Source organism: Povalibacter sp., assembly GCF_036735925.1.
GTDB lineage: Bacteria > Pseudomonadota > Gammaproteobacteria > Steroidobacterales > Steroidobacteraceae > Steroidobacter.
Genome location: NZ_DAINNK010000003.1, coordinates 31,219 through 88,889, shown reverse-complemented (window position 1 = coordinate 88,889; position 57,671 = coordinate 31,219). Strand labels below are relative to the sequence as shown.

The window sequence follows — 57,671 nt, the reverse complement described above, 5'->3', positions numbered from 1 at the left end:
GCTCGCCTTCGTGACCGGCTTCTATGGCACGGCGATCGCCCCACCCGGTACGACCGCGGTGCTCTGGCAGCAATCGGGGAACGAACAGGGCGACGGCAAGGACGATGGCAAGAAGGACGACGACAAGAAAGATCAGGACCCGCCGCCGCCCGCTCAGCCAGATCCGGGCGAACCGGTCGACACGCCCGTCATTCCGGAACCGGAGCCGACCGAGTGAAGCCCATCGCGCACACGGGTGGATCGAAGGCGCGCGGCTTCACGCTGCTCGAAGTGCTGATCGCGGTCGCGATCTTCGTCATCGTCGGCATGCTGGCGATGACGGGCTACAACGAACTGATGAAGCAGACCGATCGCGTCGATGAAGGCACCGCACGTACCCGCGCCATCCAGGCGACGATGATGCGCATGAGCCAGGATTTCGCCCTGCTCGAACCGCGCGCGGTGCGCCCTGCGCTCGGCGAGGATCCTGTTCCCGCCTTGCGCGCGGGCGGCGAAACCGGCGGCATCGAGCTCACGCATTCCGGATGGAGCAATCCCGCGGGCGTGCCGCGCCCGACGCTGCAGCGCGTTTCCTATCGACTGGAAGACACGGAGCTCTATCGCGACTACTGGCCGGTGCTCGACCGGACCCAGAGCGTCGAGCCGGTGAGCGTCGTGCTGCTCGACAGGGTGAAGAGCGTGTCGGTGCGCTACATGGGCGCCGATCGCGACTGGAAGGAACAGTGGCCGCCGCTCGGTTTCTCCGGTCCGACGCTGCGCTATGCCCTGCCCATCGCCGTAGAGATCACGCTGGAGCTCGAAGACTGGGGCAAGATCGTGCGGGTCGTGGAGGTCGCGGGATGAGATCCGGGCGACAGGCGACAGGCGACAGGCGACAGGCCGCAAAACATCAGCGCGGCGTCGCGTTGATCACGGCGGTGCTGATCGTGGCGCTGGCCACCATTCTCGCGGTGAACGTCGGCTTCAAGGCCTATCTCGACCAGCGTCGCGCCGCGACCATGTTCGCGCTCGACCAGGGATTCGAAGTGGCGATGGGCGCCGAAGCCTGGGCGGCCGACATCCTGAAACGCGATGCGTCGAACGGCGGTTCGAAGGTCGACGACTTCACGGAGGAATGGGCGACGCCGATTCCGCCGATTCCCGTCGATGGCGGCGAAGTCGCCGGCCAGCTCGAAGACATGCAGGGCCGGTTCAATCTCAACAGCCTCGTCAAGGTCGACAACGGCGAACTCGTGGCCGATCCGGCCGCCGTGCAGCGCTTCAAGAATCTGCTGGCGCTGCTGGAACTCGAAGACAAGTGGGCCGACATGATCGTCGACTGGCTCGACTCCGACATCAACCCGAACTTCCCCGACGGCGCCGAGGACAACGTCTACACCTCGCTGACGCCGGCCTACCGGCCGCCGAACATGCGCATCACCCGCGCCAGCGAACTGCTGGCATTGAACGAGTTCGGCCTCGAGCGCTACCGGCGCCTCGAACCGTTCGTCACCGCATTGCCGCCGGGAACGGCAATCAATCTGTGTACCGCAGCGCCCGAAGTGCTCGACGCGCTGCTCGGCAATGGCGTGAGCCAGTTCACGCGCGATCGCAAGAACGTCATCGAGATGCGCAAGCTGCGCTGCTTTCCCAGTCTCCAGGATTTCAATGCGCAGCTCGATGCCAAGGTCAGACAGGAGTATCAGGACGGCCGCGTCATCGACGAGAGCAGCAGTTACTTCCGCGCCAACGTCTGGGTCACTATTGGCACTACCCAGTTCACCCTGTACAGTCTTCTGAATCGTACCAATGGAATGGTGCGTCCCATCCTGAGAAGCTTCGGAACCGACTGATGACAGAAGCGCTGGTCATCCGCCTCAAACCCACTTCGTCCGCCGTCGCAAGCGACGTTCCGCAATCCATCGATGCTGAATGGATCGCCGTCGATGGCAGCGGTGCGCGTCACGGCAATGTGCAATCCGGTCCGCTGGCCAATGCCGCCGGGTTTGCCGGCGGTCGCAAAGTGATCGTCATCGTTCCGGGCACCGACGTCTATCTCGCCGAACCCGTCCTGCCGGTGAAGAGCGGCGCCAAGCTGCTGCAGGTGGTGCCGTTCGCGCTGGAAGAACAGATGGCGACCGACATCGACGATCTGCACTTCGCCGTCGGACGTCGCGACGATCGTCCCGGCACGCCCGTCGCCGCCGTTGCGCGCGAACAGATGCAGTCCTGGGTGGAGGCATTGCGCAGTGCCAGTCTCCACGTCGATGCGATCTATCCGGAGACGGCCGCCCTGCCCGTCACGCCCAACGGCGTCACGCTCCTGGTCGACGACGCGCGCGTGTTCGTGCAGCGCGAAGCGACACCCGGTGCGGTCCTCGACGTGCAGCCGCTGATCGAAGCGGTGCAGCTCGGGCTGGCATCGGGCGACGACTCGCGCGAACACGTGACGATCTACCTGACCGAAAGCGTGTACGAGCACGAGCGCGACCTGTTCGAAGGTCTGCGCGAGTTCACGGCCAGCCTGCAACTGAAGCTGCTGCCCGACGGCCCGCTGCCGCTGCTGGCGGCCAACGTGATGACGAAGCCGTCGATCAATCTGCTGCAGGGCGCCTTCGCGCCGAAGACCCGCCTGCGCATGTCGTTCGCGCCGTGGCGTTATGCGGCCGCATTGCTGGTCGCCTTCCTCGCGCTGCATGTCGGGCTCAATGCCTGGCAGTTCTTCGATCTGCAGCGCAAGGAGCAACGCCTCGACGCCGAGATCGCACAGGTGTTCCAGCAGGCGATGCCGGGAGCACCGGTGCCGGATGCAATTGGTGCGCGCAAGCAGGTCGAGATGCGGCTCAATGCCTTGCGCGGCAGCGGCCCGACCAGCGGCGTGCTCACGACGCTGGGCATGCTCGTCGACGCGATGGCCCAGGCGCCGGGCGCCAGCCTCGAAGCCCTGTCGTACCGCGACAGGGCCACCGATCTCCGAATCCTTGCCCCTTCCGTCGATCAGCTCGACAAGATCCAGCACGTTGCCGTCGAACGCGGTTTCTCCGCCGAGATCCAGTCGGCCAGTCCCCGCGATTCGAAGATCGAAGGGCGTCTGAAACTCAAGCAGTCGGGCGCCTGAGACAGGAAGCACGTTCATGCAGAAGATCCAGGACTGGTACCGAACCCTCAAACCGCGCGAACGCGTCATCGTGCTCGCGGGCGGCCTCATCGTCGTCGCTGTCGCCCTCTATACGCTGGCCCTCGCACCGTTCTACAAGGCGCTGCATGAGCGCAGCGAACGCGTGCAGCGCAAGGAAGCGGATCTGGCCTGGATGCGCAGCGTCGCGGGCGAGGTCCTGACGCTCGGCGCCAATCAGCCGATCGGCAGCGGACCCACGGGCGAATCGCTGGTCGTTCTCGTCGATCGCACGGCGCGCGAGTGCGGTGTCGGCTCGGCGCTCACCGGCCAGACGCCGAACGGTGACAACGGCATCCGCGTGCGCCTCGAGGCGGCGGCCTTCAACGTCCTCGTGAAATGCCTGGGCAACCTGCAACAGGCCCACGCCATCAGCATCGAACAGGCCACGTTCGACAAGGCATCGCGTCCCGGTCTCGTCAACGCCAGCCTCGTGCTGAATCGCGCTCCCACCTGAATGAAAAAAGTCTGGCTCATGGTCGCGCTCGGCGTCGCGGCCTATCTCGTGTTTGCGCTGGTCACGGTGCCGGCCAGCGTCGTCGCTTCGTTCCTGCCGCCGGGCGTGGTGGCTGCCGGAACGGAAGGAACGGCCTGGAATGGACGGGCGGCGACCGTCGTCGTGGGTGGGGCGCCGATCGGTAGCATCACGTGGAAACTTCATGCATTGCCGCTGCTGGCCCTGAAGCTGAAGGCCGATGTGAAGGTGACGCGCAGCGACGGTTTTCTGCAGGCAACCGTTGCGACTTCCGGCGGCGAAGATCTCTCGCTGACCCAGTTCACCGGCTCGCTGCCGCTGGCCTCATTGCCGCCCGGGGCGATGCCCGGCGGCTGGACAGGTACGTTGAACATGCGACTGGCGCGACTGGACCTCACGAACGGATGGCCGGTCGGTGCCGACGGCACCCTCGAAGTCATCGATCTCGTCGGGCCGGCACGCAAGCCGGTCGGGATGGGCAGCTACAAGATCATCTTCCCGCCCGAACTCACCGGCAATGAACTGGTCGGCGCGCTGTCCGACATGGGCGGCCCGCTGGAGATCGCGGGCAACGTCCGGCTGAGCGCCAATCGCAGTTATCTCATCGAAGGCTCCGTGGCCACCCGACCCGAGGCAAGCCAGTCCATGACGGATTCGCTGCAGATCCTCGGCACGCCCGATGCCCAGGGGCGACGTCCCTTCTCGCTCTCGGGAACGATGTAAATCCGCCCTGCCCGCAGTTCCTGCGCGGCGCTACACTCCCGCCCGATTCCTGGCCAACGCCGGCCGCCCGAATCGCATCCTCGGATCGTTCTTCAAGAGCAATTCCAACCGGGAGAATTTATGCGATCACTCACCGATTCCCGTACCGCGCGCGTCGTTCTCATGACGTCGATCGCGATCCTCGTGACCGCGTGCGGCAAGAAGCAGGAAGAAGCCGCTGCGCCCGCCGCTGCAACGTCAGCCGCCGCCACGACCGCGCTCGAGGGCCAGGTCGATATCGTGGCCTGGCCGGGCTATATCGAGCGCGGTGAAACCGACAGGAGCTACGACTGGGTCAGCAAGTTCGAAACCGATACCGGTTGCAAGGTCAATGTGAAGACCGCCGGCACGTCCGACGAGATGGTCTCGCTGATGACCCAGGGCGGCTACGATCTCGTCACCGCCTCCGGCGACGCCTCGTTGCGGCTCATTCGCGGCGGTACGGTGCAGCCCGTCGACATCGCGCGCGTTCCTTCGTACGACACGCTCGACCCGCGCATCAAGGAAGCCCCGTGGCACTTCGTCGATGGCAAGCACTACGGCGTGCCCTACCAGTGGGGACCCAACGTGCTCATGTACAACACGACCGTCTTCAAGGACGCGCCCACCTCATGGAAGATCCTGTTCGAAGAACAGAAACTTCCGGACGGCAAGAGCAACAAGGGCCGCATCCAGGCCTACGACGGTCCGATCTACATCGCCGACGCCGCGCTCTACCTGATGAGCACCAAGCCTGAGCTCGGCATCAAGGATCCCTACGAACTGACCGAGGCCCAGTACACGGCGGCGCTCGACCTGCTGCGCAAGCAGCATCCGCTGGTGCAGCGCTACTGGCACGACGCCAACGTGCAGGTGCAGGACTTCACGAATGAAGGCGTCGTCGCCTCCAGCACCTGGCCCTTCCAGGTCAATACGCTGATTGCCAACAAGCAGCCTGTTGCCAGCACGGTTCCAGCCGAAGGCGCCACCGGCTGGGCCGATACCACGATGATGCATTCCAGCGCGAAGCATCCGAACTGCGCATACCAATGGCTGGAGTGGTCGATCTCGCCCAAGGTGCAGGGCGATGTGGCCTCGTGGTTCGGATCGCTGCCCGTCGTTCCCGCCGCCTGCAACGGCAACGATCTGCTCGGTGCCGAAGGCTGCAAGAACAACGGCTTCGACAACTTCGAAAAGATCCATTTCTGGCGCACGCCGGAATCGAAGTGCGCCACCCAGGGCGACGCCTGCGTACCGTACAGCCGCTGGGCGACCGATTACGTCGCCATCATGGGCGGTCGCTGAGCAGGAGATTTCACACGGAGATCACGGAGCACACAGAGTTCGGAAAAGGGAGATTTCACACAGAGATCACAGAGAACACAGAGATAGAAATCTGTTCCGAACTCTGTGCTCTCCGTGCTCTCTGTGTGAAATCTTGTTTCTGTTCTCCGCGGTCTCCGTGAACTCCGTGTGAAACACTGACTTTCCCATTCCATGACTGCCGCCATCGAGTTTCGGGATGTCTCGCGCGTCTATGGGGACGTGCGAGCGGTCGACCATGTCTCGCTGCAGATCGGCAGCGGCGAATTCTTCGCCATGCTCGGTCCGTCGGGATCGGGCAAGACCACCTGCCTGCGGCTGGTGGCGGGTTTCGACATCCCCGACAACGGATACATTCTGCTCGACGGCAAGGACGTCACCGGGCTGCCGCCGTACGAGCGCGACGTCAACACCGTCTTCCAGGACTACGCGCTGTTTCCGCACATGAGCGTGCTGGAGAACGTTGCGTATGGCCTGCGGGTGCGCAAGGTCGCGCGCGTGGAACAGCAACGCCGCGCCATGGAAATGCTGGAGCTCGTCAAGCTCGGCGCACTCGCGCAACGCCGCCCGTCTCAGCTCTCGGGCGGACAACGCCAGCGCGTGTCGCTCGCGCGTGCGCTCATCAACCGGCCGCGCGTGCTGCTGCTCGATGAACCGCTCGGTGCGCTCGATCTCAAGCTGCGCGAGGAAATGCAGATCGAACTGAAGAATCTGCAGCGCCAGCTCGCGATCACCTTCGTATTCGTCACGCACGACCAGGGCGAAGCGCTGTCGATGGCGGATCGCGTCGCCGTGTTCAATCACGGCAGGCTGGAACAGCTCGACTCGCCGCGCACGCTCTATACGCGTCCGGCCACGGAATTCGTCGCGCGCTTCGTCGGCAGCGCCAATGTCGCCGGTCGCGAGCTTGCCCGGCAACTCACTGGCATCGCACAGCCCTTCGCGGTACGTGCGGAGAAGATCCGCATCCAGCCCGCGAGTCGGCCGCCGGCGCCCGGCGCGATTCATTGCGACGGCAAGCTGGTCGATATCCAGTATCACGGCGCGACCAGCCGCTGCCATGTGCAGCTCGCCGGCGGCGAGATGTTTGCCGCATCCGTCAGTCACCAGGCCGACCTCGAACACACCGCCATCGGCGCGCCCGTCACGCTGCACTGGTCTGCCGACGACGCCGTGCCGCTCGTCGGAGACAGCGGATGAGCATGGCGGTGACAACATCGGTCGGCGCACCGGGCGGCTGGTTCCGCGGCGCCTCGACGTTCCTGTATCGCCGCCCTGCTTTCTATCTCTCGCTGCTGCTGGTTCCGCCGCTGCTGTGGTTCGGCACGGTGTACCTGGGCTCGCTGTTCCTGCTGCTGGCGAACAGCTTCTATGCCATCGACGAGTTCACCGCGAAGATCGTTTACGAACCGACGCTCGCGACATTCAGGCAGGTGTTCACGCAGCCGGCGCACATCGACATCATCGTGCGCACCGTGGTGATGGCGCTCGCAGTGACCGTAGCGTCTGCCTTCATCGCCTTTCCCGTCGCCAACTACATGGCACGTCATGCGACGCCGCGCCTCAAGGCACTGTGCTACGTCGGCGTGATGCTGCCGATGTGGACCAGCTATCTGGTGAAGGTCTACGCCTGGCGACTCATTCTCGCCAAGCAGGGCATCCTGAGCTGGCTGGTGGATTCGCTGGGACTCACACCCGTGCTGGAAACGATGCTCGAACTGCCGGCGGTCGGCGGTCCGTCGCTCGCCTCCTCCTATCTCGGCATGTTCATCGTGTTCGTGTACATGTGGCTGCCGTACATGATCCTGCCGCTCGCTGCCGCACTCGAGCGTGTCCCGAATGCATTGCTGCAGGCATCCGCCGATCTGGGTGCGCGACCGTTGCAGACCTTCCGCAACGTCACGTTGCCGCTGGCATTGCCAGGGCTGGCGGCAGGCTCGGTTTTCACCTTCTCGCTCACGCTGGGCGACTACATCATTCCGAGCGTCGTCGGCGCGCCCGGCTATTTCATCGGCATGATGGTCTACCAGCAACAGGGAACGGCGGGCAATCTGCCGCTCGCGGCCGCCTTCTCGGTCGTGCCGATCGTCCTGATCATGATCTACCTGACGCTGGTGAAACGCGCCGGAGCCCTCGATGCGCTCTGATGCACGATCGAACCGGGCTTCCTGGCCGACGCGACTCGGCGCGCTGTTCGGACTCGCGTTCCTGAATCTGCCGGTGCTCGTGATCATTCTCTACGCATTCACGACCGACGATCGTACCTACGCGTTTCCGCTGCCTGGCGTGACCCTGCACTGGTTCGAAGCGGCCCTTGCTCGCTCGGACATCTGGGCGGCGATGCGCCTGTCGCTGGGCGTCGCCGCGCTTGCGACGTTGTTCGCCATCATCCTCGGCACGCTCACGGCGCTGGCCCTGGCGCGTTCGCGCTTCTGGGGCCGCGAAGCGATCACGTTCGTACTCATCCTGCCCATCGCCCTGCCCGGCATTGTCACCGGCATCGCGCTGCTCGCTGCGATCAAGGCCGCGCACGTCGATCCCGGCTTCTGGACCATCGTCGCCGGCCACACGACGTTCTGCACTGTCATCGTCTACAACAACGTGGTCGCGCGATTGCGGCGGATGCCGCACAACTGGATCGAAGCCTCGATGGATCTAGGCGCCGACGGCGCGCAGACTTTCCGCTACATCGTGCTGCCGCAGATGGCCACCGCGCTGCTTGCCGGCGGCATGCTGGCCTTCGCACTGTCGTTCGATGAAATCATCGTCACGCTGTTCACGGCGGGACACGACGAAACGCTGCCGATCTGGTTCTTCAACGAACTCTTCCGGCCGCGCGAGCGGCCCATCACCAACGTCGTCGCCGTCATCGTGATGGCGGTGACGCTGCTTCCCATCCTGCTGGCCTACTACCTGACGCGACCGGCGGAAGAGCAGACATGAGGCGTAAGAGTTTCACACGGAGATCACGGAGCACACGGAGCCGGAGATCAAGAGAGAAGAATTTCCACGGGGAAGAAGGGGGACACGGGGAACACGGGGTCTCGGAACAGAAATTTTCTTTCCCCGTGTTCCCCGTGTCCCCCCTTCTTCCCCCGTGGAAACTCTTCCTTCTTGATCTCCGTGGTCTCCGTGATCTCCGTGTGAAATCTCCTTCTCCTTCGAAACGAGGTCGACATGAACACAAAGCTGCTGATCAATGGCAAGTTCGTCGCCGGCAGGGGTTCGAAGGAAGACGTCCTCGATCCCGCCACCGGCAAGGTCATTACGACGGTGGCGGAGGCCTCCGACGAACAGGTTGCCGCCGCGGTGGAAGCCGCGTCGAAAGCCTTCGCGAACTGGTCGGCAACCGTGCCGAAGGACCGTGCGGCACTGCTGCTCAAGGTGGCCGATCACATCGAAAGCGAAGGTGAGGAATACGCGCGGCTGGAATCGATGAACTGCGGCAAGCCGTATGCGGCAGTGCTGGGCGATGAGATCCCGGCGATCGCCGATGTCTTCCGCTTTTTCGCGGGTGCTGCCCGCGCGCAGCACGGCGCGGTTGCCGGCGAGTATCTGCCCGGCTTCACCAGCATGATCCGGCGCGATCCTGTGGGGGTCGTCGCCTCCATCGCGCCCTGGAACTATCCACTGATGATGGCGGCGTGGAAGCTGTCGCCGGCGCTGGCCGCGGGCAATACCGTCGTCATCAAGCCTTCCGAGCAAACGCCGCTGACGGCGTTGAAGCTGGCAACGAAACTCGCCGAACTGTTTCCGCCGGGCGTCGTGAATGTGATCTTCGGCCGCGGTTCGTCCGTCGGTGCTTCGCTGATCTCGCAACCGGGAGTGGCGATGATTTCGCTGACCGGCGATGTCGGCACCGGCGAGAAGGTGCTGCAGGCAGCTTCGAAGAGCATCAAGCGCACGCACCTCGAACTCGGCGGCAAGGCGCCGGTGATCGTCTTCGACGACGCCGATCTCGAATCCGTCGTCGGCGGCGTACGCACATTCGGCTTCTACAACGCAGGCCAGGACTGCACGGCTGCGTGCCGCATCTACGCCGGGCCGAAGATCTACGACAGGCTCGTCGCCGATCTCACGTCCGCCGCCGCATCGATCAAGGTCGGCAAACAGAAGGATGATGGCGTCGAGATGGGGCCGCTGATCAGCGCCAGGCAACGCACGCGAGTCGCCGGGTTCGTCGAACGCGCGGCCGACAGGAAGCACATCGAGATCACGACCGGCGGCAAGGTCCGCAGTGGCGGCGGATTCTTCTATGAACCGACCGTCGTTGCCGGCGCCCGGCAGAGCGACGAAATCGTGCAGCGCGAAGTGTTCGGACCGGTCGTCTCGGTGACCCGATTCAAGGACGCCGACCAGGCCATCGAATGGGCGAACGACTCCGACTACGGCCTCGCCTCTTCCGTGTGGACGAACGATGTCGCCAAGGCGATGCGCGTCGCCTCGCGACTGCAGTACGGCTGCACGTGGATCAACACCCACTTCATGCTGGTCAGCGAAATGCCGCACGGCGGCATGAAACGGTCGGGCTACGGCAAGGACCTGTCCGCATACGCGCTGGAGGACTACAGCGTCGTGCGGCACGTCATGGTGAAGCTCTGAAACGGAAAGCCCGCCATGAAGGCGGGCTTTCCGGTGCGACGATGCGCGACTCGCGATTACTGACGGCGACGGCGGCGTGCCAGGCCGGCACCCAGCAGGCCCATGCCGAGCAGGCCCAGGGTGGCCGGTTCGGGAACGCTGGTGGTGGCGAACGCATGATTGTCGGACTCGAACGCGAACTGCGTGGTCGAGAAATCGATGCGATCGAACGTCGTGTCGAAGAGGAAGTTCACATAGCGGTTGGAACCGGCGGCCGTCTGGTCGCCCAGCGCGGTGCCGGAAGCAATCACGTCCTTGCCGGTGATGGTCGCAAGCAGCGAACCGTTGCTGTAGAAGCTCAGCGTGTTGTAGTCGTCGATCGATCCCCAGTAGAGACCGAAGTAGTTGTACGACGTGCCGGCGTCCGCCTGGAACGTGCCCGTGCCCGAGGCCTGCGGCCAGGCAACCGAGTAGTAATTCGTAGTGTCGCCGGCCGGTGCGGCGGACTCACCGCTGATCGAGGTGTCCAGCACGTTGCCGGCACCGGTGTAGTTGCCGGGTTTTACGAGGCTGCCCTCGAAATCGAATACCGTTGCACCCGCAACCGTCGTGGTCTGGCCTTCGGTGAACGTTGTGATGTATGCGGCGTTCGCGGCCATCGGGGCAGACAGCAGCGCCATCGACACAGCCTTGCAAAGCAGGTTCATGAGAGCGGTTTCTCCGTGTTTCCGGGGCGGCATCAGTGCCGCGTGCCCGTATGAGTGCAGCATTCGGGCCAGCCGCGGAAATACCGGCATTCCTGCCGTTCCCTCGGCGCCAGTGTCAGTCCTGCCGACAGCCAGGCGCTCTCGTACCCGACATAACGACGTCGACCGTTCGCCCTGCAGGACACTTCGCAACACGCCTTCCGGACACTGGCCGCAAGGCGCTCATCGACCGATTCTGCAACCACCGAATTTTCCCGAGCCGACATGGAGTGAACGATGGCCACCCAGCGCCGCAAGACGACCCGCAAAAGCACCGCCCCTTCGCGCAAGACCGGCGAGACCAACGTGCGAATCCTCAGTGCCGCCGACGGCGAATCCGGCCGGGCACGAACGATCCTGTACGTGCACGGCATCGGCAACAAACCGCCGGCCGAGATCCTGAAGTGCCAGTGGGACGAGGCCCTGTTCGGCTTCAATCTCGGCGAACGCAGCCGGCTCGCCTACTGGGTGAACCGCGTCCTCTATCCGCTGCCGACCAAGGCGAGCTGCAAGATGGCGGATGCCACGCAGGATCTCACCTCGGCGACGGCCGACGCTGTGGCCATCCGGGCGCTGGCTGACGCCGATGAAGGCATCGAGCCGCTGCTGCCTGTCGATGCAGAAAAGAAAAGCGAACGCGACGTGCTGCGACGGATCGCCGAACGCGCCCTCCATTCACCACCGTCCTCGACGCAGATCGGCGCGGCCGATTTCCATGCCCGCGTCCTGCCGCTGCCGAAGCCGTTGCGCGAGTTCATCACCCGGCGCATCACCAAGGCCTTCCTCAAGGACGTCAACGAATTCCTGTTCGTGAAGGAACGCCGCGATGCCATGCGCGAAAGCGTGCTGTCGCGGCTGCGCACGGGCGGCGGCCCGTTCATCGTCATCGCTCACAGCCAGGGTTCGATGGTCGCCTACGATGCGTTGAGCACGCTCACGCAGGCGGACGGCGTCGAGATCGATCTGCTGATCACGATCGGCTCGCCGCTGGGACTCAAGGAAGTGCAGGACCAGCTCAAGACCATCACCAACCAGAAGAAGGGACTGCGCGTGCCGCCCATCGTCAAACGCTGGGTGAACGTGGCCGATCCGCTCGATCCGGTGTGTGCCGACAAACGGCTTGCCGGCGACTACTCGCCGACCGATGGCGTTCGCGTCGAAGACATCGTGCAGTGGAATGCCGACTCGCCGCGCGACCCGCATTCGGGTTCGGGCTATCTGCGGCTTCCCGAAGTGCGCGGCCCGGTGCGCGCCGCGATCGATCGCGAACTGTTCCAGCGCATCGCGCCCTTCACCATCGCGCGCGACCTGGTCGCGCAGATGGAGGCCGGCGTCGCCGAGGAACGGCACGCGGTGCTGATCGAACTGCGCGATCAATGGGAACCGGGTGCGTCCTCGCGCCCGGCCGACACGGTGCGCGACGACGTCGTGCAGTGGATCAGGAGCGCGATCGGCAAGACGAAGCCGAAGCTGTCCGAGGACGACGTCGATCTCGAACCGCTCGCCAGCTATGTCGCGGCCAAGCTGACGCGCACGGAAATCGAGCGCATGTCCGAGGAGTTGCATCTGCAATCGGTGTACCGGGTGTTTCGCAATGCCCGCAAGCGCGCCCTGCTCGATCAGTCCATCAACGTCCTGCAGTGCGCCACCGCACACCGCGGCTACGATTCGCGCGGCCAGGGCATCGCCTGGGCCGTGCTCGATACGGGCATCGATCCACTGCATCCGCACTTCGGCTACGGCACCGGCAGTTCGAACATCGGCAATGTCTTCGATTGCCTGAGTCCCGGCGACATTCGCAGCTGGGATTCGAAGAAGGCGCCGCGGGTCGGCGTCGACGGCAACGGCCATGGCACGCACGTCGCAGGCATCATCGCGGGCAGCATTCACGATCTCGGCATCAGCGGCATTGCGCCTGCGGTGAAACTGCACTCCTACAAGGTCCTGAACGACGATGGCCGTGGCAGCGACGCCAAGATCATCAAGGCGCTCGACCATATCTATGAACTCAATCGCAATGCGTCGTCGCTCGTCATCCACGGCGTCAACCTGAGCCTCGGCGGCGCCTTCGATCCCGAAGCCTTCGGCTGCGGCGACACGCCGATCTGCAAGCAGCTGCGCAAGCTGTGGCGTCAGGGCGTCGTCGTCGTGCTCGCGGCGGGCAACGAGGGCTATCTGGAACTGCAGCAGGGTGATGAAGTCATCGGCCTGAACACCGATCTGTCGATCGGCGATCCGGCGAATCTCGACGAGGCGATCGCCGTCGGTTCCATCCACAAATCGAAGCCGCATCTCTACGGCATTTCCTATTTCAGTTCGCGCGGGCCGACGGCGGACGGCCGCTGCAAGCCGGATCTGGTGGCGCCGGGCGAGCGCATCGTGTCGTGTCGGGCCGGCGCCAATCCGAAGACCAAGACCCGCAGCAACCTGTACGTCGCCATGAGCGGTACCAGCATGGCGGCGCCGCATGTGTCCGGCGTCGTGGCCTGCTTCCTGTCCGCGCGTCGCGAGTTCATCGGATACCCGGAACGCGTCAAGCAGATCCTGCTCGATGCCTGCACGGACCTGAAGCGCGATCGCATGCACCAGGGCGCCGGCATGCCGAATCTGGTAAAGATGCTGCTGGGCAGTTGACGACGACATACGGCAACTACTGCTTTCGCGGCCCGCGGCAGGACGATGGGATAACGGCCACGCGCATGAAAACTACAACGACCTGGTCCTGCTCCCCCCTCCTGCGTGGCATTGCGCGAGGCGCGTCCGCGTTGCTGCTGTGTGCGCTCGCCGCCTGCGCCTCGCTGAAGGAACGCCCGGAACTGCCGCCGGAATCCGCGCAGCCCATCGGGCAGACCACGGAGCTGGACCGGCTCATCGACAGCCACGAGTCGCGGCATCCCGGGCAGTCCGCGTTCCGCCTGCTCAAGGAGGGACCGGAAGCCTTTGCCTCGCGCGTGCAGAGCGCGCGCCTCGCCGGCCGCAGCCTCGACGTGCAGACCTACATCTGGCACGCCGATCTCACCGGACTGTACCTCGTCGGCGAGCTGCTCAAGGCGGCGGATCGCGGCATTCATGTCCGGGTGCTGATGGACGACATGGACGCCCGTGCCCGGAACGCCGGTTTCGCCGCCCTCGCCGCCCATCCCGGCATCGATGTGCGCATGTTCAATCCCTTCGCTTCGCGCAATGGATTCTTTGCCTACATCGGCGAAGGACTGACCAGCTTCACGCGCGTCAACCGTCGCATGCACAACAAGACCTGGATCGCCGACAACCGCATCGCCATCGCCGGCGGCCGCAATCTGGGCGACGAGTACTTCGGCGCCAGCGACGAGGTCAACTTCGTCGATCTCGACTTCGCCATGGTCGGCCCGGTGGTGCGCGACGCATCGGCGTCGTTCGATCGTTACTGGAACTCCGCTTCTGCGTATCCCATGGAATTTCTGGACAGGAAGAGCGTCAACGAGCAGGCGCTGCAGGAACTGCGCGACTACCTGGCGCGTCACGGCCAGGAAGCGGAAGGCAGCCGCTTCGCAACGGACCTGCAGGGCGACAACACTGTCCGGCGCATGTTCGAGGGCAAGTGGTCCATGGAATGGGCCTCGACCTATCAGTTCGTCGCCGACGATCCGGCCAAGGTGACGATGAAGAAGCGGGATGCGAAACGCACGCACGTCGGTTCGCTGCTGCAGCCGACGCTCGCAGCCACGCAATCGCAGGCGAGCATCATCTCGCCCTACTTCGTTCCCGGCGAGAACGGTACGGCAGGCCTCGTGAACGCGGCCCGGAACGGCAAAGAGGTACGCATCCTGACGAACTCTCTCATCGCCAACGACGTCGCTGCGGTCCACGGCGGTTATTCCGCCTATCGCAAGCAGCTGCTGGAAGGTGGCGTGCAGCTGTGGGAACTCAAGCCGGAAGACGGACAGAAAGTGGATTCGAGTCTCTTCGGTTCGTCCGGCGCCAGCCTGCATACCAAGGCACTGACGGTGGATCACCGCAGCGTCTTTGTCGGCAGCTACAATCTCGATCCGCGCTCGACCTGGCTCAACTGCGAACAGGGCGTGCTGGTCGAGAACGAAGTCCTGGCCCGCGAACTCGAAGAAATTTTCGCCACCCAGACCGCCGGCGACCGCGCCTGGCGCGTGACACTGCAGGACGACAAGCTGCACTGGAGCGACGGCACCGCCAGCTTCGATTCCGATCCGCACGCGGGTTTCTGGCGCAAGTTCCAGGCCTGGATCGTGCGGGTAACGGGCCTGGAGAGCCAGCTCTGACCGTGCCGTTTCTCTTCCTGTAGGTCAGGCTTCAGCCTGACTTCCGAAGAGTCAGGCTGAAGCCTGACCTACAGGGGAAAGGGCGACCTCCCGCCACTGCCGCAGCAACGGGAAATACAGCGCCGCCCGCACCCGCCGTTCGCTGTCGTACAGGCCCATCAGCTGCGCATAGCGCGTGAGCTGCGGGCGATAACGCAGGACCTCCTCATCGAGGAAGGCTTCGAGACCACCGCCGGCATGCGTGCTGGTCTTGAAATCGACGACCCAGCGGGTGCCCTCTTCGTCGACGAAGGTGCGATCGATCACGCCTTCGACGATGCGGCCGTCGATGACACCGCTCAACGCAAGTTCGGAAGCGGATTCGTGCCGCGTCGTATCGATGCCCAGCACCCAGCGGCCGCGTTCGTCCTGCAATGCATGTTCCAGCGCTGCAAGCACGCGCTCGCACGCGGCGTCGCAGCGATCCGGCGGCACGCCGAGTTCGGCAAGTTCCAGCAGCACGCGCTCGCGCGGCGGCAGCGCGGCTGACAGACCGAATCGGCATAGCCGGTCGAGTTCGCGATGCACCAGCGTGCCGACGTGGCGGCTGGTTTCGGACACCCAGTTGAAGATTGGCCTCTGCTGTTGGAGATCGACGCCCGCCGGTTCGGCGCGACCATCGACGGCGCCCGGCTGCGGCGGTTGCCGGTCGAGCGGCAGGCGGCGCAGTTTCTGGACCGGCGTCGTGCCCGCCGGTGGCCGGGTTCCCGCCGCAGGCGCAGCGGCATCGAAATCCGCAGCGACCGCTTTCCACAACATTCGCAGCATCGATCCCGCGAGCGGCTCGCGGATCGACACTTCACCGCCGCGCTCGCTGGTCTGCACGCTGCCCAGCAGGTGCAATTCGTGTTTCGCGCGGGTCGCGGCGACGTACAACAGGCGGGCGCGCTCGCGAAGAATGCGCTGGCGCTCGAGCAGTTCGATCCAGCGATAGATGGGATCGCCGTTGGCACCCTCGGCCTTGACCGGCGCCAGCACCATGCCGCCATCGGCACCGGCGATGCGCGTCCAGCGCAGCAGTTCGCGATCTTCGTGACGCGGCTTGCGCTGCAGCCCCGGCAGGATGACGGTTTCGAATTCGAGACCCTTCGCGGCGTGGATGGTCATGATTTCCACGCGCGGCTCGCCTTCGACCTTGCCGCTCGCGAACAGGCGCGCGAGCTGTTCTTCGAGACGGGCGACGTCGTCGAGATCACCGGCGACTTCGATGTCGTCGAGTCGTGCGAAGAACGACTGGGCATCGTCGAGATCGTCGGCGCGCAGCAGGGTTGCCGGTCCGCCGAGCGCATTCCACGTACGTTCCACCCAGATGCGCAGCGGCCAGCGGCCGCGCTCGCCGAGCGCGGCGTTGAGTACCGGGTAGGTTCGCGACAAACGAGCGCGACCGTCGGTGCTCAGGCCTGCGGCATCGATATCGAGAGCGGCACGAACCGCTGCTTCCACGATGTATGCCGGATGGGCTGCCAGCGCATGCAGATCGGCCAGCGTCAGTCCGCACCACGGCGCGCGCAGCACCGCGAACCACGCGGTGCGGTCGGCGAGATGCACCAGGGCACGCGTCAGTGCGATCAGGTCCTGCACCACCGGGCGGTCGCGCAACTGTTCGATCTCGACGGCGCGGAACTCGATGCCGGCCGTCGTGAGGCTCTGGGCGATTGCATCGACGTGCGTGCGCGCGGTCACCAGAATCGCGACACGCCCGGAGTCGTCGCGCTGCAGGGCCTCGCGCACCAGCCGCGTGACGCACTCGGCCTCACCTGAATCATCATTGACGAAGGGATGGACTCGCACGCCGCCGCCTTCGCCCGTCAGCGCAGCGGTACTCGCGCTGTAGCGCACGGCGCCCTGCTCCGCGTCATTGGCAGGCGCCAGCACGTCGGGGAAGACGCGGTTCACCCAGTTCACGATCGCGGGCAGCGAACGGAAGTTCGCTTCCAGCCGCAGCGGTTCGAGCGGCAGGTGGCGCAGGCCCTGCGTCTGCATTTCGATGAACAGGCCGACCTCGGCCTGGCGGAAACGATAGATCGACTGCATCGGATCGCCGACGCAGAACAGCGTGCGGCCATCATCTTGCGACCAGCCGGCGGTCAGCCGCTCCAGCAGATCGAGCTGCGCGAACGAGGTGTCCTGGAATTCATCGACCAGGATGTGCTGCAGGCGGTAGTCGAATGCCAGCGCCAGATCCGTCGGCTCCTCTGCCGGCCCGAGTGCACGCAGCGCGCGCAACGCGACTTCGACATAGTCGGCCTTGCCCTGCGCCTGGAATTCGAGCTGCAGTTCGGCAACGGCCTGCGGCAGCAGATCGAGCAGTGCCTGCAGCGTCTGCCACTGAGGCTCGCCGTAAAGCGGGTCCGGCAGCGTCTGCAGTTCGAAGAGCTGTTCGCACAGGGTGCGATGCCCGCCGAGCCAGCGCAGCATGGCGAGCATGCGGTCCTTCATCGGCCGGTCGGTGGTCGGAAAGCCGTGCACCTTAGTGATCGATTCGTAGAGTTCGCCCTTGTTGTTCTTCTTGAACAGCATCGCGACGATGGCCCGCCACACGGGCAGATCCTCGCTGCTGTCGCCGGGAACGGCATCGTGCGTCAGACATCGTTCCAGCAATGCCCGCCGCGTCGCATCGAGCGCGCCCGACAGCAGGTTGTTCGCCGAGAACTGCAGCAGTGCGAACAGTTCGCGCCGGTTGTCCGGCCCCAGTCCGTCGCACAGTACGGCCAGATGTCGTTGCACGACTCGCTGCAACGTCGCTTCGAGCGTTCCGCGCAGATCGCTGCTGCCGCGGGCGCGCACGATCGGGTGCAGCCACTGGTCGCGCTTCGCCAGCAGTTCGCCGAGCATGTCGATGAGCCGGTCGACCCGATTGCCCAGATGCACGATCAGCACTTCGAGCTGCGCCGACACCGCAGAACCGTCGCCCAGTCGTTCGATCAATCGTCGCCCCGCGGCTTCATACAGCGGTCCGGGATCGCTGGTCGGTTCGATCGCCGAGCCGGTCGCCGCCAGCAGCGGCAATCGTCGGGCGAGCGAGGCATTGAGGGCATCGATGGTCTGCAGACGCAGGCGCGCGGGATGTTCGATGAGATGCCACTGCTGGCGCGCATCGACTTCGCGTACGGCGCGTGCCAGTTCCCAGGTCGAACGTTTGTGGGCGGAGTCCGGCGCGGGACCATCGGCCGCTTCCAGCGCGCGCAGGATTCGCGCACGCATCTCGGCGGCGGCCTTGCGCGTGAACGTGATCGCGAGAATCTGTTCGGGATAGTCGACGGTGGCGAGCAGGCGCAGGTAGCGCTGCGTCAGTAGTTCGGTCTTGCCGGAGCCGGCCGGCGCCTGGACGATGAAAGAACGCCGCGGATCGAGTGCCGCAGCGCGTGCTGCCGCATCACTCGTCATGGGGACTGCCCTCCTCGTCGGATTCCAGCGCGAGTTCGTTGACGCGACAGAACGTGCTCAGGTGACAGTACGTGCACTCCTGCGGCAGCGGATCGACTTCCGCATGGCCGGCCACGTAGTGTTCGGCGAGTCGGGTCAGCGTGAACTGCCAGTGATGCAGCAACGCGCTCCAGTCGGCGGGATCGCCGAGGTCGGTACGAATGCCGGCGGGATATGGCAGTACGCCGCTGGCGATTGGCGTGCCGTCGCTCCAGCCGCGATACTCGACGGCGCCGGGCGCGAGGATCACGTACGACAGTCCGCGCAGCCGCTCGGCGTGCGCGAGGCCATATAGCGGCAACTGCGGCTGGCGCGGCCGACCCGGCAGCGTGTCGAACCAGCCGCGCTGCGTGTGACTCGCACCAAGTTTGTAATCGATCAGCAGTTCACCGCCGGCATCGAGCTGATCGATGCGATCCGGTCGCAGCGTGATCGACAGACCGCCGATCTCGTAGGCTTCCTTCGCTTCCGCGAGATGCACGGAGAAACCGGGACGCAGCTTCTCCTGCTGCAGCAGTTGCACGATCTGGCGCGTGACGCTGTCGATCTCCAGCATCGCCAGCCGATGGCGCGAGGGCGTATCGACCGACAGCGCCTGCAGGGCATGACGTTGCGCCGACTCGCGCACGCGGTGTTCGATCTGCGCATCGTCGAGTTCGAGCAGGCGTTGCTGCGTGCGCAGGCCGCCCCACAGATCTTCGAGCACCCGATGCAGGATGGCGCCGCGGTCGACCGGCTCGATGCCGACCCGGACTCTCGGCAGCACCTCGGCGCGCAGCCGAATTTCGGCCTGGGCACGGAACGGACAGCGCGACTGCAGCTCGATGGTTCGCGCGCCGCCGCGCGTCGCCTGGCGTGGCAGTGCGGGAGCCCGGTCGTCGCGCAGGGTGTCGAGCGGCGGCCGCTCCCGGAACAGCAGTTCGCGCAGTGCGATCGTCGGCGTTGCGTGCGCCAGCAGCGTGTCATCGACGTGCAAGCGCGCCAGCAACGGACTGCGATTGAGTTCGATGTCGCCATCGCGTGCCGCCCAGCTCAGCACGACGCGACCCGCGCTGCGCTGCCAGCGATCGAGCTGCGTGGTCGCCTGTTGCAGCATGCCGGCAGCCGTGGCCTCCGGGATGCCGAACGCGCGCTGCAGTTCGAGCGGGATCAGCGCATCCGGACTCGCGGGTCCCGGCCAGCGGTCCGCATCGAGGCCCGTGACCCAGAGCGCGTCGAAATGCATGCCGGCGCTGGTCGAGGGATCGATGACGGTGATCGCGGCGCTGACGGTTTCCGGTTCGAACGACGTATCGCGCAGCACATCGCCGAGACGGCCGACGGCGCGACGCAGGTTCATGCGGCCCGTGACCGGATCGAGCGAGCCGAATTCCGCCAGCGTCTCCTGGAATTTCTGCAGCGTCTGATATTCGGTGCTGCTCGGCGCGCGGTCGCCGGGCCAGCCGACGCCGCGCAGGATCTGATGGAAGCGTTCGGCCCATTCGCTGGCGAGCGCGCTCGACGGCAATGCGCGGAAGAGCACGAGCACTTCGCGCGAGCGCAGCAGCAATTGCTCGCACTCGGTGAGCGCGGCCCAGCGTTCGAGCGCCTGCCAGTTCCAGCCTTCGCGCTGCTCCTCGCGCAACCGGCGGTCCGCCATCGCTCGCGCGCCCCGCTCCGTTTCACCACCGCCGATGAATACCGAGCGCAACAGTCGGCCTGCCTGCGTACTCGGTGCATCGCCGACCAGCAACTGCAGTACGAGCATGGCCGCATCGACCAGTGGATACGACGACAACGGCGCAGGTGCCGCGATCACGGCGGGCAACGGCCCGGACGGCGCATGCGTATGACGCGCGCCCGGAGCGAGTACATCCTCGAAGACGCGGCGGATCTCGTCGCGGCGCGATTGCAGGTCCGCCACGATGATGCCGATCGACTGCGTTCCCTGCGCCAGTTCGTCGCGCGCCCACTGCGCGGCGACGGCGAGTTCGTCGTCGTGATCGTCGGCTTCGAATGTCGATACGTTGCCGGGAATGCTGGATTCAACTGCATCGGCGACCTGGCCGGCGCTACGCCAGCGATCGAGCAACCGCGTCATGGCCGGCGGCATCGTGTCGAAGCCCGCGAAGGCCAGCCGCTCCGAAGGCGTCAACGCGGTATCGAATGCCCAGTGCGACAGCAGCGCTTCATCGATCGCCCCGAGCGCGGCGCACCGTCGCGAGAATTCATGGCACCAGGCCAGCAGGGCCTGCGCTTCCGGTGCGTCGAATGAGCTCAGGCGATCGAGGGGAATCAGATAGTCGTGCAGCAGGCGCCAGCTGCGCGCCGCAAGCCGTGCAGCGCTGGAAGGATTGAGCAGTTCGCTCGCGGCGCGACTGCCGCTGACGACGTCATCCCACAGCGCCCGCGCCTGGGCGGGACTGAGGACGCGCCACTGCGCCGTCGCCTTCGTCCGGGCATCGAGATGCTGCTGCCGCAGCCAGGCACTCCACGGCAGGACGCGCGGCGTCTGCCAGATCGTGGCGCCGCGCGCCTGCGCCTCGCGCGCGAACTGCTGCTTCACCGCGTGCGCCAGGCGGCGGCTCGCAGTGAGAACAGTGACGCCTTCGGTGAGGAGTGATTGCAGCGACAAGGGCGGAAGCGACGAGGAAACCCGCGGCCGATGATAGTGAACTGCGGGCGCCGACTCACGCCCGGTTCACGTCGCGAGCGCTTCTCTCGTCTACTTCAGCGGAACGACTTTCGCGTCGGGCTTGACGCCTGCGGAGCGACTGACCGGTTCGGCGCCGGAGGCGTAGCTGTCCAGGACTTCTTCCATCCGCAGGAACACGTCCGCCAGCACTTCCGGCGTCGGCAGATTGGTGATGCGGAAGTGCGTCTTGTAAGGCGCGTTGAAGCTGGTGCCCGGCGCGAGCAGCACGTGCTTGTGCTGCAGCAGGTCCATGGCGAACTGCTGATCGGTGAAATCAGGCAGCACGCCCTCCTTGATGCCGATGAAGGCATAGATGGCGCCGCGCGGCGCGTGCACCTGCAGGTATTTGCTGTTCGCCACGCCGTCGAGAATGGCCTGGCGCGACTGATACAGACGGCCGCCCGGACGGGTCAGCTCGTTGATGCTCTGGTAGCCGCCGAGTGCCGTCTGCACGGCCCACTGCCCCGGGACGTTGCTGCACAGACGCAGCGACGACAGCTTGTCGAGTGCGCTCAGGTACTCGCGCGCCGGTTCGACATCGCCCGAGAACGACACCCAGCCGACGCGATAGCCGCAGGCGCGATAGACCTTCGACAGGCCCGAGAGCGTCGCACACAGCGTGCCCTGGACCAGCGTCGCCATCGGAACGAACCTGGCATCGTCGTAGAGGATCTGGTCGTAGATCTCGTCGCAGAACACGACCAGGTGATGCTTCTCGGCGATGCGGGCGATGGCTTCGAGCGTCGCGCGCGAATACACCGCACCGGTCGGATTGTTCGGATTGATCACCACGATGGCGCGCGTGCGGCTGGTGATCAGTGCCTCGATGTCGGCCGGATCGGGCTCGAAACCATTCTCGGGCCGACAGGGATAGTGAACGGCGCGACCGCGATTCAGCGTGACGGCTGCGGTCCACAACGGATAGTCGGGACTCGGCACCAGCACTTCATCGTCGGTCGACAGCAGCGCGCGCAGCACGAGATCAATCAGTTCGCTGACCCCGTTGCCCATGTAGACCTCATCGGCCGTCACGCCGCGAACGCCGCGGCTCTGCTGCTGCATCACCACCGCTTCGCGGGCCGGGAAGATGCCCTTCTGATGACAATAGGCTTCGCTCGCGCGCAGGTTTTCGATCATCGCCAGCCGCATGGTCTCCGGCGTGCGAAAACCGAACAGCCCCGGATTGCCGATATTGAGCGCGATGATGTCGTGTCCCATGCGCTCCATTTCATGGGCTCGCCGCGCCAGGTCACCACGGATTTCGTAGCGGACGTTGGCGAGGCCGGAGCTGGGGCGGATGGTGCGCATGGGAAAGCCTGGAAGCGGAGCAGTGAACGACTGGCTGGAAGATAACAGAAGCCGACATTCATACGCTCCGCACAGGTGGCTTCTGCCGAAACGATCACAGTCGTTCTCTGCCTGTGGCGGCCGGCTTCAGCCGGCCTCGGATCGCCGGCTGAAGCCGGCTGCTACAGGCAGAGCAGAATCCCGGGACGAGCTTCAATGCTCCATCAGCAGCGACCCGAACCCCTCGACCTTGTCCTCGATTCCGTTGGCTCGCAGCGCCTGCCAGTACGTGCAGGTATTCACCGCCAGCACCGGCTTGCCGAGCCAGCGTTCGGCTTCGGCGGCGACGCGGGCGAAAGCCAGGTTGGTGCCGACCTGCAGGATCAGTTCGACGCTGGGATCGTCGACTTCGCGGACCGCCCGGCGCAGGCGTTCCGGGGATTCATGGGCCATCAGCAGCGGGCTGTTGCTCTTCAGGCCCAGCAGGTTGACGACTTCGAGGCCGGTGTCCGTCAGGGAACGCCGTATCTGTGCATCGCCGGCCGGCATGTAGGGCGTGATGACGCTGATGCGGCGGATGCCGCCGTAGCGCTGGATCGCGGCCTGACAGGCCTGGGCGCCGAGAATGACTTTCACGTGTGCGCGCGACTCCAGGTGGCTCTGCAGTCCGGCGGCGTCGAGGGTGCCTTCCCAGAACGTTTCGGCCGTCATGGCCATGATGACGGTCGCCGGTGCACAGGCCATCACCGCATCGATGGCCGTTTCGACCGACGTCCTGACGGTGCTCATCATCTGCGCGAACTCTTCTTCCGTGCCGACCGGGGTATCCGGAATGAGCACGCGGGTCAGCTGGTTCGAAATGCCCGGCGGACGCATGGCGTCGAACTCGGGTTGCACGATGGTGTTCGTGGCGGGCGTGATGACGCCGATTTTCAGGCGCGGGCCGAGGGAGTCGGGCATGAGTTCTCGTCGTGTCTGGATTCAGCGGGGCGGCAGTTTAGCGGTACCTCGCGCCACCGTGCCTTCCGAGTCATCCCGGGGTGCCTTCGGAGTCATCTTGCGGTGCATTCCGACACTCGGAATTTCCCCGCCGATCAATGAGTAACGGTCGCCGCAACGCGCCGGATCCTGTTTGACTCCGCAAGCGTGTTCCGTTAGCGTGCCCCGCCGCTGCCCGGCGGGCGGCGACCTTCGTTTTCCCATCATCTGGAGCGCGGCGTGAGCAAGATTCTGGTTGGCCTCAAGCGCGTCGTGGACTACAACGTCCGCGTCCGCGTGAAACCCGACGGCACGGGAGTCGTGACCGAAGGCGTGAAGATGAGCATCAATCCCTTCGACGAGATTGCGCTCGAAGAAGCGCTGCGCATCAAGGAGAAAGGCGGCGCGACGGAAGTGATCGTTGCCAGCATCGGCCCCGCCGACACCCAGCAGCAGCTGCGCACCGGCCTCGCCATGGGCGCCGATCGCGCCATCCTCGTGCAGAGCGACGCCGCCGTGGAGCCGCTCGCCGCCGCGAAGATCTTCCTCAAGCTGATCGAGAAGGAAGGCCCGCAGATCGTGCTGCTCGGCAAGCAGGGCATCGACGACGACAACAACCAGACCGGCCAGATGCTGGCGGCGCTCTGGAACCGCCCGCAGGCGACGTTCGCCTCCAAGGTCGAACTCGACAGCGGCAAGGCCAGGGTGACGCGCGAAGTCGACGCCGGCCTCGAAACCATCGAAGTCGATCTGCCGGCCGTCATCACCACCGACCTGCGCCTCAACGAGCCACGCTACGTGAAGCTGCCGGACATCATGAAGGCCAAGAAGAAGCCGCTCGACACCCTCGCCATCGCCGATCTCGGCGTCGACACGGGCAGCCAGTTCAAGACGCTCAAGTACGAAGCACCGGCCGCCCGCTCGAAGGGCGTGATGGTGAAGGACGTCAATGAACTCGTCGCGGCGCTGAAGCAGAAGGGGCTCGTCTAATGACCAGGATTCTCATCGTCGCCGAACATGCCGGCGGCAAACTCAATCCCGCGACCGCCAAGTGCGTCGCCTGCGCCAGCAAGATCGAAGGCGCGGAAGTCGACGTCGTCGTGCTCGCTGCCGATGCGTCCGCCGTTGCGGCCGAAGCCGCGACGCTGCAGGGCGTGAAGAAGGTGCTGAAAGTCGAGAACGCCGCGAATGCCGAACCGCTCGCCGCCGTGCTCGCACCGCAGGTTGCAGCGGTGGCTGCGAACTACACGCACGTGTTCGGTCCGTCGACCACCTTCGGCAAGGATCTGATGCCGCGCGTCGCCGCCCTCCTCGGCGTCGGCCAGCTGAGCGACATCATGGCTGCGGAGTCGGCGTACAGGTTCCGTCGTCCGGTTTACGCGGGCAACGCGATCATCACGGTCGAAGCAGCATCGGACAAGAAAGTTGTTGCGACGGTTCGCGTCGCTTCGTTCCAGGCCGTGGCCGGCGGCGGCAGCGCTGCGGTCGAAGCTGCGAACGTCAACGCCGAACTGCCGAGCCACACGCGCTTCATCACGCGCTCGGCCGCGAAGACCGGCCGCCCGGATCTGCAGACTGCAGCGAAGGTAGTGTCGGGCGGCCGTGCCGTGGGCAGCGCCGACAACTTCAAGGTGATCTACGGACTCGCCGACAAGCTCGGCGCCGGTGTCGGCGCTTCGCGCGCCGCCGTCGACGCGGGCTACGCGCCGAACGACCTGCAGGTCGGCCAGACCGGCAAGATCATCGCGCCGGAACTGTATGTCGCCGTCGGCATCTCGGGCGCCATCCAGCATCTGACGGGCATCAAGGACGCCCGCACGATCGTCGCCATCAACAAGGATCCCGAAGCGCCCATCTTCGAAGTGGCGGACATCGGACTGGTCGGCGATCTGTTTACGGTGGTGCCGGAGCTGGAAAAGGCACTCGGCTGACGCTCAAGCACTGCTGCCTTATCTTCCTGTGGGGCCGGCTTCAGCCGGCCGGAGATCTGTCAGGCTGAAGCCTGACCCACAGGAAGAGACAGCAGCAGTCCGCTCAAAGCTGGCTCAGCACGCTCTCCGCGCTCGACACCTTGAACTCCCCTTTCGCCTCGACGTTCAGCTTCTTCACCACGCCATCGTCCACGACGATCGCGAAACGTTGACCGCGGGTACCCATCCCGAAGCCTGACGCATCCATTTCCAGGCCCAGCGCCTTGGTGTAGTCGGCGTTGCCGTCGGCCAGCATGTCGACCTTGTCTTCGGTGTTCTGGGACTTGCCCCAGGCCTTCATGACGAAGGCATCGTTGACGGCCATGCAGGCAATCCTGTCGACACCCTTGCCTCTAAGTGCGCCGGCCTGCTCGACGAAGCCAGGCAGATGCTTGGCATCGCAGGTCGGCGTGAATGCGCCGGGCACGGAGAACAGGACGACCTTCCTGCCCTTGAAGTATTCATCCGTGCTGACTTTCTGCGGACCGTCCTTCGTCGCCAGCGTGAGCGTTCCGGACGGCATCTTGTCGCCAACTTTGATGGTCATGTGCTGATCCTCCGTTCGATGATTGCGAGCGAAGAGTCTCACACAGAAGATTCCGGAAAAAGAAGGTTTCCACGGGGGAAGAATGGGGACACGGGGAACACGGGGGAAAGAAATTTTCTGTTCCGAGACCCCGTGTTCCCCGTGCCCCCCCGTGGAAAATTCTCTTCTTCTGACCTCCGTGGCCTCCGTGATCTCCGTGTGAAACCTCTTCTTACAGCAACCGCAACGCCCCACGCGCGCCGAGGATGTGCGACCGCATCAACGACGCCGCCCAGTCCGCATCGCGTGCTTCGAGGGCACGCACGATTTCCAGGTGATGCGAGGCGCTGCGGATCAGGTCTTCGTCCTGATACGTCTCGAATGTTTTCATCATGAGCTGCGCTTCGATCAGCGACGACAGCGCATTCACCAGGCGCGAGCTGCCGGCGCATTCCTGGATGCGGCGATGGAACTGGCTGTTGAGTTCGCCGACGCGTTCCAGATAGCCCCCACGCTTGCTGAGCGTCTCGTGATACTGATCCTCGGCGAGCTGACGCAGTTCGGCGATCTTGTCCGGCGTCATGCGACGCGCGGCGCGCGCGGCGCCGTACGCTTCGAGCAATGCGCGCAGTTCGAACACATCGTCGCGCTCTTCGCTGGTCCACTCGGTGACGATCGCGCCCTGATGCGGAATGAATTCGAGCAGTCCTTCCGCGTGCAGCTTGCGCAATGCTTCGCGAACCGGCGTACGACTCACGCCGGCGGCGGCCGCGACTTCCTGCTCGGTAATACGTGCTGCAGCCGGATACACCCCGCGAACGATGCGCTCGCGTACCGTCTGATAAGCCTTGTCCACTGCCTTAGCCATGTTTTTCCTTCGCAAATACTGGAGAGCCCGCGAGGGGCCCGATGGCGTCGAGTGTATACGCGCGGAATACGGCGATGACAGCGTTGCACACAGCACCGCACGACTCTGCGCGATCTGCGTGGGCGGATGCGGGTTTACCCTGATGCGGCCGTGGGCTGCGCGGCGGCGTCGCGATTCGCGCCTTATCTAGCTGATATTTCTGGGGAAAGGGCCGGCTTTCGAGACCATGGAAGGAACCGGCCTGCCCCGTTGCTCCTGCAACCAGTGTCCAGCGCGGATCAGATTGTTCAAATCGATACCGGTCGGGAATCCGCTGCGTTCGAGCATGTACACGAGGTCTTCCGTTGCGACATTGCCGGTGGCATTGGGCGCAAAGGGACATCCGCCGATCCCGCCGACACTCGAGTCGAGCGTCGCAACGCCGGCCATGACTGCCGCATACGCATTGGCGATCGCCGTGTTGCGCGTATTGTGGAAATGACAACGCAACGGCGCCGACGTGACATCGCGCAGGCGTCCGACGAGATCGGTCACCTGGGTCGGCACTGCGACGCCGATCGTGTCGGCCAGCGCGATCTCCAGCGGTTGCGATTCGGTGAGTCGCTTGACGAGTTCGATCACGCGCGAGGCAGGCACCTCGCCTTCGAATGGGCAGCCGAACGAAACCGTCACCGTGATCTGCGCGCGAATGCCGGCGTCGCGCGCCAGCGGCGCGATTTCTTCCCACGCACGCACCGTGTCCTCGACGCTCGCACCCTGGTTGCGCTGCGAGAAGCTCTCGGTCGCCGACGTCACCATGCCGATCTCGGTACAGCCGGCAGCCAGCGCGCGATCGAAGCCTTTGCGATTCAGCACCAGCCCGACGTATTGCACTCCGGGAACACGCGGCAGGCCTGCCAGCACCGCTTCGGCATCTGCCATCTGCGGCACGCGCTTCGGATGAACGAAGCTCGCGACCTCGATACGACGCAGCCCTGCGGCGATGAGCCGCTCGATGAGCTGCAGCTTGATGTGCGTCGGCACGACTTCGGATTCGCTCTGCAATCCGTCGCGCGGACCGACTTCGACCAGTTCGATGGTGCGACGGGAATTCATTGCAGGAAATCGAACCGGCGCAGTTCCTGACCGGACGCCGTCACCTTGCGATACACATGCGCCGCGCAGGCCAGATCCTGCAGCGCGAGGCCGGTGGAATCGAAGACCGTGACGTCGCCCGCGTTCGATCGCCCGGCTTTGGCGCCGGCGGCGATGTGGCCCAGTTCGGCGTAGATGTCACTCTCCTGCAGTACGCCTTCGGTCAGTGGCACATTGACTTCGCCGCTGTGCGTTGCCTGTTCCATTTCGTCGACCACGACCCGCGCGGACGCCAGGAGCTGCGACTGCAGTTCCTGCTTGCCGGCTGCGTCCGCGCCGATGGCGTTGATGTGGGTTCCGGGCCGCACCCAGTCGGCTGCGACGATGGGCGCGCGCGCCGGCGTGATGGTCGTCAGGACATCGGCGGCGCGGACGGCTTCTTCCACTGAAGCGGCGATCTGCACCACCACACGAAAACGATCGGTCGCCGCCCGCGCCAGGCGCGTCGCACGTTCGGTATCGAGATCGTAGACCATGACCCGGTTGATGCGCGGACGCACGGCGAGCACGGCTTCGATCTGGGTCATGGCCTGGTTGCCGGCGCCGATCAGGGACAGCACCGTCGAATCCGCGCGTGCGAGCAGGCGGGTTGCGACACCGGCCGCCGCGCCCGTGCGCAATCGCGTGATCGCGGTGGCATCCATGATGGCCAGCGGCATGCCGGTCGGCGGATCGAACAGCGTCAGCGTGCCGACGATGGACGGTACATCGCGATTGCCCGGGTGCATGTTGATGTTCTTGATCGAGGCGTAGCCGAGCGGCGCCGCATACGCCGGCATCGCCCGTACATCGCCGCCCGGAAGATCCAGGTACACCTTGGACGGCATCTGCACCTGGCGCCGGCCGTGCAGACGGAAGATTTCCTCGACCGCGGCCAGCGCCTCGCGCATGTCGATCGCCGCGAGGACTTCCGATTGATTCAGCAGGATCGTCCCGGTCATCGGTTACTCGGCATCAGTGATCGCGCCCTGCGAGGCGCTGCTGACGCTGCGCGCGTACTTCGCCAGCACGCCGCGACGCGCGTAAGGCGCCGGCGCTTTCCAGACCTTGCGTCGTTCGGCGAACTCCGCGTTGCTCACGTTGGAACGGATTTCGCGACTCACGGCATCGATGGTGATCTCGTCGCCATCGCGGATCAGGCCGATCGGACCGCCGACCGCGGCTTCCGGCGCAATGTGACCGACGACGAAACCGCGGCTGCCGCCGGAGAAGCGACCGTCAGTGATCAACGCGACCTTGCCGGCGAGTCCGCGACCGGCGATGGCGCTCGTCGGGCTCAGCATCTCGCGCATGCCCGGGCCGCCCTTCGGGCCTTCCTGGCGAATGACGACGACATCGCCCTCGCCCACCACGCCGTCGAGAATCGCCTGCAGCGCGTTTTCCTCGCCTTCGAACACGCGCGCCCGGCCGGTGAACGACAGTCCTTCCTTGCCGGTGATCTTCGCCACCGCGCCTTCGGGCGCGAGGTTGCCGTAGAGGATCACGAGATGACTGTCGGGCTTGATCGGATTGCTGAAGGCGCGAACGATGTCCTGGTTCTTGGGATACGGCTTCACGGACTTCAGGTTCTGCGCCAGCGTCTTGCCGCTCACGGTGAGACAGTCGCCGTGCAGCAGTCCTTCGTTCAGCAGCATCTTCATCAGCGGCTGGATGCCGCCGATCTTGATCAGCTCCGACATCGCGTACTTGCCGCTCGGCCGCAGATCGGCCAGCACGGGCACGCGCTTGCCGATGCGCGTGAAGTCATCGAGTTCCAGCGGCACGCCGACCGTGTGCGCGATCGCCAGCAGATGCAGCACGACGTTGGTCGAACCGCCGAGCGCGATAGCCACGGTGATCGCATTCTCGAAGGCATTGCGGGTGAGGATCTGCGACGGGCGCAGATCGGCCTTCACCAGTTGCAGCACGGCCTTCGCAGCATCGCGGCAGTCCTGCAGCTTGTGGCCCGACACGGCTTCCTGCGCGGAACTGTTGGGCAGGCTCATGCCGAGCGCCTCGATGGCGGAGGCCATCGTGTTCGCCGTGTACATGCCGCCGCAGCTGCCCGGGCCCGGAATGGCGGTGCGCTCGATCTCCGACAGATCCTTGTCGCTGATCGTGCCGGCCGCGCGTGCGCCGACGGCTTCGAACACCGAGATGATGTCGCGACGCTGCTTGCCCGGCTTGATCGTGCCGCCATAGACGAACACGGCCGGACGATCCAGCCGCGCCAGCGCCATCATGCAGCCGGGGATGTTCTTGTCGCAGCCACCGATGGCGACGACGCCGTCGAAGCCCTGCGCACCCGAGACGGTTTCGATCGAATCGGCGATGACTTCGCGCGACACCAGCGAATAGCGCATGCCGGGCGTGCCGTTGGAAATGCCGTCGGAGACCGTGATCGTGCCGAACGTCGTGCTCTTGCCGCCGGCCTTGTCGACTGCTGCGGCAGCCGCCTTCGCCAGCTTGTCGATGTGCATGTTGCACGGAGTCAGATTGCTCCAGGTGGACGCAATGCCGATCGCGGGCTTCTTGAAGTCGGCGTCCTTGTAGCCGACGGCGCGCAGCATGGCGCGGCTCGGTGCCTGCGCGTAGCCGTCGACGACGACGCTCGAATAACGACGTGCGGAATCCTTGTTGCGGGGGTTGCGATGGCGAGTGGTCTTGCGGGCTGGCATGGAAGTGGCTTGCTTTCACAGGAAAAACGCGGGCCGCCATCCTCCGCGACACACTCGCCGCTTGCAAGCGTCGGTTGCGGATCACGTCCCCGTATCGGCGATCCGGTGTTCGCGCAGCAGGACGATCAGCACGCCGACCAGCGTCACCGCGCCGCCCAGCAGCATCTTCGCGGTCAACTGGTCGTGCAGCAGGGTGACGCCGAAGAACACGCCGAACAGCGGCGACAGCAGCGTCAGCGGCGCCAGGCTCGTCACCGGATAGCGGCTCACGAGGTAATACCAGCCCGTATGCGCGATCAGGCTGGACATGACCGTCGTGAACGCCAGCGCTGCCCAGCCGCTGAGATCGGCGTTGACGATCGCATTCCACTGACCTCTCTCCATCAGCAGGCTCAGCGCCAGCAGCACCGGACCGCCAGCCACGGCAATCCATGCCTGCAGTTCGAGCGCGCGAATGTCCTTCATGCGCTTGACGAAGATGAGTCCCAGCGAACCGACCAGGCAGGACAGCACGACCAGCATCAGGCCTTCCCAGTAGTCGAAGGCGCGCGGATCGAAGCCGATGATGGCGATGCCGGCGAAGGCGAGCAGGATGCCGAGGCGGCGGCGCCAGCGGATCGTTTCGCCCAGCAGCCACACCGAGAGCAGCGTGGAGAACGGCACGCCCATCTGGCTGGCGATGGCGACCATCGACGCATCCTTGACGAGATACACGCCGACGAACAGCAGCGCGAAGGCCGCCGGCCCCGTGAGCAGCGCCGCGCATGCCAGCGTGCGCATCTGGCCGGGATGAATCCGCAGGAAAGGCAGCAGCAGCAACGCGACGGAACCGAAACGCAGCGCCGTGAAAAAAATAGGCGGAAACTGGCCGACGCCGATCTTGGAAGCGATCAGGTTCAGGCCCCAGATCAGGTTGATGCCGATCAGGAACGCCAGATCCCGCCCGCTGAGCCAGGCCGGCTCCGCCGGCGCGATCGATGATGAAGGTTCGCTCAAGCAGTCAGTTCGCGTAACGCGCCTTCAGGAAGGTATAGAGCGCGCGGATGCACTGCGCTTCGGCGCCGACGGGACGGCCGGGACGATCCTTGCTGTTCCACGAATACAGATCGATGTGCAGCCACGTGCGCGCCTCGTTCACGAAACGTTTGAGGAACAATGCGGCGGTGATCGCACCGGAGAAGCCGGAGCTGGACACATTGTTCATATCCGCGATCTTGCTCGACAGTTCATCGTCATAACCCGCCCACAGCGGCATGTGCCACAACGGATCGGATTCGGCGAGGCCGATGCGTACCAGTTCCGCCGCCGCAGCATCGTCATTCGAGAACAGCGCCGGCAGTTCCGGCCCCAGCGCGACACGCGCGGCGCCGGTGAGCGTCGCCATGTCGATCAGCAGATCCGGCTTTTCTTCGTCGGCGAGTGCGAGTCCGTCGCAGAGGATCAGCCGTCCTTCGGCATCGGTGTTGCCGATCTCCACCGACAATCCCTTGCGCGTGGCGATCACATCGCCCGGACGGAAGGCATTGCCGGAGATCGCATTCTCCACCGCCGGTACGATCACACGCAGGCGGATCGGCAGCTTCGCTTCCATGATGGCCTGCGCGAGTCCCAGCACGGCGGCGGCGCCGCCCATGTCCTTCTTCATCAGCAGCATCGAGGCGCCCGGCTTGATGTCGAGCCCGCCCGAATCGAAGCACACGCCCTTACCGAGCAGCGTGACTTTCGGCTGCGAGGCATCGCCCCATTCGAAGTCCACCAACCGCGGCGCAACGGCACTTGCGCGGCCGACCGCGTGAACGGCGGGAAATTTCTCCGCCAGCAGTTCATCGCCCACCACGACCCGATGCCGGCAGCCGAATTTCTGCGCGATGCCCGACGCCGCATCGGCCAGCGCCTGCGGTGTCATGTCATTGGCGGGCGTATTGACCAGATCGCGCGCAAGGAAAGCGGCGGCGCACAGGCGCTGCACCTCGGCGAGGTCGACACCTTCCGGCACCTGCAGCACGAGCGATTTCGCCGGTACCGGCCGGCGGTAGCGTTCGAAACGGTACTGGCCGTACAGCCAGCCGAAAGCAAACTGCGTCGCTGCCGGAACGGCCAGCGATTGCGCGAGATGGTAATGGCCTTCCGGCAGACGGTCCGGCAGGCCCGTCGCCAGCCAGCAACTGAACGACTCGGGCATGCCCCGCCGACCGAGGCCGAGCGCGACCGCCGACACGTCGCCATTGGTCGCCGGAATCAGCACGACCCTGGAACGCTCGCCCTTGAACCCGTTCGCCATCAGCCACGAACGCACCGGCCCGCTCAACGAGCCCCGCCAGTCCTCGAAGCCCTCTTCGTAGACCAGGTGGACGGGAATGGAGCCGATACGCGAATCGGTCGTCAGCATCGATGAGCCATGCAGTGCAGCAGACGGAGGCGGCAAGGATATCGGAATGTATTTGCGGTGATCCCGGAAAAACCCTGCTGTCCTGCCGGGCGCGGCCAGGGCGACGGGGAAATCGCCCGCGGAGTCACCCCCGGCAAGCGAAGGAAGATCCCCTTGCGATTGTGTACAAGGTGTTGACAAGCTCGGCGGCCATATGATGCTATCCCGCCGATTTTTCAGACCGTCTCGTTCCCTGTTTTCGCAATGCCAGCCTGATCTTGTGTAGCCCTTTTTCTGCATGGGCTCATGACATCGACCAACGGCTGACCGGCGGCGGACCGGCGGCTGACGGCGCCGAACGAGACACCGGATACAGCCAGGACATTCGTACAACGAACCCCGCACCGGCCAGTCCGAGGCGGGGTTCTTCATTTTGATTCAGTTCGAACACGCTTCAGGAGCGCACATGCAGATCTATTCGCAGAAGGACGTCAACAAGAAAGCCCTCAAGGGCGCGCGCATCGCCATCCTCGGCTACGGCAGCCAGGGTCGCGCGCACGCACTGAACCTCAAGGACAGCGGCTTCGACGTCGTCGTAGGCGTGCGCAAGAGCGGCGCCAGCTGGGGCAATGCGAAGAAGGACGGCCTCGCCGTCGCCGAACCGGCGGAAGCCGTGAAGGGCGCTGCGCTCATCGCGTTCCTGACGCCTGACCTGACCCAGAAGGATCTGTACAAGGAAGTCATCGGCAACGTCACCAAGGGCGCGACCATCCTGTTCGCCCATGGGTTCAACGTGCACTTCGGCCTCATCAAGCCGCGCAAGGATCTCGACGTGGTGCTGATCGCACCGAAAGGTCCGGGCGGCCTGGTGCGTCGCCAGTATGAACAGGGTCGCGGCGTGCCGTGCCTGCTCGCCGTCTACCAGGATGCGACGCGCAAGGCGAAGGACAATGCCCTCGCCTACGCGCACGGCATCGGCGGCACCCGCGGCGGCGTGCTCAAGACCACGTTCGCGGAAGAAACTGAAACCGATCTGTTCGGCGAGCAGGTCGTGCTGTGCGGCGGCACCACGGAACTCGTGGTGAAGGGTTTCGAAACGCTGGTGGAAGCCGGCTACCAGCCCGAAGTCGCCTACTACGAAGTGCTGCACGAACTGAAGCTGATCGTCGACCTGCTGCACGAAGGCGGCCTGGCGAAGATGCACAAGTTCATCTCGGAAACGGCGAAGTACGGCGATCTCACCCGCGGCCCGCGCATCGTCAACAAGGGCACGAAGCGTGAAATGAAGAAGGTCCTGCAGGAGATCCAGCAGGGCAAGTTCGCGCGCCAGTGGATGAGCGAGAACAAGAGCGGCCGCAAGAAGTACAACAAGCTCATGAAGGCGGACATGAACCACAAGATCGAAAAGGTGGGCGTGAAGCTGCGTGAGCGCATGCCCTGGCTGCAGGAGAACGCGTAAGTCGAATTGCGAGGCCCGATCGGATGACCGGTCGGGCCTTCTGCATTCAACAGCACGAGTCAGGAGCCCGCCATGCCCATCCATGCCGCCAAACACATCTGGTACAACGGCAAACTCGTGCCCTGGGAGAAAGCCACGGTCCATGTGCTGGCCCATGCGCTGCACTACGGCTCGACGGTATTCGAAGGCGTGCGTTCCTACGCCACCGCCAATGGCCCGATCATTTTCCGTCTGAAGGATCACACGCGCCGGCTGTTCGATTCGGCGAAGATCCATCGCATCGAGATCCCCTACACGCCCGATGACATCAACGCGGCGTGCAAGGAAATCATCGTCAGCAATGAATTGAACAAGGGCGCGTACATGCGTCCGTTCGCCTTCCGCGGCTACGGCGAAATCGGCGTCGCGCCGAAGAATCCGCCGCCGGTGGATACGGTCGTCGCTGCGTTCGAGTGGGGCGCGTATCTCGGCGCCGAAGGCTTGCAGAACGGTATCGACGTCTGCGTGTCGTCCTGGCAGCGCCTCGCGCCGAACACGATTCCGGCCATGGGCAAGGCGGCCGGCAATTACCTGTCAAGCCAGCTCATCAGCATGGAAGCCAAGCGTCTGGGCTTCGCCGAAGGCATCGGTCTCAGCACCGATGGCATGGTCAGCGAAGGCGCCGGCGAGAACCTGTTCCTGATCCGCGATGGGCTGATCTACACGCCGGCTCTGTCGAATTCGATCCTGCAGGGCATCACGCGCGACACCGTCGTGACGCTGGCCCGCGCGCATGGTTTCGAAGTGCGCGAACAGGCCATTCCGCGCGAACTGCTGTACGTGGCGGACGAGATCTTCCTCACCGGCACGGCCGCCGAAATCACGCCCGTGCGCTCGGTCGATCACATCACCATCGGTGCCGGCAAGCGCGGCCCGGTGACCGAGGCATTGCAGTCTGCCTTCTTCGGCCTGTTCAACGGCAAGACCCCGGACAAGTGGGGCTGGCTGGAATCCTGCACCGACGGCAAGAAGAACGTGGCGGTGGGCGCCTGATCCGTGACCCATCGCGTGCCGCGATGCTGCACTGACGATTCATCAAACACGAACCAGCGTCGACCCGGCACTCTGCCGGCGTCGCCCGAGGATCCGTCCATTCATTCATGAACGCCAAGACACTCTTCGAGAAAGTCTGGGAACAGCACCAGGTCGTTCCGGAAACGGCCGACACGCCGGCGGTGCTGTACATCGACCTGCACCTGGTGCACGAAGTCACCTCGCCGCAAGCCTTCTCGCTGCTGCGCTCGCTGGGGCTCAAGGTCCGCCGCACGGACCGCACGCTCGCGACGATGGATCACTCCACGCCGACCGATCCCGATGAAGTCTTCGGTCGCGTGCCGATCAAGGTGGAGTCCGCCGCGAAGCAGGTGAAGGAACTCGAAAAGAACGCCCGCGAGTTCGGCGTCGAACTGCTCGGCCTCGGCAGCGACCAGCGCGGCATCGTGCACGTCATCGGTCCGGAACAGGGCGCGACCCAGCCCGGCAAGACCATCGTCTGCGGCGACAGCCACACGGCCACGCACGGCGCCTTCGGCGCCCTCGCCTTCGGCATCGGCACCACTGAAGTGGGACACGTGCTCGCAACGCAGTGCCTGCTGCAGCGACGTCCCAAGACACTCGCCATCGAAGTGAAAGGCCGCCTCGCGCCCGGCGTCACGGCGAAGGATCTGATTCTCGCCATCATCGGCAAGATCGGCGTCTCCGGCGGCACCGGTCACGTCATCGAATATCGCGGCGAAGCCATCGAAGCGATGTCGATGGACGAGCGCATGACCATCTGCAACATGTCGATCGAGGCCGGTGCGCGCGCCGGCATGATCGCCCCGGACGAAACGACATTCGCATATCTGAAAGGCCGGCGCTTCGCGCCGCAGGGCGCTGACTGGGACAAGGCAGTCGCCGAATGGCGCAAGCTCAAGACCGATCCCGGCGCGCGGTTCGATCGTGTCGCGGAGTTCGATGCCAGCATGCTCGAGCCGATGATCACGTACGGCACTCATCCCGGCATGGTCGTGCCGATCAACGGCTCCGTGCCGACGCGCGTCAACGATCCGGTGCACGACAAATCGCTGGCCTACATGGGCCTCACGGGCGGCGAAAAACTCGCCGGCAAACCGATTCAGGTCGTGTTCGTCGGCAGCTGCACGAATGCACGTCTTTCCGATCTCGAACTCGCCGCCAGCGTCATGAAGGGTCGCAAGGTCGCGAAGGGGGTACGCGCCCTGATCGTCCCCGGCTCGCAGCAGATCAAGCGCGAGGCTGAGGCACGCGGCCTCGACAAGATCTTCACTGACGCCGGCGCGGAATGGCGCGAATCGGGCTGCTCGATGTGCCTGGGCATGAACGGCGATCTCGTCGACAAGGGTCAGTACGCCGTCAGCACCAGCAATCGCAACTTCGAAGGACGCCAGGGCATCGGCGCACGCACGCTGCTTGCGAGCCCGGCAACCGCCGCCGCCGCCGCCATCGCCGGCCGCATCACCGATCCGCGCGAATACCTGCAATCGGTCGCACACTAACCATGCAACCCATCCGCACCATCGAATCGAAAACCGTCGTCCTCCCTTCGACGAACATCGACACCGACCAGATCATCCCGGCGCGCTTCCTGACGACGACCACCAAGGAAGGACTCGGCAAGCAGCTGTTCGCTGACTGGCGCTACGACAGCGCCGGCGCGACGAAGCCTGACTTCGTTCTGAATCGCCCCGAAGCGACCGGATGCTCGGTGCTGGTCGCAGGGCGCAACTTCGGTTGCGGCTCTTCGCGTGAACATGCGCCGTGGGCGCTGGTGGACTTCGGTTTCCGCGTCGTCATCAGCACCGAGATCGCCGATATCTTCCGCAGCAATTCGCTCAAGAACGGCCTGCTGCCGGTCGTCGTCGACGAGACGACGCACCAGTGGCTGCTCGCGAATCCCGGCGCGCAGGTGAAGGTCGATCTGGAAACCAATATGCTGACGCTGCCCAACGGCACGTCCGTGACATTTCCCATCGAGAGCTTTGCTCGCTATTGCCTGCTGAACGGCACGGACGAACTCGGCTTCCTGCAGCAGCAGGCGGATGCCATCACAAGATTCGAACAGGGACGCGCATGAGCATCCAGGCAAAGATCGTCATTCTTGGCGGCGACGGCATCGGCCCCGAAGTCACGCATGAAGGCACGCGCGTTCTCGAAGCGGTCGCCAGCCGTTTCGGCCATGACTTCAGGTTCGAAGCCCACCTGATCGGCGGTGCGGCGATCGACGCGACGCAATCCGCCCTGCCGGCTTCGACGTTGTCCGCGTGCGGCACTGCAGATGCAGTACTGCTCGGCGCCGTGGGCGGCCCGAAGTGGTCGGATCCGAACGCCAAGGTGCGACCCGAACAGGGATTGCTGGCGCTGCGCAAAGGCCTCGGCCTGTTTGCGAACCTGCGTCCCGTCAGCCTGCATACAACGCTGCTCGACGCTTCGCCGCTCAAGCCGGAAGTCCTGCAAGGCACGGACATCATGGTCGTGCGCGAACTGACGGGCGGCATTTATTTCGGCGAGAAAACCCGCACGGCGGACTCCGCGAGCGACCTGTGCACCTACACCGTCGAAGAGATCGAACGTGTCACGCGCGTGGCCGGCCGGCTCGCGATGTCGCGACGTAAATCGATTGCCTCGGTCGACAAGGCCAACGTGCTGGAAACCTCGCGCCTGTGGCGCAGCACGGTCGAACGCGTGCTGGGCAAGGAATTCCCCGAAGTGAAACTGGAACACATGCTGGTCGACTCCGCGGCCATGCATCTCATCCGCAAGCCAGCGAGCTTCGATGTGATCGTCACCGAGAACATGTTCGGCGACATCCTCACCGACGAGGCCTCCATGCTGGCAGGCTCGCTGGGGTTGCTGCCCTCCGCCTCCCTTGGCGCAGGCCGCCTGGGCCTTTATGAGCCCATCCACGGCTCTGCCCCGGACATTGCCGGCCAGGGCATCGCCAACCCCATCGGCACGATCCTGAGCGTCGCCATGCTGCTGCGGCACTCCCTGGAGCTGCCGGCCGAGGCGCAAGTGGTTGAAAAAGCTGTGGCGGACGCCATCGCCGCCGGCCTCCGGACCGCCGATATTGCTGCCGGCAAGGCCGCCCGAACCACCCGCGAAGCGGGCGACGAAGTGGTCAAGCGAATCCTGCAGTAAATCATGTAACTACATGATTTTACAGGCGCCAAAGGGAGTGGCGCCGAGGGGAAAATTTTCTTGCCACAAACCGCGGTGAGGCGGTTATGATCTCCCCGGCTCCGGTGATTCGATCTCTGGCCGGGGCTTCCGCCTTCGGGCAAATCTCCATGTCTCGACCACTACGGTCGAGGTGTCTTTGGTGGAAACAGGGCTCGTGTCGGGTTAGTCCCCAAGGTCGATGACGGCTCCGCCGATATCGCCACGACCGCGCTTCTAGGTTGCCACATCAAGGCCGGCGAAGAGCCGGCCTATTTTTTTGTCCGACGTTCTCAGCGCGGTTCGCGCGTCCACTCTGCGTAGAACGGCGGCAGATCGCGCGGCAGCATCGCCTCGAACCGGGGCGATCGCTTCTCCATGAACGACTGCACGCCCTCCTTGCCGTCGCGCAGGCTCGTGTAGAACACGGCCAGCGAGTCGACGCGATGCGCTTCCAGCGGATGCGCCTGCGCCGAATTGCGATACAGCATCTGGCGTGCGAGCGCGATCGCCACCGGCGAGCGGCTGTCGATGATCCTGCGTGCCAGCTTCTTCGCTTCATCCAGCAGTTGCCCGGGCGGTACGACCGCTTTCACCAGTCTGCCGCGCTGCGCTTCCTGCGCATCGAAGATATCCGCGGTGTAGACCCACTCCAGCGCCTGCGACAGTCCCACGACGCGCGGCAGGAACCAGGACGAACACGCTTCCGGCACGATGCCGATCTTGCCGAAGACGAAGCCGAACTTGGCACTCTCCGACGCCAGGCGAATATCCATCGCCAGCGTCATGGTCGCGCCGATGCCGACGGCAACGCCGTTCACGGCCGCGATGACCGGTTTGGTGCACTCGAAAATGGCCAGCGTCACGCGCCCGCCGGTATCGCGCACACCCTGTTCGATCACCCGGTCGTGAAGCCGGTCGTGCATGTCGTCGAGCGTCGGTCGCTGCGATTCATCCAGTCCGAACACGTTGCCGGACACCGACAGGTCCATGCCGACACAGAAAGCCTTGCCGGCACCAGTGACGATGACGGCGCGGACGTTTTCATCGTCATTGACGCGCCGGAATGCGTGAACCAGTTCGTCCGCCATCTGCGTCGTGAACGCATTCATGCGCTCGGGACGGTTCAGCGTCAGGATCAGCAGGCCGTCGGCCACTTCGTATCGCAGCGTCGCGTAGTCCATCGGATTCTCCGCGCGATCAGGCAGTCGCCATGCGCAGTGCACGCTGCAGCTGTTCGCGGCACTCTGCAACCATCCGCTCGAGCAGTTCGGCACACGTCGGCACGTCGTCGATCAGTCCGATCACCATGCCCGCACTGACGACGCCGCCGTTCACATCGCCTTCGCGCAGCGCGACCTTGCCGCGGGCGCCGGAGACCAGCGGCCTGACTTCCTCGAACTTCGCGCCGCGCTTCTCCATCGCCACGACTTCGTCCGAGATCGCATTCTTGAAGACGCGCGCCGTGTTGTGCATGGTGCGGAACATCAGGTTGGTGTCGCGCTCGGTGGCTTTCACCAGCGCCTGTTTGATGTTGTCGTGCACCGGCGCTTCCTTCGTACACATGAAGCGCGTGCCCATGTTGACGCCCTCCGCGCCGAAGGCGAATGCCGCCGCCATGCTGCGGCCGTCGGCGATACCACCCGAGGCCACGACGGGAATCTTCAACGCCCTCACGGCAGCGGGAATCAGGATCAGGTTGGTGACGTCGTCCTCACCCGGATGGCCTGCGCATTCGAAACCATCGATGCTGACGATGTCGACGCCGTGACGCTCGGCAGACAGCGCATGCCGTACCGACGTGCACTTGTGCACGACCTTGACGCCGTGCTGCTTGAACAGGCCGATGAAATCCTTGGGACTGTTGCCCGCAGTTTCGACGATCTTGATGCCGCTCTCGATGATCGCGCGCATGTACTCGGCATACGGCGGCGGCGTGATCGCGGGCAGGATGGTGAGATTCACGCCGAAGGGCTTGTCCGTCATGCCGCGACAGCGTTCGATTTCGCGGCGCAGGTCATCCGGCGTCGGCTGCGTCAGCGCCGTGAGAATGCCGAGGCCGCCGGCATTGGAAACGGCCGATGCAAGCTCTGCGGTGCCGACCCATTGCATGCCGCCCTGGATGATCGGATATCGAATCCCCAGCAGTTCGCTGACTCGCGTTCTCATTGGCGCCCTGTCGATGTGAAGTACGGGCGCGCAGAGTACTAGAGAGCGATGCAGGCGGGCACTGCCCGCGGCGATTCAGGCAGCGGCGGCGCGATCGAGTCCACCCTGCAGATCGTTGATCAGATCCTCGACGTTCTCGATGCCGACCGACAGGCGCAACAGCGAATCGGAAATGCCGGCACGCAGACGCGCATCGGCCGCCATGCCGGCGTGCGTCATGCTGGCCGGATGCGCGACGAGACTTTCCACACCACCGAGCGATTCGGCGAGCGAGAAGCAACGCAATCCCGTGAGGAACGCGCGCACCTGGGGAATGGCACCTTTGAGTTCGAAACTCACCATCGCACCGAAGCCGCCTTGCTGACGTTTCGCCAGTTCGTGCTGGGGATGCTGCGGCAGCCCCGGATAGAACACCGTACTCACGGCGGGATGGCGATCGAGCAATTCAGCGATTCGCAGCGCATTGCCGCCATGCACGGCGAGCCGGGCGTGCAACGTACGCAGGCCGCGCAGCGTCAGATAGCTGTCGAACGGCGAACCGGTCACGCCGATGCAGTTGGCCCACCACACGAGCTTTTCGTACAGCTCGGTGGTGGCTGCCGCCACGGCGCCGCCGACCACATCGCTGTGACCATTCAGGTACTTCGTCGTCGAATGCAGCACCAGATCGGCGCCGAGCGCGATGGGCTGCTGCCAGGCTGGCGACAGGAAGGTATTGTCGACCAGCACGAGCGCGCCGGCTGCGTGCGCGGACGCCGCGATCTGCCGGATATCGACGATTCGCAGCAATGGATTGCTGGGCGTTTCGATCCAGACGAGTCGCGGGTTCTTCGCCATCGCGGCTGCCAGCGCCGCCGGATCGGTCTGATCGACGAACTCGACCCGCAACACGCCCCGCTTCGACAGCGAATCGAAGAGCCGATACGTTCCGCCATAGCAGTCATGCGGAGCGATCAGCAGCTCATCGCCGTTCAGCAACTGACAGACGAGCGTGACAGCCGCAAGGCCCGATGCCGTAATCACGGCACCTGCCGCGCCTTCGAGCGCCGCAATGGCCTCTCCCAGCGCATCGCGGGTCGGATTGCCCGAGCGCGTGTAGTCGTAAGCGCCCTTCTCGCCGAATGCCTTGAACGCATAGGTCGACGTGAGATGAATCGGCGGCACGACCGCCTTGTGCTGGGTATCGGACTCCAGTGCGGCGCGGACGGCGCGGGTAGCGGAACCGAAGCTGTCGCTCATCGGGCGGTCCCCAGTACATGATCGAAGGCACGACGCAGTTCCTCACGTTCCTTGAGAAAGGCATCGTGGCCATACAGGGAGGAAATCTCGATCAGCTCGGCCGGGCCGCCGAGCTTCGACTGCAATGCGCGCATATCGCTCAACGGCACCAGCTGATCTTCATGAACGCCGATCAGCGTCGTCGGCACCTTGATGCGCGTGGCATCGACGCGGTGCAGGTCGATGGACTCCGACAGGCACAGGAAGGCCTCCGGCAGATACGAAGCCGCATACGCGTCGCCCCGCGCCAGCAGGTAGGTTTCGACCGGAAACTGGAAGCGCCCGTCGATTCGTTCCGGCTCCGCATCGAAGCGCGTGGCGAATTCCTGCGGACTGCGATACGTGGCCATCGCCAATGCTCGTGCCAGGCGCAGGCCTTCGGGACCGTCGTCCTTCTTCAGGGCGTAGCGAACGGTGGCACGCTGCACGCTGCGCCACGCAGTCGCCATCGGATGAGCGCGATCGGCGGCGCTGATCACGACGACATGTGCTACCCGCTCGGGAAACCGTTCGGCAAAAGCCAGAGCGACCATGCCGCCATATGACGCGCCGATCACGGCACGCAACGACTCGATGTTCAGGTGATCGATCAGGTGATGCAGCACGACCGCCTGGTCGTAGGCACTGATCGAGGGAAAATTCGTCTGGCCGCGACCCGGTCCGGTCGTCTCGCCGCTGCCGCCGAGGAAATCGAATCCCAGAACCCGGTGACGTTGGAGATCGAGCGGCGCGCCTGCTCCGACGATGTCGCTCCACCAGCCGCGTGGCGCATTGCCGGTGACATAGCGGCCCGCAGAAATTCCGCCCAATGCAGCGACCACCGGACCGGCTTCGCCGGCGAGTCGCCACGCAATGCGAACGTTGTTGAGCTGACCGCCGAAATGCAGCTTGAAGGCGCCGGCAAGCTCCAGCACGCCTTCCTGGGCGGACGCTTCGCCGGGCGCATCAATGGCCACAGCTGGGCGCACATCAGGCTCTGACAGGGCAACCATCGAAAAGTACTCCAGCACTTCTCTGCCCGGCGGGCAGGAATAGAGGTTTCGCGCATCGCAGAAACCCTACGGAGTACCGTAGCGGCGGGTCGCTGTGAGCCATCTGCAGCCCTTGCGGACATGCAGCTTCACAGCAACTCATCTGTCGGGACCTGACGGTCGCCGCAGGAGTTGGCACCTTTTCGAGGTGGTTAGCCTCGCCGGTTGCCCCGGCATCCAAGGGCCTTACCCTCCGCCGGTCTCGATGAGCGGCCGGCAGTCTAGGGGGCTCGCGGGCGAAGCGTCAAGGAAATCAAACGCATGGGTAACGCCAGGGAGTGGGCTCTTCCTGTGGGGCCGGCTTCAGCCGGCCTGAAAACAGTCAGGCTAAAGCCTGACCCACAGGGAGAAGGCAGCAGCAATCAGCTTGATGCAGTGCCGGCACCATCGATTTCCAGGTTGACAGCTCCGGGAATCATGTAATAGCGTGCTATCACATTATTACGCTCATACGCCTCCGGCTCCTCGATCTCCCATGAAAGAACATCGACTGGTCACGCCGCGCCAGGAAGCGCTGGCGGAGCGCTCGCTTTTCGCCGCTGTTCTGACGTTGAAGAACATCGACGAGTGCAAGTCGTTCTTCCGCGACCTGTGTACGCCGGCAGAACTGCAGGCGCTCGCGGATCGCTGGGCCGTCGTTGGCCTGTTGCAGGACGGCGTGCCCTATCGCGAGATCCACAGGCAGACCGGCGTGAGCGTGACCACCATCGGCCGCGTCGCACGCTATCTCACCAACGGCAACGGCGGTTACTCGCTGGCCGCGGAACGTCTCAAGGAACCTCGGGTCGGCTGAGGCCGGAAAATCATGATCGACAAATCTTCGCGCCTCAAAGTCGCCCTGCAGAAGTCGGGACGCCTCACCGAAAACTCGCTGGACCTGCTGGTCCGCTGCGGCCTGAAATACAGCCGCGGCAAGGATCAGCTCATGTGCTACGGCGAGAACATGCCGCTCGATGTGCTGTTCGTGCGCGACGACGACATTCCGGACCTGGTACAGCAAGACGTCTGCGATCTCGGCATCGTCGGCCTCAATGTCATCGAAGAGAAACGCCTCGCCTTCCAGGCGCGCGGCGTGACGCCGCTGTTCGACCAGGTGATGGTGCTCGACTACGGCAAGTGCCGCCTGTCCATCGCCGTGCCCGATGGCACCGAATACAAGGATGCGAATTCGCTGCGCGGCAAGCGCATCGCGACGACCTATCCGAACATCCTCGGCCGCTTCCTGCGCGAGCGCGACATCAAAGCCGATGTCGTCACGATGTCGGGCGCCGTGGAAATCGCGCCGCGACTGGGCCGTGCCGACTTCATCTGCGACCTCGTCTCCACCGGCTCGACGCTCATCGCCAATCACCTGACCGAAGCGGAAACGGTGATGGAAAGCCAGGCGGCCATCATCAGCACGCCGGTACCCGTGAGCCAGGAAAAACAGGAATGGATTCACCGTCTCACGGTACGCATCGACGGCGTGCAGCAGGTGAAGGAGAGCAAGTACATCATGCTGCACGCGCCGCGCGACCGGCTCACGGAAATCCGCAAGCTGCTGCCCGGCAGCGAGTCGCCGACGATCGTGCCGCTCGATGGCTCGGGCGACAAAGTCGCCGTCCACGCGGTGTGTCGCGAGAACGTGTTCTGGGAAACGCTCGAAAGCCTGAAGGCTGCGGGCGCCAGCGCGATCCTCGTGCTGCCGGTCGAGAAGATGCTGGCATGAGCGCGCTGCCGATCCTGCAATGGTCTTCGATGTCGGCGGACGCGCGACGCGCGGCGTTGCGGCGTCCGGCACAGAGCGACGCCGAACAGCTCACCGCCAGCGTGAAGCGCATCGTGGATGACGTGCGCGCGCGCGGCGACGAAGCCGTGCTCGACTACACGCGCCGTTTCGACTGCCCGACCATCGACACGCTCGACGTGCCGCCGGAAGAATTCGCCTGGGCCGAGTCGCAACTGAACGAAACCCAGAGGGCCGCCCTGCATCGTGCCATCGCGAACGTCAGCCGCTTCCATGTCGCACAGCTCGCCGATCCGATCCGCATCGAGACCTCGCCGGGCGTAGTCTGCGAGCGCCACTTCCGCGCCATCGACGCCGTCGGCCTGTACGTGCCGGCCGGCGTCGCTCCCCTGCCCTCTGCGGCCATCATGCTCGCGGTACCGGCACGCATCGCCGGCTGCACGACGCGCATTCTCTGCACGCCGCCGCGCAAGGACGGGAAAGCCGATCCCGCGGTGCTGGTCGCTGCACGCCTGTGCGGCGTCGATCGCGTGTTCAAGGTCGGCGGCGCACAGGCCATCGCTGCAATGGCCTATGGCACGCAGACGATTCCGAAAGTCGACAAGGTGTTCGGGCCGGGCAATTCCTGGGTGACCGCCGCAAAGCTGCTGGTATCGAACGATCCCGATGGCGCCGCACTCGATCTGCCCGCTGGACCGTCGGAAGTGCTGGTGATCGCCGACGAATCGGCGCGCGCGACCTTCGTAGCGGCGGATCTGCTGGCGCAGGCCGAACACAGCGCCGATGCACAGGTCGTGCTCGTCACCACTTCGACCCGGCTCGCACAGGACACCATCGAAGAACTGGAGCGGCAGATGCAGCGCCTCGGCCGCGAAAGCACGCTGCGTGAGTCGATCCAGCACAGTCGCATCATCGCGGTGGAGTCGCTGGAACAGGCATTCGAAGTCAGCAACGACTACGCGCCCGAACACTTGATCGTCCAGGTCGGGAATGCGCGCGCCTGGCTACCGAAGATCCGCAACGCCGGCTCGGTGTTCCTCGGCGCCTGGACGCCGGAATCCATGGGCGACTACTGCAGCGGCACCAATCACGTCCTGCCGACTTACGGGTTCGCGCGTGCCTACAGCGGCCTGTCGATGACGGACTTCATGCGTCGCATGACGGTACAGGAACTGACCGACGACGGACTGCGCGATCTCGGCCCCACGGCGATCACCATCGCCGAGCTCGAAGGCCTCGATGCGCACGCCAATGCCGTGCAGGTTCGTCTCGATCATCTCGACGGAGCGGACCGCGCATGATCCGCATCCTCGAACGTGCCCGCCCCGACATTCTCACGCTGCGTCCGTACGAACACGCCGCCTGGGAGCCGTCGCTCGAACGCATGCACGCGAACGAGATGCCCTGGCGCGCGACGGAAGATGCGACACACGCCGGGCTCAATCGCTATCCGGAACCGCAGCCGGAGGAACTGATCCAGCATCTCGCCGAACTCTACGGTGTCGAACCCCGCAATGTGCTCGCAGGCCGCGGCAGCGACGAAGGCATCGATCTGCTGGTACGTGCATTCTGTCGCGCCGGTCGGGACAGTGTCGTGATCTGTCCGCCGACCTTCGGCATGTACAAGGTGTCGGCGCGCATCCAGGGCGCGGACGTCATCGAAGTGCCGTTGTTGAAGGAACGCGGCTATGCACTCGATGTCGAGCGGGTACTCGCAGCCTGGAACGAGAACGTCAAGATCGTCTTCGTGTGCTCGCCGAACAACCCGACCGGCAATCTCATGGATCGCCGCGCAATCGAAACCCTCTGCGAACGACTCGCGAACAAGGCCGTCGTGGTCGTCGATGAAGCCTACGTCGAGTTCGCAAAGGTCGAGAGCTTCGCGCAGTCGCTCGCGCGGTTCGAAAACCTGGTGGTGCTGCGAACGCTGTCGAAGGCCTACGCGCTGGCCGGCGCGCGTTGCGGCGCCTTGCTGGCCCATGAAGACATCGTTGAACTGCTCGCGCGCGTCATCACGCCGTATGCCTTGCCCACCCAGACCATCGAATCCGTGCTGACGTTCACCAACGCGACGCATCGCGCCGAAGCGGACAAGCGCATCGCCGACATTCTCGAGCAACGTGAGCGCCTGTTGCCGGAACTGACGCGCGCCCCTGCGATTCGCCGCGCCTGGCCGAGCGATTCGAATTTCATTCTCGTCGACTGCGTCGATGCCGACGCCGTGTTCAAAGCCGCCGTTGGCGCGGGCCTGATCATCCGCGATCCGCGCTCGAACCCGCTGCTCGCCAGCTGCCTGCGCATTTCCGTCGGCACCGCCGAACAGAACACGCGCCTGCTGCAGGCGATCGGCGCCATCGCCACCCTTGCCGGAGATGCAGCATGAGCGGCAGGAAAATCCTGTTCATCGATCGCGACGGCACGATCATCGAAGAGCCGGCCGATTTCCAGATCGACAGCCTGCCCAAGCTCAGGCTGGTGCGCGACGTGATTCCGGCCCTGCTGCGCCTGCAGGAAGCCGGCTATCGCTTCGTCATGGTCAGCAACCAGGACGGATTGGGTACCGCCAGTTTTCCCGAACCGACCTTCCGCGAGCCGCACGAATTCCTGCAGACACTGCTCGGCTCGCAGGGCATCCGCTTCGATGCCGAGTTCATCTGCCCACATTTACCGGCCGATAACTGCGGCTGCCGCAAGCCGAAGGCCGGCCTGCTCGACGACTATCTGCGCACGACGGACATCGACCGCGCCAACAGCTACGTCATCGGCGATCGCGAGACCGATCTCGAACTGGCCCGCAACATCGGTGTCGCCGGGTTGCGCATCGGCACGGATCTCGGCTGGCGCGAGATCGCGGCACGCCTCACCGCACCGAACCGTCGCGCGACGATCGATCGCAAGACCAAGGAAACCGACATTCGCGTTGCCGTCGATCTCGACAAGGAATCGCCGATCCATGTCACGACCGGCCTGGGATTCTTCGACCACATGCTCGAGCAGATCGCCAAGCACGGCGGCTTCTCGCTGGAACTGACCTGCAAGGGCGATCTGCACATCGACGAACATCACACAGTCGAGGACTGCGCGCTCGCGCTCGGCCAGGCGCTGAAGGCTGCGCTCGGCGACAAGCGCGGCATCCATCGCTACGGCTTCGTGCTGCCGATGGATGAGGCGCTGGTGCAGGTCGCCATCGATCTGTCGGGACGACCCTACTTCGTCTTCGAAGGCAAATTCGGCCGCGATTCCGTCGGCCAGCTGCCGACCGAACTCGTGCCGCATTTCTTCCGCTCGCTGGCGGAAACACTCGGCGCCGCGATCAACATCAAGGTCGAAGGCGACAACACGCACCACATGATCGAGGCCTGCTTCAAGGGAGTGGGCCGTACATTGCGCCAGGCATTCCGTATCACCGATACGGAACTGCCCAGCACCAAGGGAACGCTGTGAACTCAGGTCTCGCCATCATCGACAGCGGCGGCGCCAATATCGCGTCGCTGCAAATGGCCGTCGAACGACTCGGCGTGCCGGCCGATCTCACGACCGATCCGGAACGCCTGCGCCGCGCCAGCCACGTGATCCTGCCGGGCGTCGGCGCGGCGGCGGATTGCATGGGCCGGCTGCAGCAGGCCGGCCTCGTCGACACGATCCGCGAACTGCGCCAGCCGCTGCTCGGCATCTGCGTCGGCATGCAGTTGCTGTTCGAGTCGTCGGAAGAAGGCGACGTGCCGTGCCTCGGCCTGCTGCCCGGTCGCGTACGCCGGCTGCCGCAGCGCGATGGCCTGCCCGTGCCGCACATGGGCTGGAACCAGCTCGAATTCGATCGACCCTCGCCGCTGCTGAACGACATTGCCGCCGGCGACTACGTCTACTTCGTCCACAGCTATGCCGCGCCGCTGAGCGAACACACGCTCGCAACGACGACTTACGGCGATGCGTTCACGGCCGTCGTCCGGCGCGGCAACGTCCACGGCGCGCAATTCCATCCCGAGCGCTCGGCCCGCGTCGGCGCGCAACTGCTCCGCAATTTCCTGCAACTGTAGATTCCATGGAACTCATTCCTGCCATCGATCTGAAGGAAGGCCGCTGTGTCCGCCTGTTCCAGGGCGACTTCGCCGCCGAAACCGTCTACTCGACCGAACCGGCCGATGTTCTCTCGCGCTATGTCGCGCTCGGAGCGCGCCGCGTGCATGTCGTCGATCTCGACGGCGCCCGCGACGGACAACAGCGCAACCGCACGATCATCGGCGACCTCGCCGCAGCGAAGCGCGCGAAGCTGCAGGTCGGCGGCGGATTGCGCACACTCGACCGCGTGCGCGAGCTGCTGCAGTCGGGCATCGAGCGCGCCGTCATCGGCAGCGTTGCGGTGACCGCGCCCGAGGAAGTGATGCGCTGGATGGGCGAGGTCGATCCCAAGAAGATCGTGCTCGCCTTCGATGTGCGCATCGATGCATCGGGCGCACCGATGCTGACCACGCACGGCTGGCAGCAGACCAGCGACACGGTGCTGTGGAAAGCCGTGGAAAAATTCATGAAGGCCGGACTCGGCCACGTGCTGTGCACCGACATCGCTCGCGACGGCGCCCTCACTGGCCCGAACTGCGAACTCTATGCCGACGCGGTGCGACGCTTTCCCGAACTGCAATGGCAGGCCTCGGGCGGCGTCAGCGAAGCGCGCGATCTGCACGCCTTGCGAGACTGTGGCGTCGCCGCCGTGATCAGCGGCAAGGCGATGCTGGAAAACCGGATCACTGCCGAGGAGCTGCGGCCATTCTTGCCAAACGCATCATCCCCTGCCTCGACGTAAGAGACGGGCAGGTCGTCAAGGGCGTGCGCTTCCGCGACCACGTGGTCGTGGGCGACATTCTCGAACTCGCCACGCGCTATCGCGACGAAGGCGCGGACGAGCTCGTGTTCTACGACATCACCGCGAGTCCCGACGGGCGCTCGGTGGATCGCAGCTGGGTGAGTCGTGTCGCGCGGATTCTCGACATTCCCTTCTGCGTCGCCGGCGGCATCCGCTCCGTCGCCGATGCGGAGGAAGTGCTGGGCGAAGGCGCGGAAAAAATTTCGATCAACTCGCCCGCGCTGGCCGATCCGGAACTGATCTCGCGACTCAGTGCGCGGTTCGGTGTGCAATGTGTCGTTGTCGGCATCGACAGCCAGACGCTCGATGGCGACTACTTCGTCTACCAGTTCACGGGCGATCCGACCCGCACACGCAACACGGCGCGCCGCACGCTCGACTGGGTGCGCGAAGTGCAGGAGCGCGGCGCCGGCGAGATCGTGCTGAACTGCATGGCCAGCGACGGCGTCCGCGCCGGCTATGACCTTGCACAGCTTCAGGCCGTGCGACGACTGTGTCATGTGCCGCTGATCGCTTCGGGCGGCGCTGGTGCGCCGGAACATTTCGAGCGCGTATTCACCGAAGCACAGGTCGACGGCGCGCTCGCCGCGAGCGTGTTTCACAGCGGCGCCATCGCCATTCCGACACTCAAGACTTACCTGCGACAGCATTCGATCGAGATCCGGCCATGAACATTGCAGAGATCGATACGCTCGACTGGCGCAAGGGCGACGGCCTGCTGCCCGCCATCGTGCAGGACGCGACGTCCGGTCAGGTACTGATGCTCGGCTTCGTGAATGCGGAGTCGCTGCGCCAGACGCTGGAAAGCGGACGTGTGACTTTCTTCAGCCGCAGCAAGAACCGCCTGTGGACCAAGGGGGAAACTTCCGGAAACTTCCTGCACGTCGTTGCCGTCTCCGCCGACTGCGATCGCGATTCGTTGCTGATCACCGCGCGACCGGACGGCCCCACCTGCCACACTGGCACGAAGAGCTGCTTCGGCGACGAGATCGGCACGGATGCGACGTCGGTGGCGTTCCTGAGCCGGCTCGAAGCCGTGCTGGCGCAGCGTATCGCCGAGCGACCGGAAGGCAGCTATACCGCACGCCTCTGGTCTGAGGGAACGACGCGCATGGCGCAGAAAGTGGGCGAGGAAGGCGTCGAGGTGGCGCTGGCGGCCGTGACGCAGGAAGACGATCGACTGGTCAGCGAATCAGCCGACCTGCTCTATCACCTGACGCTGTTGTTGAAGAATCGCGGCCTGTCGCTGGCGAAGGTCGTGGGAGAGCTCGAGCAGCGGCATCGCAGCAAGCCGTAGCGATCTTCCTCTTCTTCCTGTGGGGCCGGCTTCAGCCGGCCTGGGAACTGTCAGACTGAAGCCTGACCTACAGGAAGACCTCAGATCAGGAATTCCTGCGCCGGCTCGCGCAGGTTGTAGGTCGAACTCATCGCCCGGCCGTAAGCACCCGCGGTCGCAATCAACAGCACATCGCCTTCCTGCGTCGGCGGCAGCAGTCGATCCAGGCCGAGCTGATCACCGCTTTCGCAGATCGGGCCCACCACATTCACGACTTCCGTGGCGAGATCATCGAGGCGCGTGAGATTCAGGATCTCGTGATGCGCACCATACAGCGCCGGACGGATCAGCGAGTTCATGCCGGTGGCAACACCGACGTACTGCACTTCGCCCTTGCCCTTGAGCTGTGTTACCTGCGCCAGCAGCACGCCGGCCTCGGCCACGAGGTAGCGGCCCGGCTCGATCCAGAGCTTCAGTTTCGGATGCGCCGTCTTGAGTGCGGCGAGCGCGGCACCGAATTCGGCGAGGACGACGCCCTGTTGTCCAAGACGTTCCGGCACGCCCAGGCCACCGCCCAGATCGACCGTGTGAACGTCCGGGAAGCGCTGAGTGAGTCCGGTGAGGATCTCGCCCACCGACTGCCAGTTGTCGACACTGAATACACCGCTGCCAGTGTGCGCATGCAGGCCGACGACGCGCGCGCCGCTCGACTTCACCAGCCGCTCCAGTTCATCCATTTCGAACAGCGGCACGCCGAACTTCGAGTGCACGCCGGCGGTACGGACCTTGTCGTGATGACCGCGGCCATAGCCGGTATCGATGCGCACGAACACGTCGCGGCCCTTGAACAGTTCCGGCCAGGCCTTGAGCGGATGCAGATTGTCGAGCGTGACCCAGATGCCCTGCTCGAGCCCCCAGGCATATTCATCGCGCGGGGCGAAATTCGGCGTGAACAGGATCTTCTTGCGATCGAGGCCGGGCAGCGTCTCGATGACGTGCTCGACCTCGTTGCGCGATACGCATTCGAAGCCCAGGCCCTGTTGCTGGAACAGCTTCAGGATCTCCGGATGCCAGTTGGCCTTGAGCGCGTAGAAAACGTCGTCGATGCCGGGCAGTGCCTTCAGCGCCTGCGCACGTGCCGTCAGCGTGGCGCGGTCATAGACGAAGGCGGCGCCGTGCTTGCGTCCGAGTTCGACCAGATCGTTGCGACGTACGTGCCACCACTGCGCGGAGGTGTCGGTTGCCTTGTTGGCACCGCCATAGAGTTCTTCCCAGGTCGGCCCGAGCACGCGATCGGCCGTCATCTTGCGGATGGCGATTTCGTGCAGGCGCGACACCAGCCGGTCGCCCTGCTCTTCGTCGATCACGAACGTGATGTTCAGATCGTTCGCGGCCTGCGTGACCAGATAGATCTTCTGCTCCTCGAACAGCTCCAGCGCGTCGCCGAGCCGATGCAGGATGGCGCGGATGTTCCGGCCAACGAGGCTGACTGCGGCGCACGGACCGATCACCTGCACGCGACAGATCTTGCCCAGATCCAGCGTCAGCGCATCGAGCGCAGCCTTGGTCAGCGTGTTGGCGGCCGGATCGAGCGATACCGTGACGCTGGTTTCCGAGGTCGACACCAGGTCGATCGAAATGCCGTGATCCTTGAACACCTGGAACGCATCGGCGAGGAAGCCGACCGAATGCCACATCCCGACCGTCTCCATCGAGATCAGCGTGATGTTCTTCTTGATGGTGACGGCCTTGACCTGCGCGGCGACATTGCCGCCCTGAGCCGAGATCACCGTGCCTTCGAGCTTCGGCGTCTGGGTCGCATAGACATACAGCGGAATGCCGTACTGCTTGACCGGCATGATGCAGCGCGGGTGCAGCACCTTGGCGCCGCTGCTGGCGATTTCCTGTGCCTCGTCGTACTCGAGCGCACGCAGCAGGCGCGCCGTGGCAACCGAGCGCGGGTTGGCGCTGAACATGCCCGGCACGTCGGTCCAGATTTCCAGCCGGCGTGCCTGCAGTTTCGCGGCGAGATAGCTGCCCGAGGTGTCCGAGCCGCCGCGACCGAGCAGGACGGTGTCGCCGTTGTCGTCGCTGGCGATGAAGCCCTGCGTGATCCATACCGTGCCGGGCGAGGACCAGCGGCGCTGCAGTTCGACGTCGGGTTCGTAGCTGCAGGTCGCCGACAGGTAGCTCGACCGCGTATTGGCATTGCGCCGCGATTCCGCCTTGAGCACCGTGCGCACGTCCACCCACTGCACATCGAGTCCCTGCGCCGTGAGGAAGGCGGCGCCCAGGCGCGTCGCCATCAGCTCGCCCTGTGCCATCACGCGCGCGTGCAGCCGCTCGCTCACTTCGCCGACCAGCGAAATGCCGGCGGCGATCTGGCGCAGCCGCTTGAACTGGTCTTCGAGATCGGGGGAAGGAACGATGCCGAGATCGCGCGCCAGATCGCGATGGCGCTGTTCGATCTGGTCCATCACCGGTTGCCATTCGCCGCCCAGGGCCTGCGACAGCAATTGTTCGAGACGATCGGTGATGCCGGAGAGCGCGGAATGGACGACGACCGGACGCAGCCCCTCTGCCAGCCGGTCGCGCAGCACGCCGGCGACATTCTTCCAGTTGGCCGCGGAGGACACGCTGGTGCCTCCGAACTTGAGCACGGCCCACGGTGAAGTGCTGGGCGTAGTACCCGTGACGGAATCAGCGGTCGTCATAGAAACCCCATCTGCCTGAACGAGGGACGTGCGGCGTCACGTCCCTGAATCTTGTCTGCCGGCCCGCAGGCCTATTCTTCGTCTTCGAAGTCGTTGAGTTCTTTTTTCAGGCGGCGCTCGGCCAGCACGTCTTCCAGCTTGCTCCAGGCGGCCTTGCCTTTCTTGGTGTCTTTCGAGGCGCTGGGGCGGGCGCGCCGATTGTCGATGAATCGATCGAAATTCTGATCCTCATCGCTCTCCGCGACGAAGTCATCATCGATATCGAAGTGCTCGTCGTCTCTCTCCACCATGATGGTTCCTGGAAAAATCCTGAAAAATCAACTAGATCGGGACCGGCGGGGACCCGCGGCCTGCGGACTATATACGATGCGCCGCCGTTTTCAATGGCTGGTTTGTCGCCGTGACGGGACGTCTTTCCACGCCTGCGGGCGGCCCTGCCTCAATGGCATTGGGCGTCGCGGATTCAAGGGCTTGGGACAGATCGGCGGGCGCCGATTCAGCGATTCGAAACGACGACCGGCGCGCCCCGCCCCAGGCCCAGGCCGTCGGCAGCACTCTGCTCGGCCCGGGCCAGTTCCACGACGCCGAAGGAATTGATCAGGGCCAGGTATTCGCCCGGTTTGACGTCGCCATAGGTCCGCCGCAGGGGAAAGCTGTGGCCGGCCGTACGGACCACTGCGTGACTGAATCGCTCGATCAGCGAAGCGTCGATGTTGCTGATGAGATTGCCGAAATGGTCGATCGTGATGATGACGCCCGACACCTGTTCGGGCGTGCTGGTGGGCTCATCCACCCAGGCCGGCACGATGTCCGTCGTTGCCGGGCCAAGGTCCGCCATGGCAATACGCCCGGCAGCCATCTCTGCAGCCACGGGCGCGAAGATGTCCCGCCCGTGGAAAGTGGCACTGGGCGTGGGCAGCTGCAGCCGTTGGCGGATCCGGGACAGGTCCAGGCGACAGATCCGGGCGGACGCAGCCCGATTCACGACCGGTGCCAGCAGGCCGTTGTCCGGCGCCAGGAAGCCGTGGCCGTCCGCCTCGACCGCAATGATGTCGCGATTGGTGCCGACTCCCGGATCCACCACGGCCACATGAACGGTCCCTGCCGGAAAGTACTGATAGGAGCGGGACAGCCAGAACCCGGCTTCGGCCGGCCAGTAGACCGGCACCTCGTGAGTGACGTCGATGATGCGGGCGTCCGGCAGCCGCGCCAGCATGCGCCCTTTCATCGTGGCGACGAATGGCCCCTGGTGGCCGAAATCCGTCGTGATGGTGATGACGCCGCTGGGCGCGAACATCGACGCTGCTCAGCCGGCCTGGTACTCGAATCGTCCGAAATCCTCCACCACGACGCCGCGCTGCGTGGCGATGAGCCGGAACGCCGCATCGCCCGGTGCGACCTTCCACACATCGACGTGCAGCGGTTCGCCCGGATAGACCGGACTGGTGAAGCGCAGGTCGAGCCGGCGCAGGCGCTGCGGCTCGTCATTGCACAGCGCCTTGATCAGCGCGCGCCCGACCATGCCGTAGGCCGCCAGCCCATGCAGGATGGGACGATCGAAACCGGCCTGCCCCGCGACCTCGGGATCGATGTGCAGCGGGTTGTAGTCGCCGGACAGCCGGTAGATCAGCGCCTGGTTCAGCGACGTATGGACAGGCACCTGCAGATCGGCGGCGCGATCCGCGGGTACCGGGCGCGGCTTCGGCGCGCCCTCGCCCTTGCCGCCGAATCCCCCATTGCCGCGCAGGAAAACCACGTTGCCCAGCGTCACCAGCAGATCGCCCGAGGCCTTGTCGAACAGCTTGCGCGTGGAATACAGCACCGCGCCCTTGCTCGCACCCTTGTCGTAGATCTCGTCGATCTTGCCTTCGCTGACGACCGTGCCTTCGGGCGGCAGCGTTTTGTGCACCTGCAGCGACTGCTCGCCGTGCAGCAGCATCGTGTAATTCACGCCGAACTTCGGATCCGACAATTTCATGGCGCCCGCGCCGAGCACGACGGCCTGCATCGGCAGCGCCACCAGGCCCTTCTCGTAGACGTACCTGAGTTCGTTGCGATCGAACGGATCGGCGGCGCCGACGCCCAGGCCCAGCGCATAGAGAATGGTGTCGCGCTTGGTGTACGTCTCCGTCACGGATTCGACAGGCAGGCGCATCAGACGGTCGTAATCGAGAGACATGAGCATCCTCGGTCAGGAAAGGCGGGGCGCTGATTGTCCACGAAGTGCGCCGGTGCGGACTACTGCGCAGAAAAAATTTCACGGTCGTTGCGCGTGCCGGAACGCATCCAGTAGCATCGGCCCCGCGCATGTAACTGGCGTAGATGGAATAACCATCGGGAAGCATGCGTGCAGAGCCCGCCTCTGCCGACCGCCGCTCGCCTGGGCACCTTGTCCAACCTCTTCACAGGAGCGAGCCGGTCATGCAATCCACTCTCGATCTTCTCAAGCTCAGCGACCCCGACGTCCACGCCGCGATCCTCGGCGAGGAACAGCGCCAGCGCGAAGGCCTCGAACTGATTCCGTCCGAGAACTACGCCTTCCCCGAGGTCTACGCCACCAACGGCAGCGCCTTCGCCAACAAGTACGCCGAGGGCTATCCGGGCCGTCGCTATTACGGCGGCCAGACGTTCACCGATCGCATCGAAACGCTCGCCATCGCACGTGCGAAGTCCCTCTTCCGCGCCGAACACGCCAACGTGCAGCCGCTCAGCGGTTCGCCGATGAACCAGGCCGTGTACATGGCGTGCCTGCAGCCCGGCGACACCGTGCTGGCGATGGACCTGTCGCACGGCGGTCATCTCACGCACGGCGCGCCGGTGTCGGCGATGGGTCGCATTTTCAACTTCGTGCGCTACAAGACGGCGCCGCCCGACGGTCACCTCGATTACGACCACGTGCGCGAGATTGCACGGGAAGTTCGTCCGAAGCTCGTGCTGTGCGGACACTCCTCGTATCCGCGCGAACTCGACTACGCGCGCTTTCGCGCGATTGCCGACGAAGTCGGCGCGCTGGCCATGGCCGACGTGTCGCACATCGGCGGCCTGATCGCCGGCGGCGCATTGGCGAATCCGCTCGACGCCGGTTTCGACGTCGTCACCACGACGACGCACAAGTCGCTGCGCGGACCGCGCGGCGGCCTGATTCTCTGCAAGGCCGCGCTGGGACCGCGCATCGACCAGGCCGTGTTCCCGGGAATGCAGGGCGGGCCGCACATGAACGCCGTGGCAGGCATTGCCGTGACATTGAAGCTGGCCGCCGGGCCGGCGTTCAAAGCGTACGCACAACAGGTGATTCGTAACGCACAGCAGCTCGCGGCGGCGCTGCTCGAACGCGGCTGCACACTGATCACCGGCGGTACCGAGAATCATCTGCTGGTGATCGACACGATCCGTTCGTTCGATCTGGATGGCCGCGTGGCGGAAACGGCGCTCGATGCCGCGGGACTCACCGTGAACAAGCAGGTGATTCCGGATGATCCGCGACCGCCGCTGCGACCGAGCGGCATCCGGCTCGGCACGCCGGCCATGACGACGCGCGGCCTGCGCGAGGCGCAGATGACGCAGGTGGCGGAATGGATGGTGCGCGCGCTCAGGGCCGCGTCGGATGAGGCGGCGTTGCAGCAGATTCATGCGGAGGTGCGCGAACTCTGCGGCCGCTTTCCGGTGCCTGGCCTGGATTGAGCACATCTGTTCTTACTGTGGGGCCGGCTTCAGCCGGCCT

At 64.8% G+C, this 57,671-nt stretch carries 50 protein-coding genes and 2 riboswitches (1 of these 52 running past the window's edge); of the genes, 30 read left to right on the top strand and 20 right to left on the bottom strand.

Features of this window, described 5'->3' with window-relative positions; all coding sequences use genetic code 11:
* The 11 genes from gspI to V7D81_RS01865 all read left to right on the top strand — a co-directional run.
* Positions 1 to 217, top strand: the 3' portion of a protein-coding gene (gene gspI / locus V7D81_RS01915; RefSeq protein ID WP_324314097.1) for a type II secretion system minor pseudopilin GspI. 353 nt of this gene lie to the left of the window's left edge; the window shows 217 of its 570 coding nt (coding positions 354-570); the start codon falls outside the window, past its left edge; the stop codon is at positions 215 to 217.
* Complete coding sequence (gspJ, locus tag V7D81_RS01910) at positions 214 to 843, top strand: type II secretion system minor pseudopilin GspJ (protein ID WP_324314096.1); 630 nt, start codon at positions 214 to 216, stop codon at positions 841 to 843. The genes gspI and gspJ overlap by 4 nt, the downstream gene beginning before the upstream one ends.
* Positions 840 to 1,832 carry a type II secretion system minor pseudopilin GspK gene (gspK, locus tag V7D81_RS01905; RefSeq protein WP_324314095.1) on the top strand — a complete coding sequence of 331 codons (993 nt, stop codon included), beginning with the start codon at positions 840 to 842 and terminating at the stop codon, positions 1,830 to 1,832. Before gspJ ends, gspK begins: the two co-directional genes overlap by 4 nt.
* Positions 1,832 to 3,097, top strand: coding sequence for a type II secretion system protein GspL (gene gspL, locus V7D81_RS01900; RefSeq protein ID WP_324314094.1), 1,266 nt, complete (start codon positions 1,832 to 1,834; stop codon positions 3,095 to 3,097). Before gspK ends, gspL begins: the two co-directional genes overlap by 1 nt.
* Before the next feature lie 16 nt (positions 3,098 to 3,113).
* Complete coding sequence (locus V7D81_RS01895; RefSeq protein ID WP_324314093.1) at positions 3,114 to 3,611, top strand: type II secretion system protein M; 498 nt, start codon at positions 3,114 to 3,116, stop codon at positions 3,609 to 3,611.
* Complete coding sequence (locus V7D81_RS01890; protein WP_324314092.1) at positions 3,612 to 4,352, top strand: type II secretion system protein N; 741 nt, start codon at positions 3,612 to 3,614, stop codon at positions 4,350 to 4,352.
* 120 nt (positions 4,353 to 4,472) lie between these two features.
* Positions 4,473 to 5,675 carry an ABC transporter substrate-binding protein gene (locus V7D81_RS01885; RefSeq protein ID WP_324314091.1) on the top strand — a complete coding sequence of 401 codons (1,203 nt, stop codon included), beginning with the start codon at positions 4,473 to 4,475 and terminating at the stop codon, positions 5,673 to 5,675.
* 192 nt (positions 5,676 to 5,867) lie between these two features.
* On the top strand, positions 5,868 to 6,893 hold the full coding sequence (locus V7D81_RS01880) for an ABC transporter ATP-binding protein (RefSeq protein ID WP_324314090.1): 1,026 nt from the start codon (positions 5,868 to 5,870) through the stop codon (positions 6,891 to 6,893).
* Entirely contained in the window at positions 6,890 to 7,840 is a 951-nt protein-coding gene (locus tag V7D81_RS01875) for an ABC transporter permease (protein WP_442958327.1), read from the top strand. Before V7D81_RS01880 ends, V7D81_RS01875 begins: the two co-directional genes overlap by 4 nt.
* A complete protein-coding gene (locus V7D81_RS01870; RefSeq protein WP_324314088.1) occupies positions 7,830 to 8,636 on the top strand; it encodes an ABC transporter permease in 807 nt (268 codons plus the stop codon). Before V7D81_RS01875 ends, V7D81_RS01870 begins: the two co-directional genes overlap by 11 nt.
* Positions 8,637 to 8,870: 234 nt before the next feature.
* A complete protein-coding gene (locus V7D81_RS01865) occupies positions 8,871 to 10,295 on the top strand; it encodes a gamma-aminobutyraldehyde dehydrogenase (RefSeq protein ID WP_324314087.1) in 1,425 nt (474 codons plus the stop codon).
* Between the two features lie 56 nt (positions 10,296 to 10,351).
* On the opposite strand, the gene V7D81_RS01860 is transcribed toward V7D81_RS01865, so the two are convergent.
* Positions 10,352 to 10,981: an Npun_F0296 family exosortase-dependent surface protein gene (locus V7D81_RS01860; RefSeq protein ID WP_324314086.1), complete on the bottom strand. Its 630-nt coding sequence runs from the start codon at positions 10,979 to 10,981 to the stop codon at positions 10,352 to 10,354.
* A gap of 276 nt (positions 10,982 to 11,257) precedes the next feature.
* On the opposite strand from V7D81_RS01860, the gene V7D81_RS01855 reads away from it, so the two are divergent.
* Both V7D81_RS01855 and V7D81_RS01850 read left to right on the top strand, forming a co-directional pair.
* Positions 11,258 to 13,654, top strand: coding sequence for a S8 family peptidase (locus V7D81_RS01855; protein WP_324314085.1), 2,397 nt, complete (start codon positions 11,258 to 11,260; stop codon positions 13,652 to 13,654).
* Between the two features lie 65 nt (positions 13,655 to 13,719).
* Positions 13,720 to 15,294 carry a phospholipase D family protein gene (locus V7D81_RS01850; RefSeq protein ID WP_324314084.1) on the top strand — a complete coding sequence of 525 codons (1,575 nt, stop codon included), beginning with the start codon at positions 13,720 to 13,722 and terminating at the stop codon, positions 15,292 to 15,294.
* Positions 15,295 to 15,345: 51 nt separating this feature from the next.
* Here the strand turns inward: V7D81_RS01850 and V7D81_RS01845 are convergent, their stop codons facing one another.
* From V7D81_RS01845 to V7D81_RS01830, 4 genes are all read right to left on the bottom strand, one after another.
* Positions 15,346 to 18,720 carry a UvrD-helicase domain-containing protein gene (locus tag V7D81_RS01845; protein ID WP_324314083.1) on the bottom strand — a complete coding sequence of 1,125 codons (3,375 nt, stop codon included), beginning with the start codon at positions 18,718 to 18,720 and terminating at the stop codon, positions 15,346 to 15,348.
* Positions 18,710 to 21,373: a PD-(D/E)XK nuclease family protein gene (locus V7D81_RS01840; protein ID WP_324314082.1), complete on the bottom strand. Its 2,664-nt coding sequence runs from the start codon at positions 21,371 to 21,373 to the stop codon at positions 18,710 to 18,712. The genes V7D81_RS01845 and V7D81_RS01840 overlap by 11 nt, the downstream gene beginning before the upstream one ends.
* A gap of 90 nt (positions 21,374 to 21,463) precedes the next feature.
* Complete coding sequence (locus V7D81_RS01835; RefSeq protein WP_324314081.1) at positions 21,464 to 22,741, bottom strand: aminotransferase class I/II-fold pyridoxal phosphate-dependent enzyme; 1,278 nt, start codon at positions 22,739 to 22,741, stop codon at positions 21,464 to 21,466.
* A 192-nt stretch (positions 22,742 to 22,933) separates the two neighbouring features.
* Positions 22,934 to 23,680, bottom strand: coding sequence for a maleate cis-trans isomerase family protein (locus V7D81_RS01830; RefSeq protein ID WP_324314080.1), 747 nt, complete (start codon positions 23,678 to 23,680; stop codon positions 22,934 to 22,936).
* A 258-nt stretch (positions 23,681 to 23,938) separates the two neighbouring features.
* Between V7D81_RS01830 and V7D81_RS01825 the strand changes: the two genes are divergently transcribed.
* Both V7D81_RS01825 and V7D81_RS01820 read left to right on the top strand, forming a co-directional pair.
* The gene (locus V7D81_RS01825) at positions 23,939 to 24,688 is read left to right on the top strand and encodes an electron transfer flavoprotein subunit beta/FixA family protein (protein ID WP_324314078.1); all 750 of its coding nucleotides are present in this window, start codon (positions 23,939 to 23,941) and stop codon (positions 24,686 to 24,688) included.
* The gene (locus tag V7D81_RS01820) at positions 24,688 to 25,629 is read left to right on the top strand and encodes an electron transfer flavoprotein subunit alpha/FixB family protein (RefSeq protein ID WP_324314077.1); all 942 of its coding nucleotides are present in this window, start codon (positions 24,688 to 24,690) and stop codon (positions 25,627 to 25,629) included. The genes V7D81_RS01825 and V7D81_RS01820 overlap by 1 nt, the downstream gene beginning before the upstream one ends.
* Before the next feature lie 103 nt (positions 25,630 to 25,732).
* On the opposite strand, the gene V7D81_RS01815 is transcribed toward V7D81_RS01820, so the two are convergent.
* The 7 genes from V7D81_RS01815 to V7D81_RS01785 form a co-directional block, all read right to left on the bottom strand.
* The gene (locus V7D81_RS01815) at positions 25,733 to 26,215 is read right to left on the bottom strand and encodes a peroxiredoxin (RefSeq protein ID WP_324314076.1); all 483 of its coding nucleotides are present in this window, start codon (positions 26,213 to 26,215) and stop codon (positions 25,733 to 25,735) included.
* 211 nt (positions 26,216 to 26,426) lie between these two features.
* Complete coding sequence (locus tag V7D81_RS01810; RefSeq protein ID WP_324314075.1) at positions 26,427 to 27,062, bottom strand: GntR family transcriptional regulator; 636 nt, start codon at positions 27,060 to 27,062, stop codon at positions 26,427 to 26,429.
* A gap of 186 nt (positions 27,063 to 27,248) precedes the next feature.
* Positions 27,249 to 28,157 (bottom strand): hydroxymethylglutaryl-CoA lyase, encoded by a 909-nt coding sequence (locus V7D81_RS01805; RefSeq protein ID WP_324314074.1) that lies wholly within the window; start codon positions 28,155 to 28,157, stop codon positions 27,249 to 27,251.
* Positions 28,154 to 29,137, bottom strand: coding sequence for an ornithine cyclodeaminase family protein (locus tag V7D81_RS01800; protein WP_324314072.1), 984 nt, complete (start codon positions 29,135 to 29,137; stop codon positions 28,154 to 28,156). The genes V7D81_RS01805 and V7D81_RS01800 overlap by 4 nt, the downstream gene beginning before the upstream one ends.
* A 3-nt stretch (positions 29,138 to 29,140) precedes the next feature.
* On the bottom strand, positions 29,141 to 30,853 hold the full coding sequence (gene ilvD / locus V7D81_RS01795) for a dihydroxy-acid dehydratase (RefSeq protein ID WP_324314071.1): 1,713 nt from the start codon (positions 30,851 to 30,853) through the stop codon (positions 29,141 to 29,143).
* Positions 30,854 to 30,934: 81 nt separating this feature from the next.
* Complete coding sequence (locus tag V7D81_RS01790; protein ID WP_324314070.1) at positions 30,935 to 31,849, bottom strand: DMT family transporter; 915 nt, start codon at positions 31,847 to 31,849, stop codon at positions 30,935 to 30,937.
* Positions 31,850 to 31,853: 4 nt separating this feature from the next.
* Positions 31,854 to 33,242 (bottom strand): leucyl aminopeptidase family protein, encoded by a 1,389-nt coding sequence (locus V7D81_RS01785; protein ID WP_324314068.1) that lies wholly within the window; start codon positions 33,240 to 33,242, stop codon positions 31,854 to 31,856.
* 445 nt (positions 33,243 to 33,687) lie between these two features.
* On the opposite strand from V7D81_RS01785, the gene ilvC reads away from it, so the two are divergent.
* The 5 genes from ilvC to leuB all read left to right on the top strand — a co-directional run bounded on the left by ilvC (position 33,688) and on the right by leuB (position 38,877).
* Complete coding sequence (gene ilvC / locus V7D81_RS01780; protein ID WP_324314067.1) at positions 33,688 to 34,680, top strand: ketol-acid reductoisomerase; 993 nt, start codon at positions 33,688 to 33,690, stop codon at positions 34,678 to 34,680.
* 72 nt (positions 34,681 to 34,752) lie between these two features.
* Positions 34,753 to 35,712 (top strand): branched-chain amino acid transaminase, encoded by a 960-nt coding sequence (locus tag V7D81_RS01775; protein ID WP_324314065.1) that lies wholly within the window; start codon positions 34,753 to 34,755, stop codon positions 35,710 to 35,712.
* A 107-nt stretch (positions 35,713 to 35,819) separates the two neighbouring features.
* Entirely contained in the window at positions 35,820 to 37,235 is a 1,416-nt protein-coding gene (leuC, locus tag V7D81_RS01770) for a 3-isopropylmalate dehydratase large subunit (RefSeq protein WP_324314064.1), read from the top strand.
* Positions 37,236 to 37,237: 2 nt separating this feature from the next.
* Positions 37,238 to 37,813, top strand: a complete 576-nt coding sequence (gene leuD, locus V7D81_RS01765; RefSeq protein WP_324314063.1) for a 3-isopropylmalate dehydratase small subunit — start codon at positions 37,238 to 37,240, stop codon at positions 37,811 to 37,813.
* Between the two features lie 2 nt (positions 37,814 to 37,815).
* Positions 37,816 to 38,877, top strand: a complete 1,062-nt coding sequence (gene leuB, locus V7D81_RS01760; RefSeq protein WP_324314170.1) for a 3-isopropylmalate dehydrogenase — start codon at positions 37,816 to 37,818, stop codon at positions 38,875 to 38,877.
* A 311-nt stretch (positions 38,878 to 39,188) separates the two neighbouring features.
* On the opposite strand, the gene V7D81_RS01755 is transcribed toward leuB, so the two are convergent.
* The 4 genes from V7D81_RS01755 to metX form a co-directional block, all read right to left on the bottom strand.
* A complete protein-coding gene (locus V7D81_RS01755; RefSeq protein ID WP_324314062.1) occupies positions 39,189 to 40,079 on the bottom strand; it encodes a crotonase/enoyl-CoA hydratase family protein in 891 nt (296 codons plus the stop codon).
* Positions 40,080 to 40,095: 16 nt separating this feature from the next.
* A complete protein-coding gene (locus tag V7D81_RS01750) occupies positions 40,096 to 41,064 on the bottom strand; it encodes an NAD(P)H-dependent flavin oxidoreductase (protein WP_324314061.1) in 969 nt (322 codons plus the stop codon).
* Between the two features lie 75 nt (positions 41,065 to 41,139).
* The gene (gene metB, locus V7D81_RS01745; protein WP_324314060.1) at positions 41,140 to 42,303 is read right to left on the bottom strand and encodes a cystathionine gamma-synthase; all 1,164 of its coding nucleotides are present in this window, start codon (positions 42,301 to 42,303) and stop codon (positions 41,140 to 41,142) included.
* Complete coding sequence (gene metX / locus V7D81_RS01740; RefSeq protein WP_324314059.1) at positions 42,300 to 43,298, bottom strand: homoserine O-succinyltransferase MetX; 999 nt, start codon at positions 43,296 to 43,298, stop codon at positions 42,300 to 42,302. The genes metB and metX overlap by 4 nt, the downstream gene beginning before the upstream one ends.
* A 171-nt stretch (positions 43,299 to 43,469) precedes the next feature.
* Positions 43,470 to 43,585, bottom strand: a riboswitch (SAM riboswitch).
* 263 nt (positions 43,586 to 43,848) lie between these two features.
* Between metX and V7D81_RS01735 the strand changes: the two genes are divergently transcribed.
* Genes V7D81_RS01735 through hisIE form a run of 9 tightly spaced genes read left to right on the top strand, consistent with a single transcriptional unit; the run spans position 43,849 to position 51,257 of the window.
* Positions 43,849 to 44,166, top strand: coding sequence for a YerC/YecD family TrpR-related protein (locus tag V7D81_RS01735; protein WP_324314058.1), 318 nt, complete (start codon positions 43,849 to 43,851; stop codon positions 44,164 to 44,166).
* 15 nt (positions 44,167 to 44,181) lie between these two features.
* Positions 44,182 to 45,081, top strand: a complete 900-nt coding sequence (hisG, locus tag V7D81_RS01730) for an ATP phosphoribosyltransferase (protein ID WP_442958328.1) — start codon at positions 44,182 to 44,184, stop codon at positions 45,079 to 45,081.
* A complete protein-coding gene (hisD, locus tag V7D81_RS01725) occupies positions 45,078 to 46,400 on the top strand; it encodes a histidinol dehydrogenase (RefSeq protein WP_324314055.1) in 1,323 nt (440 codons plus the stop codon). The genes hisG and hisD overlap by 4 nt, the downstream gene beginning before the upstream one ends.
* Complete coding sequence (gene hisC, locus V7D81_RS01720) at positions 46,397 to 47,482, top strand: histidinol-phosphate transaminase (protein WP_324314053.1); 1,086 nt, start codon at positions 46,397 to 46,399, stop codon at positions 47,480 to 47,482. The genes hisD and hisC overlap by 4 nt, the downstream gene beginning before the upstream one ends.
* A complete protein-coding gene (gene hisB, locus V7D81_RS01715) occupies positions 47,479 to 48,543 on the top strand; it encodes a bifunctional histidinol-phosphatase/imidazoleglycerol-phosphate dehydratase HisB (protein WP_324314052.1) in 1,065 nt (354 codons plus the stop codon). The genes hisC and hisB overlap by 4 nt, the downstream gene beginning before the upstream one ends.
* Complete coding sequence (gene hisH, locus V7D81_RS01710; RefSeq protein ID WP_324314051.1) at positions 48,540 to 49,136, top strand: imidazole glycerol phosphate synthase subunit HisH; 597 nt, start codon at positions 48,540 to 48,542, stop codon at positions 49,134 to 49,136. The genes hisB and hisH overlap by 4 nt, the downstream gene beginning before the upstream one ends.
* A gap of 5 nt (positions 49,137 to 49,141) precedes the next feature.
* Entirely contained in the window at positions 49,142 to 49,900 is a 759-nt protein-coding gene (gene hisA, locus V7D81_RS01705; protein WP_324314050.1) for a 1-(5-phosphoribosyl)-5-[(5-phosphoribosylamino)methylideneamino]imidazole-4-carboxamide isomerase, read from the top strand.
* On the top strand, positions 49,864 to 50,631 hold the full coding sequence (gene hisF / locus V7D81_RS01700) for an imidazole glycerol phosphate synthase subunit HisF (protein ID WP_349257591.1): 768 nt from the start codon (positions 49,864 to 49,866) through the stop codon (positions 50,629 to 50,631). The genes hisA and hisF overlap by 37 nt, the downstream gene beginning before the upstream one ends.
* Positions 50,628 to 51,257 carry a bifunctional phosphoribosyl-AMP cyclohydrolase/phosphoribosyl-ATP diphosphatase HisIE gene (gene hisIE / locus V7D81_RS01695; RefSeq protein WP_324314048.1) on the top strand — a complete coding sequence of 210 codons (630 nt, stop codon included), beginning with the start codon at positions 50,628 to 50,630 and terminating at the stop codon, positions 51,255 to 51,257. Before hisF ends, hisIE begins: the two co-directional genes overlap by 4 nt.
* Before the next feature lie 80 nt (positions 51,258 to 51,337).
* Here hisIE and V7D81_RS01690 read toward each other — a convergent pair whose 3' ends face one another.
* The 4 genes from V7D81_RS01690 to V7D81_RS01675 form a co-directional block, all read right to left on the bottom strand.
* Complete coding sequence (locus V7D81_RS01690) at positions 51,338 to 53,950, bottom strand: bifunctional aspartate kinase/diaminopimelate decarboxylase (protein WP_324314047.1); 2,613 nt, start codon at positions 53,948 to 53,950, stop codon at positions 51,338 to 51,340.
* A 71-nt stretch (positions 53,951 to 54,021) separates the two neighbouring features.
* Positions 54,022 to 54,240, bottom strand: coding sequence for a hypothetical protein (locus tag V7D81_RS01685; protein ID WP_324314046.1), 219 nt, complete (start codon positions 54,238 to 54,240; stop codon positions 54,022 to 54,024).
* Positions 54,241 to 54,446: 206 nt separating this feature from the next.
* Complete coding sequence (locus V7D81_RS01680; RefSeq protein ID WP_324314045.1) at positions 54,447 to 55,247, bottom strand: SAM hydrolase/SAM-dependent halogenase family protein; 801 nt, start codon at positions 55,245 to 55,247, stop codon at positions 54,447 to 54,449.
* A gap of 9 nt (positions 55,248 to 55,256) precedes the next feature.
* Entirely contained in the window at positions 55,257 to 56,129 is an 873-nt protein-coding gene (locus V7D81_RS01675) for a MaoC/PaaZ C-terminal domain-containing protein (RefSeq protein ID WP_324314043.1), read from the bottom strand.
* 120 nt (positions 56,130 to 56,249) lie between these two features.
* Positions 56,250 to 56,343, top strand: a riboswitch (ZMP/ZTP riboswitch).
* Between the two features lie 28 nt (positions 56,344 to 56,371).
* Between V7D81_RS01675 and glyA the strand changes: the two genes are divergently transcribed.
* Entirely contained in the window at positions 56,372 to 57,631 is a 1,260-nt protein-coding gene (gene glyA / locus V7D81_RS01670; RefSeq protein WP_324314042.1) for a serine hydroxymethyltransferase, read from the top strand.
* The last annotated feature ends 40 nt before the right edge of the window (positions 57,632 to 57,671 follow it).

Bases quoted from the DNA above. Each gene is read 5' to 3' on its own strand.
- hisC (WP_324314053.1), top strand. From the start codon at position 46,397: ATGATCCGCATCCTCGAACGTGCCCGCCCCGACATTCTCACGCTGCGT.
- V7D81_RS01775 (WP_324314065.1), top strand. From the start codon at position 34,753: ATGCCCATCCATGCCGCCAAACACATCTGGTACAACGGCAAACTCGTG.
- V7D81_RS01895 (WP_324314093.1), top strand. From the start codon at position 3,114: ATGCAGAAGATCCAGGACTGGTACCGAACCCTCAAACCGCGCGAACGC.
- V7D81_RS01810 (WP_324314075.1), bottom strand. From the start codon at position 27,062: ATGGCTAAGGCAGTGGACAAGGCTTATCAGACGGTACGCGAGCGCATC.
- gspK (WP_324314095.1), top strand. From the start codon at position 840: ATGAGATCCGGGCGACAGGCGACAGGCGACAGGCGACAGGCCGCAAAA.
- glyA (WP_324314042.1), top strand. From the start codon at position 56,372: ATGCAATCCACTCTCGATCTTCTCAAGCTCAGCGACCCCGACGTCCAC.
- V7D81_RS01680 (WP_324314045.1), bottom strand. From the start codon at position 55,247: ATGTTCGCGCCCAGCGGCGTCATCACCATCACGACGGATTTCGGCCAC.
- V7D81_RS01870 (WP_324314088.1), top strand. From the start codon at position 7,830: ATGCGCTCTGATGCACGATCGAACCGGGCTTCCTGGCCGACGCGACTC.
- V7D81_RS01885 (WP_324314091.1), top strand. From the start codon at position 4,473: ATGCGATCACTCACCGATTCCCGTACCGCGCGCGTCGTTCTCATGACG.
- V7D81_RS01685 (WP_324314046.1), bottom strand. From the start codon at position 54,240: ATGGTGGAGAGAGACGACGAGCACTTCGATATCGATGATGACTTCGTC.
- V7D81_RS01865 (WP_324314087.1), top strand. From the start codon at position 8,871: ATGAACACAAAGCTGCTGATCAATGGCAAGTTCGTCGCCGGCAGGGGT.
- V7D81_RS01860 (WP_324314086.1), bottom strand. From the start codon at position 10,981: ATGAACCTGCTTTGCAAGGCTGTGTCGATGGCGCTGCTGTCTGCCCCG.
- V7D81_RS01735 (WP_324314058.1), top strand. From the start codon at position 43,849: ATGAAAGAACATCGACTGGTCACGCCGCGCCAGGAAGCGCTGGCGGAG.
- V7D81_RS01785 (WP_324314068.1), bottom strand. From the start codon at position 33,242: ATGCTGACGACCGATTCGCGTATCGGCTCCATTCCCGTCCACCTGGTC.
- V7D81_RS01805 (WP_324314074.1), bottom strand. From the start codon at position 28,157: ATGAATTCCCGTCGCACCATCGAACTGGTCGAAGTCGGTCCGCGCGAC.
- V7D81_RS01755 (WP_324314062.1), bottom strand. From the start codon at position 40,079: ATGGACTACGCGACGCTGCGATACGAAGTGGCCGACGGCCTGCTGATC.
- V7D81_RS01750 (WP_324314061.1), bottom strand. From the start codon at position 41,064: ATGAGAACGCGAGTCAGCGAACTGCTGGGGATTCGATATCCGATCATC.
- hisA (WP_324314050.1), top strand. From the start codon at position 49,142: ATGGAACTCATTCCTGCCATCGATCTGAAGGAAGGCCGCTGTGTCCGC.
- V7D81_RS01850 (WP_324314084.1), top strand. From the start codon at position 13,720: ATGAAAACTACAACGACCTGGTCCTGCTCCCCCCTCCTGCGTGGCATT.
- V7D81_RS01835 (WP_324314081.1), bottom strand. From the start codon at position 22,741: ATGCGCACCATCCGCCCCAGCTCCGGCCTCGCCAACGTCCGCTACGAA.
- V7D81_RS01875 (WP_442958327.1), top strand. From the start codon at position 6,890: ATGAGCATGGCGGTGACAACATCGGTCGGCGCACCGGGCGGCTGGTTC.
- V7D81_RS01820 (WP_324314077.1), top strand. From the start codon at position 24,688: ATGACCAGGATTCTCATCGTCGCCGAACATGCCGGCGGCAAACTCAAT.
- V7D81_RS01845 (WP_324314083.1), bottom strand. From the start codon at position 18,720: ATGACGAGTGATGCGGCAGCACGCGCTGCGGCACTCGATCCGCGGCGT.
- hisIE (WP_324314048.1), top strand. From the start codon at position 50,628: ATGAACATTGCAGAGATCGATACGCTCGACTGGCGCAAGGGCGACGGC.
- ilvD (WP_324314071.1), bottom strand. From the start codon at position 30,853: ATGCCAGCCCGCAAGACCACTCGCCATCGCAACCCCCGCAACAAGGAT.
- V7D81_RS01675 (WP_324314043.1), bottom strand. From the start codon at position 56,129: ATGTCTCTCGATTACGACCGTCTGATGCGCCTGCCTGTCGAATCCGTG.
- ilvC (WP_324314067.1), top strand. From the start codon at position 33,688: ATGCAGATCTATTCGCAGAAGGACGTCAACAAGAAAGCCCTCAAGGGC.
- V7D81_RS01855 (WP_324314085.1), top strand. From the start codon at position 11,258: ATGGCCACCCAGCGCCGCAAGACGACCCGCAAAAGCACCGCCCCTTCG.
- leuC (WP_324314064.1), top strand. From the start codon at position 35,820: ATGAACGCCAAGACACTCTTCGAGAAAGTCTGGGAACAGCACCAGGTC.
- V7D81_RS01880 (WP_324314090.1), top strand. From the start codon at position 5,868: ATGACTGCCGCCATCGAGTTTCGGGATGTCTCGCGCGTCTATGGGGAC.
- metB (WP_324314060.1), bottom strand. From the start codon at position 42,303: ATGAGCGACAGCTTCGGTTCCGCTACCCGCGCCGTCCGCGCCGCACTG.
- hisB (WP_324314052.1), top strand. From the start codon at position 47,479: ATGAGCGGCAGGAAAATCCTGTTCATCGATCGCGACGGCACGATCATC.
- V7D81_RS01815 (WP_324314076.1), bottom strand. From the start codon at position 26,215: ATGACCATCAAAGTTGGCGACAAGATGCCGTCCGGAACGCTCACGCTG.
- hisD (WP_324314055.1), top strand. From the start codon at position 45,078: ATGAGCGCGCTGCCGATCCTGCAATGGTCTTCGATGTCGGCGGACGCG.
- leuD (WP_324314063.1), top strand. From the start codon at position 37,238: ATGCAACCCATCCGCACCATCGAATCGAAAACCGTCGTCCTCCCTTCG.
- V7D81_RS01830 (WP_324314080.1), bottom strand. From the start codon at position 23,680: ATGCCCGACTCCCTCGGCCCGCGCCTGAAAATCGGCGTCATCACGCCC.
- V7D81_RS01690 (WP_324314047.1), bottom strand. From the start codon at position 53,950: ATGACGACCGCTGATTCCGTCACGGGTACTACGCCCAGCACTTCACCG.
- gspL (WP_324314094.1), top strand. From the start codon at position 1,832: ATGACAGAAGCGCTGGTCATCCGCCTCAAACCCACTTCGTCCGCCGTC.
- V7D81_RS01800 (WP_324314072.1), bottom strand. From the start codon at position 29,137: ATGACCGGGACGATCCTGCTGAATCAATCGGAAGTCCTCGCGGCGATC.
- V7D81_RS01890 (WP_324314092.1), top strand. From the start codon at position 3,612: ATGAAAAAAGTCTGGCTCATGGTCGCGCTCGGCGTCGCGGCCTATCTC.